General features: G+C 57.0%; 55 protein-coding genes (2 of these 55 cut by a window edge). 31 read left to right on the forward strand and 24 right to left on the reverse strand.

Translation table 11 applies throughout. From position 1 onward, the window contains the following. A protein-coding gene (gene uvrA / locus ACCC84_RS10720; RefSeq protein ID WP_004958008.1) for an excinuclease ABC subunit UvrA crosses the window boundary here: on the reverse strand, positions 1-1280 show its 5' portion. Its footprint begins 1552 nt before the window's first position; the window shows 1280 of its 2832 coding nt (coding positions 1-1280); it begins with the start codon at positions 1278-1280; the stop codon falls past the left edge of the window. Positions 1281-1556: 276 nt separating this feature from the next. Here uvrA and ssb1 point away from each other — a divergent pair, with 276 nt between their 5' ends. Further along, positions 1557-2096: a single-stranded DNA-binding protein SSB1 gene (gene ssb1, locus ACCC84_RS10725; RefSeq protein ID WP_273869361.1), complete on the forward strand. Its 540-nt coding sequence runs from the start codon at positions 1557-1559 to the stop codon at positions 2094-2096. 135 nt (positions 2097-2231) lie between these two features. Here the strand turns inward: ssb1 and ACCC84_RS10730 are convergent, their stop codons facing one another. Next, the gene (locus ACCC84_RS10730) at positions 2232-2732 is read right to left on the reverse strand and encodes an Lrp/AsnC family transcriptional regulator (protein ID WP_004958010.1); all 501 of its coding nucleotides are present in this window, start codon (positions 2730-2732) and stop codon (positions 2232-2234) included. Positions 2733-2816: 84 nt separating this feature from the next. Between ACCC84_RS10730 and ACCC84_RS10735 the strand changes: the two genes are divergently transcribed. Continuing rightward, positions 2817-3992, forward strand: coding sequence for an MFS transporter (locus ACCC84_RS10735; RefSeq protein WP_004958011.1), 1176 nt, complete (start codon positions 2817-2819; stop codon positions 3990-3992). A gap of 79 nt (positions 3993-4071) precedes the next feature. Here ACCC84_RS10735 and ACCC84_RS10740 read toward each other — a convergent pair whose 3' ends face one another. Both ACCC84_RS10740 and ACCC84_RS10745 read right to left on the reverse strand, forming a co-directional pair. Continuing rightward, on the reverse strand, positions 4072-5418 hold the full coding sequence (locus ACCC84_RS10740) for an enolase C-terminal domain-like protein (RefSeq protein WP_371901908.1): 1347 nt from the start codon (positions 5416-5418) through the stop codon (positions 4072-4074). Further along, on the reverse strand, positions 5396-6751 hold the full coding sequence (locus tag ACCC84_RS10745; RefSeq protein WP_004958013.1) for an MFS transporter: 1356 nt from the start codon (positions 6749-6751) through the stop codon (positions 5396-5398). The genes ACCC84_RS10740 and ACCC84_RS10745 overlap by 23 nt, the downstream gene beginning before the upstream one ends. A gap of 472 nt (positions 6752-7223) precedes the next feature. On the opposite strand from ACCC84_RS10745, the gene hemB reads away from it, so the two are divergent. Then, complete coding sequence (gene hemB, locus ACCC84_RS10750; RefSeq protein WP_004958015.1) at positions 7224-8204, forward strand: porphobilinogen synthase; 981 nt, start codon at positions 7224-7226, stop codon at positions 8202-8204. Positions 8205-8264: 60 nt separating this feature from the next. Here hemB and ACCC84_RS10755 read toward each other — a convergent pair whose 3' ends face one another. Further along, positions 8265-9014 carry a 3-oxoacyl-ACP reductase family protein gene (locus ACCC84_RS10755; protein ID WP_004958017.1) on the reverse strand — a complete coding sequence of 250 codons (750 nt, stop codon included), beginning with the start codon at positions 9012-9014 and terminating at the stop codon, positions 8265-8267. A 130-nt stretch (positions 9015-9144) separates the two neighbouring features. Between ACCC84_RS10755 and ACCC84_RS10760 the strand changes: the two genes are divergently transcribed. The 6 genes from ACCC84_RS10760 (at position 9145) to ACCC84_RS10785 (ending at position 15249) form a co-directional block, all read left to right on the forward strand. Continuing rightward, a complete protein-coding gene (locus ACCC84_RS10760) occupies positions 9145-10068 on the forward strand; it encodes a LysR family transcriptional regulator (protein WP_004958018.1) in 924 nt (307 codons plus the stop codon). Positions 10069-10148: 80 nt separating this feature from the next. Beyond that, positions 10149-10592 (forward strand): lipocalin-like domain-containing protein, encoded by a 444-nt coding sequence (locus ACCC84_RS10765; protein WP_039991612.1) that lies wholly within the window; start codon positions 10149-10151, stop codon positions 10590-10592. After that, positions 10589-11257 (forward strand): glutathione S-transferase family protein, encoded by a 669-nt coding sequence (locus tag ACCC84_RS10770; protein WP_004958022.1) that lies wholly within the window; start codon positions 10589-10591, stop codon positions 11255-11257. Before ACCC84_RS10765 ends, ACCC84_RS10770 begins: the two co-directional genes overlap by 4 nt. A gap of 45 nt (positions 11258-11302) precedes the next feature. Beyond that, positions 11303-11719: a VOC family protein gene (locus tag ACCC84_RS10775; RefSeq protein WP_004958023.1), complete on the forward strand. Its 417-nt coding sequence runs from the start codon at positions 11303-11305 to the stop codon at positions 11717-11719. A 330-nt stretch (positions 11720-12049) separates the two neighbouring features. Next, entirely contained in the window at positions 12050-13411 is a 1362-nt protein-coding gene (locus tag ACCC84_RS10780) for an NCS2 family permease (protein ID WP_004958025.1), read from the forward strand. A gap of 188 nt (positions 13412-13599) precedes the next feature. After that, positions 13600-15249 (forward strand): Na+/H+ antiporter, encoded by a 1650-nt coding sequence (locus ACCC84_RS10785; RefSeq protein ID WP_004958026.1) that lies wholly within the window; start codon positions 13600-13602, stop codon positions 15247-15249. Positions 15250-15277: 28 nt separating this feature from the next. On the opposite strand, the gene ACCC84_RS10790 is transcribed toward ACCC84_RS10785, so the two are convergent. Next, complete coding sequence (locus tag ACCC84_RS10790; protein WP_004958028.1) at positions 15278-16165, reverse strand: LysR family transcriptional regulator; 888 nt, start codon at positions 16163-16165, stop codon at positions 15278-15280. A gap of 137 nt (positions 16166-16302) precedes the next feature. Between ACCC84_RS10790 and ACCC84_RS10795 the strand changes: the two genes are divergently transcribed. Both ACCC84_RS10795 and ACCC84_RS10800 read left to right on the forward strand, forming a co-directional pair. Next, positions 16303-16719, forward strand: a complete 417-nt coding sequence (locus ACCC84_RS10795; RefSeq protein WP_004958031.1) for a CidA/LrgA family protein — start codon at positions 16303-16305, stop codon at positions 16717-16719. Continuing rightward, complete coding sequence (locus ACCC84_RS10800; RefSeq protein WP_004958033.1) at positions 16716-17405, forward strand: LrgB family protein; 690 nt, start codon at positions 16716-16718, stop codon at positions 17403-17405. Before ACCC84_RS10795 ends, ACCC84_RS10800 begins: the two co-directional genes overlap by 4 nt. A 40-nt stretch (positions 17406-17445) precedes the next feature. Here the strand turns inward: ACCC84_RS10800 and ACCC84_RS10805 are convergent, their stop codons facing one another. From ACCC84_RS10805 to acuI, 13 genes are all read right to left on the reverse strand, one after another. Further along, positions 17446-18138 (reverse strand): CTP synthase C-terminal region-related (seleno)protein, encoded by a 693-nt coding sequence (locus tag ACCC84_RS10805; protein ID WP_371901909.1) that lies wholly within the window; start codon positions 18136-18138, stop codon positions 17446-17448. A 137-nt stretch (positions 18139-18275) separates the two neighbouring features. Further along, positions 18276-19196, reverse strand: coding sequence for a kdo(2)-lipid IV(A) palmitoleoyltransferase (gene lpxP, locus ACCC84_RS10810; RefSeq protein ID WP_004958036.1), 921 nt, complete (start codon positions 19194-19196; stop codon positions 18276-18278). Between the two features lie 432 nt (positions 19197-19628). Then, positions 19629-19925 carry a DNA-binding transcriptional regulator Fis gene (fis, locus tag ACCC84_RS10815; protein WP_000462905.1) on the reverse strand — a complete coding sequence of 99 codons (297 nt, stop codon included), beginning with the start codon at positions 19923-19925 and terminating at the stop codon, positions 19629-19631. Between the two features lie 21 nt (positions 19926-19946). Next, on the reverse strand, positions 19947-20912 hold the full coding sequence (gene dusB / locus ACCC84_RS10820) for a tRNA dihydrouridine synthase DusB (RefSeq protein WP_004958039.1): 966 nt from the start codon (positions 20910-20912) through the stop codon (positions 19947-19949). 527 nt (positions 20913-21439) lie between these two features. Next, positions 21440-22321, reverse strand: a complete 882-nt coding sequence (prmA, locus tag ACCC84_RS10825; RefSeq protein WP_004958041.1) for a 50S ribosomal protein L11 methyltransferase — start codon at positions 22319-22321, stop codon at positions 21440-21442. A gap of 11 nt (positions 22322-22332) precedes the next feature. Next, positions 22333-23778 carry a sodium/pantothenate symporter gene (gene panF, locus ACCC84_RS10830; RefSeq protein WP_004958042.1) on the reverse strand — a complete coding sequence of 482 codons (1446 nt, stop codon included), beginning with the start codon at positions 23776-23778 and terminating at the stop codon, positions 22333-22335. Then, complete coding sequence (locus ACCC84_RS10835) at positions 23768-24010, reverse strand: YhdT family protein (RefSeq protein WP_004958044.1); 243 nt, start codon at positions 24008-24010, stop codon at positions 23768-23770. Before ACCC84_RS10835 ends, panF begins: the two co-directional genes overlap by 11 nt. Positions 24011-24203: 193 nt before the next feature. Then, positions 24204-25553: an acetyl-CoA carboxylase biotin carboxylase subunit gene (gene accC, locus ACCC84_RS10840; RefSeq protein WP_004958046.1), complete on the reverse strand. Its 1350-nt coding sequence runs from the start codon at positions 25551-25553 to the stop codon at positions 24204-24206. A 13-nt stretch (positions 25554-25566) separates the two neighbouring features. After that, on the reverse strand, positions 25567-26034 hold the full coding sequence (gene accB, locus ACCC84_RS10845; protein ID WP_004958048.1) for an acetyl-CoA carboxylase biotin carboxyl carrier protein: 468 nt from the start codon (positions 26032-26034) through the stop codon (positions 25567-25569). 91 nt (positions 26035-26125) lie between these two features. After that, a complete protein-coding gene (gene aroQ / locus ACCC84_RS10850; RefSeq protein ID WP_004958050.1) occupies positions 26126-26578 on the reverse strand; it encodes a type II 3-dehydroquinate dehydratase in 453 nt (150 codons plus the stop codon). Positions 26579-26885: 307 nt separating this feature from the next. After that, entirely contained in the window at positions 26886-27485 is a 600-nt protein-coding gene (gene msrQ / locus ACCC84_RS10855) for a protein-methionine-sulfoxide reductase heme-binding subunit MsrQ (protein ID WP_004958053.1), read from the reverse strand. Continuing rightward, positions 27486-28487, reverse strand: a complete 1002-nt coding sequence (msrP, locus tag ACCC84_RS10860; RefSeq protein WP_039991617.1) for a protein-methionine-sulfoxide reductase catalytic subunit MsrP — start codon at positions 28485-28487, stop codon at positions 27486-27488. Positions 28488-28637: 150 nt separating this feature from the next. Beyond that, a complete protein-coding gene (acuI, locus tag ACCC84_RS10865; RefSeq protein WP_039991619.1) occupies positions 28638-29615 on the reverse strand; it encodes an acrylyl-CoA reductase (NADPH) in 978 nt (325 codons plus the stop codon). 304 nt (positions 29616-29919) lie between these two features. On the opposite strand from acuI, the gene csrD reads away from it, so the two are divergent. The 9 genes from csrD (at position 29920) to tldD (ending at position 43115) form a co-directional block, all read left to right on the forward strand. Continuing rightward, positions 29920-31851 (forward strand): RNase E specificity factor CsrD, encoded by a 1932-nt coding sequence (csrD, locus tag ACCC84_RS10870; RefSeq protein WP_004958057.1) that lies wholly within the window; start codon positions 29920-29922, stop codon positions 31849-31851. A 324-nt stretch (positions 31852-32175) separates the two neighbouring features. Then, positions 32176-33219, forward strand: a complete 1044-nt coding sequence (gene mreB, locus ACCC84_RS10875) for a rod shape-determining protein MreB (protein WP_003855260.1) — start codon at positions 32176-32178, stop codon at positions 33217-33219. A 93-nt stretch (positions 33220-33312) separates the two neighbouring features. Further along, positions 33313-34329 (forward strand): rod shape-determining protein MreC, encoded by a 1017-nt coding sequence (mreC, locus tag ACCC84_RS10880; RefSeq protein WP_004958059.1) that lies wholly within the window; start codon positions 33313-33315, stop codon positions 34327-34329. Then, positions 34326-34814: a rod shape-determining protein MreD gene (gene mreD, locus ACCC84_RS10885; protein ID WP_004958060.1), complete on the forward strand. Its 489-nt coding sequence runs from the start codon at positions 34326-34328 to the stop codon at positions 34812-34814. The genes mreC and mreD overlap by 4 nt, the downstream gene beginning before the upstream one ends. A 9-nt stretch (positions 34815-34823) precedes the next feature. Beyond that, entirely contained in the window at positions 34824-35408 is a 585-nt protein-coding gene (locus tag ACCC84_RS10890; protein WP_004958062.1) for a Maf family protein, read from the forward strand. A gap of 42 nt (positions 35409-35450) precedes the next feature. Then, positions 35451-36920, forward strand: a complete 1470-nt coding sequence (gene rng, locus ACCC84_RS10895; protein ID WP_004958064.1) for a ribonuclease G — start codon at positions 35451-35453, stop codon at positions 36918-36920. A 75-nt stretch (positions 36921-36995) separates the two neighbouring features. After that, positions 36996-40805 carry an AsmA2 domain-containing protein YhdP gene (gene yhdP, locus ACCC84_RS10900; RefSeq protein ID WP_371901910.1) on the forward strand — a complete coding sequence of 1270 codons (3810 nt, stop codon included), beginning with the start codon at positions 36996-36998 and terminating at the stop codon, positions 40803-40805. After that, the gene (gene nit1 / locus ACCC84_RS10905; protein ID WP_004958068.1) at positions 40802-41662 is read left to right on the forward strand and encodes a deaminated glutathione amidase; all 861 of its coding nucleotides are present in this window, start codon (positions 40802-40804) and stop codon (positions 41660-41662) included. Before yhdP ends, nit1 begins: the two co-directional genes overlap by 4 nt. A 7-nt stretch (positions 41663-41669) precedes the next feature. Further along, complete coding sequence (gene tldD, locus ACCC84_RS10910) at positions 41670-43115, forward strand: metalloprotease TldD (protein ID WP_004958070.1); 1446 nt, start codon at positions 41670-41672, stop codon at positions 43113-43115. A 60-nt stretch (positions 43116-43175) separates the two neighbouring features. Here tldD and uriH read toward each other — a convergent pair whose 3' ends face one another. Further along, positions 43176-44108 (reverse strand): uridine-preferring nucleoside hydrolase UriH, encoded by a 933-nt coding sequence (gene uriH, locus ACCC84_RS10915; protein ID WP_039991650.1) that lies wholly within the window; start codon positions 44106-44108, stop codon positions 43176-43178. Between the two features lie 38 nt (positions 44109-44146). Beyond that, positions 44147-45058, reverse strand: coding sequence for an HTH-type transcriptional activator AaeR (aaeR, locus tag ACCC84_RS10920; RefSeq protein ID WP_004958075.1), 912 nt, complete (start codon positions 45056-45058; stop codon positions 44147-44149). A gap of 284 nt (positions 45059-45342) precedes the next feature. On the opposite strand from aaeR, the gene aaeX reads away from it, so the two are divergent. The 6 genes from aaeX to ACCC84_RS10950 all read left to right on the forward strand — a co-directional run bounded on the left by aaeX (position 45343) and on the right by ACCC84_RS10950 (position 50844). Continuing rightward, the gene (aaeX, locus tag ACCC84_RS10925; protein WP_004958078.1) at positions 45343-45546 is read left to right on the forward strand and encodes a p-hydroxybenzoic acid efflux pump operon protein AaeX; all 204 of its coding nucleotides are present in this window, start codon (positions 45343-45345) and stop codon (positions 45544-45546) included. Positions 45547-45553: 7 nt separating this feature from the next. Next, positions 45554-46489, forward strand: a complete 936-nt coding sequence (gene aaeA, locus ACCC84_RS10930; protein WP_198773872.1) for a p-hydroxybenzoic acid efflux pump subunit AaeA — start codon at positions 45554-45556, stop codon at positions 46487-46489. Then, positions 46489-48456 (forward strand): p-hydroxybenzoic acid efflux pump subunit AaeB, encoded by a 1968-nt coding sequence (gene aaeB, locus ACCC84_RS10935; protein ID WP_198773873.1) that lies wholly within the window; start codon positions 46489-46491, stop codon positions 48454-48456. The genes aaeA and aaeB overlap by 1 nt, the downstream gene beginning before the upstream one ends. Before the next feature lie 109 nt (positions 48457-48565). Beyond that, positions 48566-50020, forward strand: coding sequence for an NAD-dependent succinate-semialdehyde dehydrogenase (locus ACCC84_RS10940; RefSeq protein WP_004958084.1), 1455 nt, complete (start codon positions 48566-48568; stop codon positions 50018-50020). A 66-nt stretch (positions 50021-50086) separates the two neighbouring features. Further along, positions 50087-50539, forward strand: coding sequence for a ribonuclease domain-containing protein (locus ACCC84_RS10945; protein WP_004958086.1), 453 nt, complete (start codon positions 50087-50089; stop codon positions 50537-50539). A gap of 5 nt (positions 50540-50544) precedes the next feature. After that, positions 50545-50844 (forward strand): barstar family protein, encoded by a 300-nt coding sequence (locus tag ACCC84_RS10950; RefSeq protein ID WP_004958088.1) that lies wholly within the window; start codon positions 50545-50547, stop codon positions 50842-50844. Positions 50845-50886: 42 nt separating this feature from the next. On the opposite strand, the gene yjgA is transcribed toward ACCC84_RS10950, so the two are convergent. Further along, the gene (gene yjgA / locus ACCC84_RS10955; protein WP_004958089.1) at positions 50887-51435 is read right to left on the reverse strand and encodes a ribosome biogenesis factor YjgA; all 549 of its coding nucleotides are present in this window, start codon (positions 51433-51435) and stop codon (positions 50887-50889) included. A 169-nt stretch (positions 51436-51604) separates the two neighbouring features. On the opposite strand from yjgA, the gene pmbA reads away from it, so the two are divergent. Then, positions 51605-52945 (forward strand): metalloprotease PmbA, encoded by a 1341-nt coding sequence (gene pmbA, locus ACCC84_RS10960; protein WP_004958092.1) that lies wholly within the window; start codon positions 51605-51607, stop codon positions 52943-52945. Between the two features lie 125 nt (positions 52946-53070). Further along, positions 53071-53457: a cytochrome b562 gene (gene cybC, locus ACCC84_RS10965; RefSeq protein WP_004958094.1), complete on the forward strand. Its 387-nt coding sequence runs from the start codon at positions 53071-53073 to the stop codon at positions 53455-53457. Positions 53458-53477: 20 nt separating this feature from the next. On the opposite strand, the gene ACCC84_RS10970 is transcribed toward cybC, so the two are convergent. Beyond that, complete coding sequence (locus ACCC84_RS10970; protein ID WP_198773874.1) at positions 53478-54260, reverse strand: AraC family transcriptional regulator; 783 nt, start codon at positions 54258-54260, stop codon at positions 53478-53480. A gap of 113 nt (positions 54261-54373) precedes the next feature. On the opposite strand from ACCC84_RS10970, the gene ACCC84_RS10975 reads away from it, so the two are divergent. Next, positions 54374-55162, forward strand: coding sequence for a sulfite exporter TauE/SafE family protein (locus tag ACCC84_RS10975; RefSeq protein ID WP_198773875.1), 789 nt, complete (start codon positions 54374-54376; stop codon positions 55160-55162). A 32-nt stretch (positions 55163-55194) separates the two neighbouring features. Here ACCC84_RS10975 and rnk read toward each other — a convergent pair whose 3' ends face one another. Continuing rightward, positions 55195-55605 (reverse strand): nucleoside diphosphate kinase regulator, encoded by a 411-nt coding sequence (gene rnk / locus ACCC84_RS10980; RefSeq protein WP_039991654.1) that lies wholly within the window; start codon positions 55603-55605, stop codon positions 55195-55197. Between the two features lie 354 nt (positions 55606-55959). On the opposite strand from rnk, the gene ACCC84_RS10985 reads away from it, so the two are divergent. Together ACCC84_RS10985 and ACCC84_RS10990 are read left to right on the forward strand one after the other, a co-directional pair. Next, on the forward strand, positions 55960-56304 hold the full coding sequence (locus tag ACCC84_RS10985) for a glycine dehydrogenase (RefSeq protein WP_004958102.1): 345 nt from the start codon (positions 55960-55962) through the stop codon (positions 56302-56304). A gap of 33 nt (positions 56305-56337) precedes the next feature. Beyond that, positions 56338-56441, forward strand: partial view of a glycine-rich SFCGS family protein gene (locus ACCC84_RS10990; protein WP_198773876.1) — the beginning only. 262 nt of this gene lie beyond the right edge of the window; only the first 104 of its 366 coding nucleotides appear in the window; the start codon lies at positions 56338-56340; the stop codon falls past the right edge of the window.

Genomic DNA, 56441 nt, shown 5'->3' on the forward strand with positions numbered 1-56441 from the left:
GTGGTGTCTTCGACGAACACGTTGCGGGCTTCTTCACGCAGGCGGGTGCCGCTGCACGAGGCGCACGGACGGTTGCTGATGAACTTCGCCAGTTCTTCACGCACCGCGCTGGACTCGGTTTCCTTGTAGCGGCGTTCCATATTATGTAGCACGCCTTCGAACGGATGCCGGCGCACGGTAGTGTCGCCGCGGTCGTTGATGTATTTGAATTCGATCGATTCTTTGCCTGAGCCGCCAAGCACCGCTTTCTGCACCTCGGCGCTCAGGGTATTGAACGGCGCTTCCACGTCGAACTGATAATGCTCCGCCAGCGAACGCAGCATCTGGAAATAGTAGAAGTTACGGCGATCCCAGCCGCGGATCGCGCCGCCAGCCAACGACAGTTCCGGGTTCTGCACCACGCGATCGGGGTCGAAGAACTGTTGTACGCCCAGACCGTCGCAGGTCGGGCAGGCACCGGCCGGATTATTGAAGGAAAACAGCCGGGGTTCCAGCTCACGCATGCTATAGCCGCAGATCGGGCAGGCGAAGTTGGCCGAAAACAGCAGCTCATCGGCTTTCGGGTCATCCATATCGGCCACGACTGCGGTGCCGCCGGACAGCTCCAGCGCGGTTTCGAACGACTCGGCCAGGCGTTGGGCCAGATCTTCTCGCACCTTGAAGCGATCGACCACCACTTCAATGGTGTGTTTCTTTTGCAGTTCGAGTTTCGGAGGATCGGAAAGATCGCACACTTCGCCGTCGATGCGGGCGCGGATGTACCCCTGCGACGCCAGGTTTTCCAGCGTTTTGGTGTGCTCGCCTTTGCGATCCTTGATCACCGGCGCCAGCAGCATCAAGCGTTTGCCTTCCGGCTGGCTGAGCACGTTATCCACCATCTGACTGACGGTTTGCGCCGCCAGCGGCACATGGTGATCCGGACAGCGCGGCTCGCCGACGCGGGCGAACAGCAGACGCAGATAGTCATGAATTTCGGTAATGGTGCCGACGGTGGATCGCGGGTTGTGCGAGGTCGATTTCTGCTCGATGGAAATCGCCGGCGATAACCCTTCGATATGGTCGACGTCCGGTTTTTCCATCAGCGACAGGAACTGACGGGCGTAGGCGGAAAGCGATTCGACGTAGCGTCGCTGCCCTTCGGCATACAGCGTATCAAAAGCCAGAGAGGACTTGCCTGAACCGGACAAACCGGTGACAACAATCAGTTTGTCGCGCGGGATAATCAGGTTGATGTTTTTGAGATTATGGGTTCGAGCACCACGAACTTCGATATTGTCCATTTACACTTCCCGTCTAGATGATACACCGTGTCCGTTTGAACGTTTTGCGGCGCTTTTGTGATCAATTGCGCAAAAAAACGGCATGGCCAGGTCGAAACGCATAATTATGACACAAAAAAACCTGAATGAATATCCAGTATATGAATGCAACAAGGTCGATCGCCGAGACAATTTTGGAATACACTATGCAGTTATCAACGCGGGTGTGGTTTCAGCCTTAGCGTGTTAAACTTACTCGTTTATACTGTGTAAAAATCATTCATCAGGAGAGAGCTCATGGCCAGCAGAGGCGTAAACAAAGTAATTCTGGTCGGGAATCTGGGCCAAGACCCGGAAGTCCGTTACATGCCGAATGGTGGCGCCGTTGCCAACATTACCCTGGCTACCTCCGAAAGCTGGCGCGACAAGGCGACCGGCGAGCAGAAAGAAAAAACCGAATGGCACCGTGTGGTGCTGTTTGGCAAGCTGGCGGAAGTGGCGGGCGAATACCTGCGTAAGGGTTCTCAGGTGTATATCGAAGGCGCCTTGCAGACGCGCAAATGGACCGATCAGGCCGGCGTTGAAAAATACACCACGGAAGTGGTCGTAAACGTGGGCGGCACCATGCAGATGCTGGGCGGCCGTCAAGGCGGCGGCGCTCCGGCAGGCGGCGGTCAGGCTGCTGGCGGTCAGGGCAACTGGGGTCAGCCTCAGCAGCCGCAGGGCGGCAACCAGTTCAGCGGTGGCCAGCAGTCGCGTCCGGCGCAGAACAGCAGCGCACCGGCGGCCAGCAGCAACGAACCGCCAATGGACTTTGACGACGATATTCCGTTCTAAAAAACGCCACGGCATTTTTGGTCAGGTCCTATGCGACAAGCCTCGATATTCGGGGCTTTTTTTCGCCGCCATGGTCAGTCTTGGCCGCGGCGATCGCCGGTCGCGGCTAGGGTGAAACAGTCGCGATCCCGCGCTTTAGTCCGGTGAGGGACCACGCTCAATAAATGTCGAAAGTGCAATATAACTGCGTACCGAGCGAACCCCTTCGACGTTCTGAATTTCCATCAGGAAGTTTTCCAGTGATTCGGTATCGGCAGCCCGTACCTTGATCAGTACACAGCCGTCTCCTGCCACGGTATGCAGCTCTTCGACTTCTCGTCGACTGGTAAACTGAAGCAGGGCGCGTGTCGCGTTATAGCTGCTGGTATTAATGATCAGGAAGGTTAATAGCGTCCGGCCCAGCTTGCAGCCATCAAGTCTTGCAACGGTTCCCTTTATGACCCCATCACGCTTCAGTTTCTTTACGCGGTCATGTACCGCAGGTGCTGAAAGGTTGACGATTTCGCCCAGTTCGCTGTAACTGCGCCCAGCATCTTCGGCCAGCGCGCCTAATATTTTTCGGTCAATCGCATCGAGTTCTGCCGGTTTGTGCCTCGCCTGCCTAATATCCTCTTTTTCTTTATCAAAGTCGGTCATGTAGCTTCACTTGCAGAATGAAAGTATGAATATAATTGATTTTACCTAATGATATTAATTCAGCAAGTCTGTACTGGAGTTTCAATGCCCATCGCTCTGTTCGCGCTCGCCATCGGCGCATTCGGCATCGGTCTTACCGAGTTCGTCATCGCCGGAATCCTTCCTCAAATCGCTGCGGATTTTAGCGTCACTATCCCGACCGCCGGGCTGTTGGCCACGACCTACGCACTGGGGGTTTTTGTTGGTGCTCCGCTTTTAACGGTGCTGGGTACCCATGTTCCCCGTAAAACCATGTTGATGGCACTGGCAGGCATTTTCACGCTTGGCAATATCATTACCGCGGTTGCGCCCACGCTGTCGCTGGCGATTGCCGGGCGTATTATCACCTCCTTCAATCACGGAGCCTTTTTTGGCCTCGGCTCGATCATTGCCGCTTCGCTTGTTGCGCCGGGTCGCCAGGCAAGCGCCATTGCCTTTATGTTTTCTGGGCTGACGTTGGCAAACCTGCTTGGTGTTCCGGTTGGTACCTGGCTGGCTCAGACCTTTAGCTGGCGGCTGGTTTTCTGGCTGATCGCAGGCATCGGTGTGCTTACTATTGTCAGTATCGCGCTGTTTGTTCCGCGCATCGAAAAAGGAAAGGCCATCGCCTTGAGAACGGAACTGCGCGCCTTTGCCGATCCCCAGGTTCTGCTGGTCATGGGGATTACCGTATTTGGTCCGGCGGCGTTCTTTACTTCCATTACCTATATCGCGCCGATGATGATTGAGGAAGCCGGTTTTTCGGCCGGTGGCGTGGCTTGGATAATGGTACTTTTTGGTTTCGGACTGGCGGTAGGAAACTGGCTTGGCGGCCGTTTCGCCGATCGCTCGCTGTTTGGCACGCTGTTGGTCACGCTGGCGGCCCAAGGGTTGGTACTGCTGGTTTTCTGGGGCGGCGTCGACAACCCGCTGATTGCCAGTGCCTCGGTATTCCTGATGGCTGCGTTTGGGTTCGCCACGGTTTCACCGATTCAGAAGTTAGTCATGGACCGCGCAAGCCACGCCGGAGCGCCCACCATGGCGGCATCGGTTAACATCGGCATGTTCAATCTGGGAAATGCGCTTGGCGCGTGGGTAGGGGGAGCGACCATTGCTGCCGGTTTGGGTCTGGCTTCACCGAACTGGGCCGGTGCCATTCTATCCTTTATCGGATTGGGTCTTGCCTTGCTGGCATGGCAAAGCGCCCGCAAAAATTATGCACTGCAGGCGCAGGCTGAATGAGTGGTTGCTTCAGGTTAACGCGGCCGTTAAGCAAAAACAGCTGCGTTACCGATGCTGCGCCCTTTGCGCTCGGGCTCTGTCAGGGGCGGACCAATGCCGGTCGTTTGGCATTGTATTGCCAGTTATCAATCAAGAACTGCATGCCCAGCGCGTCATTGCGATTTTTATCCGGCAGTGATTGATACAGCGCATGCGCGGCTTCAACCCGCGTCATATCCAGTTCGATGCCGAGCCCCGGTCCTGCTGGCAGTTCCAGATAACCGTCGCGGATCTGCGGCGGTTGGTGGGTCAGATGCTGACCGTCCTGCCAGATCCAATGGGTATCAAAGGCGGTGATGCGATCGCCCGGCGCAGCCGCTCCCAGATGAGCAACCATTGCCAGTGACACGTCAAAATGATTATTGGAATGGCAGCCGGTGGTCAGCCCCCATTCATGGCAGAGCTGCGCCACGGTATGCGCATTGCGCAGCGTCCAGAAATGCGGGTCGGCCAGCGGAATGTCAATGGCGTTCAGTTGTAACGCGTGCTGGAGCTGGCGCCAGTCATTGGCAATCATGTTGGTGGCAACGGGAATACCGGTTGCACGCCTGAATTCCGCCAGCGTCTCTCGCCCGGAGAACCCCTGTTCTGCGCCACAGGGATCTTCCAGATAGGGAACGCGCCCTGCAAGCTGTTTGCCAAAACCAATGGCCTCGTCCAGCGACCAACTGGCATTGGGGTCGACGGTGATGCGTGCCGTTGGGAAACGTGCCAGCAAGGCTTCAACGGTTTCCACTTCGTACTCGCCCGGATGTACGCCGCCTTTGAGTTTGAAGTCGCGGAATCCGTAGTGCTCCTGCGCCGCTTCTGCCAGCCTGACCACCGCTTGATGATCCATCGCAGGTTGATGACGCAGCCAAAACCAGGGGGCGCGCTGCTGCTCACTGCTCTGATAGTTCATCGTGGTCAGCTTGCGATCGGCGATATAAAACAGATAACCCAACACCGGTATGCGGTCTCGCTGCCGCCCGCTGGCCAGCAAATCGGCCACCGGCAGCTCAAGATGCTTGCCGAGCAGATCCAGCAGCGCCGCCTCAATCGCCGCCGCCGCATTGTAGAATTTTTCGGGATTCATCTGCGGAATATGCACGCGATCGGTCTGCTCGCTGGTTTGCTGCCGGGCATCGCTGGCGAAAAGCCGACTGACGGTGGCGTTCATTTGGCGTAATGAACTGCCGACCACCTGTGGCGTAAATTTTTCAAGCAGCGACAGGGTTGAGGCATGACATGGACATTCTCCCACCCCGCTATTGCCCGCCGAGTCGCCAATAATCACCAGGATGCGAGTGAAATGGCAGTTATGGGCACCGCCAATATTCAGCAGCATACTGTCGTAACCGGCAACCGGTACTACCCGCATGCTGTTAATGACTGGACTGTCGGGCATGTTCATTCTCCATCGAGTTGATTGCAGGGGGCGCTGGCTGGCGACGCAGCAACAGCCACAGGCCGGTGACCACCGAGACGCAGGTCAGGGCATACAGCCCGCCGGTAGTAGAACCGGTTGTGAGTTCCAGATAGCCGAACACCGTAGGCGCGAAGAATCCTCCCAGATTGCCTACCGAATTGATCAGCGCAATCCCCGGCGCCACGATACTGGCCGGCAGCTCGGCCTGGGGCATGGGCCAGAACAGCGTTGCGCTGACTTTTGAACCGATGCAGGCCACGATCATCGCCAGGAAACCGAACCAGGGGCCGCCGAGGGTAGCCATAAAGGTGCCACAGGCGGCGACCAGCATCGCCAGTCCCAGCCATTTGCTTAATTTGTTACGGTGTCTATCGCCAAGTCGCCCGACAATATTGAGCGCGACAATGGCGCACAACCATGGAAATGCGGTGAGCAAGCCGGTGCCAAAGCTGTTGAAACCTTGAATACGTTGAATGATTTGCGGTAGCCAGAAAACCAGCGTGTAACCGGTCATGGTCATGGTGAAAAAAAGCAGGCAGTAAACCAGGACATGGCGATCGGTCAACAGGTTCAGCTTACCCGGCGCGGTATACTGCGCGTCACGCTCGCTGTCTTCCTGCGCCAGCTGTTGTTGCAGGGCCTGCTTTTCCGCCGGCGTCAGCCAGCGGGCATCGTTCGGTCGTGAAACCAGAACCAGCATGGCAAGCAGCCCGACCAGCACCGAACCGCCTCCTTCCAGGAACATCACCCATTTCCAGCCGGCCAAACCAAGAAAATCATGCATCAGCAGGATCGAGCCGGTAATCGGGCCGGAAAACAGGAAAGCCCCGGCGGTGGCACTTAATACCATGGCGGTGGCGCGTCCCCGATAGGCATTGGGTACCCACTGGCGGAAATAAAACAGCACCCCGGGGAAGAAACCGGCTTCCGCCACGCCGAGCAGAAAGCGCAGCACATAAAAATGGACCGGTGAGCTGACGAATCCGGTCATCACCACCACTATTCCCCAACTAATCATGATGCGGGTTAACCAGACGCGGGCTCCGTACTTTTTCATCATCAGATTACTGGGGACTTCGAACAGCGCGTAGCCAATAAAGAATAGCCCGGCACCGAGTCCGAAGGCAGCGGCGCTGATGCCGGCGTCGAGCTGCAATTCCGCCTTGATAAAGCCGATATTGGAGCGATCTATCTGATTAATGATGAGCATTATCGCCAGCATGGGAATGATGCGTTTAAAAAACTTTCCGATGGCACTGGTGAGATGCGTCTCGTGCTGCTGGGATAAAAGCGGAGGCTGGATGGCAGGCATTCGTAACCCTCTTCTTTTTTATATAATTAGCGAAGAGACTATTCCCCGACATCGGGCAGAGATATGTGTAAATGCACTAATAATCTTGTGCATTATTTTAATGAGTTATGTATCAACGGCATAAATATGACTACCGCACGGGTGTTTAGTGGAATTGTGCGCTTATTCACAATTAATGGATGAAAAATTATGCGATTGCATTAGCGGCCGCCTGGCGAGTTGGGAGCGAACGGCCTGCAAAACGTGGCGTGGCGGAGGGTTGACGTATCTTGCTTATCGACCCGATGCGTTTGACACTGGCTGGCCTGCAAGGCCGAGGTATCAAAAACATCGCATAATGATAAGCTATGCGCACGTTAGATGTAGCGCCCGTCACTATGGCTCATGCCATAATAGCGCATCGCCGAGCCAACGCTCGGCTGATGTTCTTATCGCCCAGATTCAGCAGACGGGCCAATTTTTAGGAGTTCCCATGTCAAGTCACTTCCCGCAGGTTCGCCCGCGTCGTCTCAGAAAATCCGAGTCGCTGCGCACGTTATTCCAGGAAACCGAATTCAGCGTTAACGATCTGGTACTGCCGATCTTCGTCGAAGAAGAGGTGGATGATTACGCCGTCATCGAGACCATGCCTGGCGTGTTGCGCATTCCGGAGTCCAAGCTGGCTTATGAGATCGAGCGCTATGCCAAAGCCGGTATTCGTTCGGTGATGACGTTCGGCATTTCTCACCATATGGATGCCACCGGCAGTGATACCTGGAAGGAAGACGGACTGGTGGCGCGTATGGCGCGTATCTGTAAAGACACGGTGCCAGAAATGATCGTCATGTCGGATACCTGCTTCTGTGAATATACCTCGCATGGGCATTGTGGTGTCTTGCACGACCACGGCGTCGATAACGATGCTACGCTGGTCAATCTCGGCAGGCAGGCGGTTATTGCTGCCGCTGCGGGGGCAGATTTTATCGCGCCGTCGGCGGCGATGGACGGCCAGGTGCAGGCAATCCGCAGCGCGCTGGATGAAGCCGGCTTTATCGACACCTCGATCATGGCCTACTCAACCAAGTTTGCCTCCTCGCTGTATGGACCGTTCCGTGAAGCCGGCGGCAGCGTATTGCAGGGCAACCGCAAAAATTATCAGATGAACCCGATGAACCGTCGCGAAGCGATCCGCGAGTCGCTGATGGACGAACAGGAAGGCGCAGATGCGTTGATGGTGAAACCGGCCGGCGCTTATCTGGACGTGATCAGTGACATTCGAGCCGCATCGCGTCTGCCGTTGGCGGCCTATCAGGTCAGCGGAGAATACGCGATGATCAAGTTTGCCGCACAGGCCGGCGCGATTGACGAGCGTAAAGTGGTGCGTGAAACGCTGGGCGCCATCAAGCGCGCCGGTGCAGATATTATCCTTTCGTACTTTGCGATGGATATTGCCGAAAACGGCATCGATTACTGATCGTTTTCTCCGCAATAAAAAGCCCCGAAAGGGGCTTTTTGCCGTCTGGCATTCCTGATGCTAGGCGGAAAAACCGCCGTCGATGCTCAGGCTGGCGCCGGTGATGTAACCGGCTTCCGGACCGGCCAGATAGGCGACAAAGCTGGCAATTTCATCGTCTTTGCCGTAACGGCCGATCGCCATCATGGCCTTCAGCTGCTCGGCGAATTCGCCGCTGTCAGGATTCATGTCGGTATCCACCGGGCCAGGCTGTACGTTGTTGACCGTGATGCCGCGTGGGCCAAGATCGCGCGCCATGCCCTTGGTCAAACCGACCAGCGCCGACTTGCTCATGGCATATATCGCACCGCCGGCAAACGGCATGCGTTCAGCATTGGTACTGCCGATGTTGATGATGCGGCCATGATCGTTCATATGGCGTGCCGCTTCCTGGCTGGCGATAAAGACGCTGCGGACGTTAACAGCCAGCGTGCGGTCCAGATCTTCCAGTGGCAGCTCTTCGGTGTTGCCCAGTGCCAGGACGCCGGCGTTGTTCACCAGAATGTCCAGTTTGCCAAAGTGATTTACCGCCTGGCGAATCGCCTGTTGCAGTGCGGCAGCATTGGCGCTGTCGGCCTGAATGGCCAACGCCTTGCCGCCAGCGGCGGTAATCGCGCTGACGACGGCATCGGCCTTGTCGGCCGATGCGACATAGGTTAACGCCACGGCGGCACCTTCGCGCGCCAGACGTTTGGCCACTGCTGCGCCGATGCCGCGAGAACCACCTTGAACGAAGGCGACTTTTCCTGATAGTGAAAGCGTTGCTGACATGATGTATCTCCAAATTGGCGAGGGTCAGGATGACGTGGTCAGTATCAAAGAAATCAACCTCGGCCACTAGCCATAAAGAGCTATAATCAGCTTAAACCATTGGTTTGAAATCGGCCTGAAAGGAAAACGCATGTTGGGACATCTTGAATGTTTTGTCAGCAGCGCTGAGCTGGGCAGTTTTTCTGCTGCCGGCCGCAAATTAGGCATCAGCCCGGCCGCTGTGGGCAAAAATATCACCAAACTCGAAGCTCAGGTCAGGGTTCGCCTGTTCCAGCGCAATACGCGTAAATTGATCCTCACTGAAGAAGGAGAGCGTTTCCTTCAGGAGGTCAAAGGCGGTTTGCTATCGATTCAGTGTGCGCTGAAAGGGCTGAGCAGCGCCGGCGGCGTAGCGGCCGGTACGCTCAAGGTCAGTATGGGAACCGCTTTTGGCCTGCATTTTATGTTGCCGATGCTGCCGGGGTTTCTTGCCAGGTATCCAGCCATCATACCTGACTGGCATTTTGACAACCGCCAGGTCGATATCATCGGCGAGCAGTTTGACGCCGCGCTTGGCGGCGGTTTCGAACTGGCGCAGGGCATGATCGCCCGCGAACTGGCCCCGGCGCATGGCGTGTTGGTCGCTTCGGCCGACTATCTGCGGCGACAGCCAGCGCTGCAGCATCCGGAGCAGTTGGCTGAGCATGCGGGTATCTTCATTCGCTCCCCGCAAACCGGGCGTATCAGAAACCTGCCGTTGCGCAATCCAGACAATGAACAGCGCCCGGCCGCCATGCAGGTAGCCATGACGGTGAACGAACCTGCGGCGGCGGCGCAGGCGGCGGAAATGGGCATGGGGATCGCGCTGATTGCCATGCCGAATGCCTTGCCCTATCTGGAAAGTGGCCACCTGGTCAGGGTGTTGCCGGAATGGTATGTCGATCGTGGCAGCGTACGTCTCTATTTTCCCAGCCTTAAATTTTTGCCGACCAAAACCCGGGTCTTTGTCGATTACATCATCGAGCAGTTTCGCACGCAGCAACTGGCGGCGCGTTTCGATGCGCGCAGAAAATAATGACGGCAGCCGATAGCTGCGCTGGCGGGGGGCGGGATTCGCCACTACCTTTAAACAAGGCTGAGTGGGGAGAAAAGATTATGGTTACGCATGCATTTATCGGCAGCTGGTCACTGGTATCTTCGGTGTTCAAGAATGAAGAAGGTACGGTGAGCCATCCGCTTGGCGAACAGGTGTTGGGGCGGATCAACTACGAAGCCAACGGCACCATGGCGGCACAGTTGTACAGCGCCGTACGACCGAAGTTTACCTCGAGCGATCCGGCGCAGGGTACGGACAGCGAGCTGCGATCGGCATTTATCAACATGATCTGCTATTACGGCCGTTATCAGATTGACGAGCCGGATCAGCGGGTGATCCATCAGGTTGAGGGCTGCTCGTTCCCCAACTGGATCGGCAGCCGGCAAGTGCGTTTTTATACCTTTACCGACGACAAACTGACGCTGCGCACCGTGCCGCTGCAAATCGGCAACGGCGTGCAGATTGGTGAGCTGGTATGGCAACGGATCGGGGACGCTCCATGATCATTGTTCACCACCTGAATAATTCCCGCTCTCAGCGTATTCTCTGGTTGTTGGAAGAGCTGGAGGTGCCGTACCAGGTGCAACGTTATCAACGCGATAGCGTTACCTTGCTGGCGCCTGCCGAACTCAAAAAGATCCATCCGCTGGGCAAGTCGCCGGTGATTGTCGATGGCGACCTGACGCTGGCGGAATCCGGTGCGATTATTGAATATCTGCAAGAGGCCTACGACGCGCAGGGGCAGTTCATGCCCACCGATTACCATGCGCGCCAGCAGTATCGTTACTGGCTGCATTATGCCGAAGGTTCGTTGATGCCGTTGCTGGTGATGAAGCTGGTGTTTGGCCGGCTCGATCATCCGCCGATGCCGTGGCTGATGCGGCCGATCGCTGGAGCGATAGGCAAGGGGGTCCAGCGCGAATACCTGGATAAACAGATAGCAACGCATCGTGATTATCTGGAGCAGCATTTGGCGGCCAACGTCTGGTTTGTCGGCAATGATTTCAGCGCGGCGGATATTCAGATGAGTTTCCCGCTGGAAGCGTTGGCCGCGCGTTACCGGCTGGACGATTGCCCGAAGCTGCGTGACTTCCTGCAACGCATACGTGCACGTCCGGCTTATCAACGGGCGTTGCAACAGGGCGGGCCCTATGACCTGCTGAGTTGACAAGCTGGACTATACTCGATGGGTCAAGGTTTATGGAGATAGCCGATGGCTACGCAAATCTTTATTAATCTGCCGGTCAATGACCTGCCTGCGGCAATGACGTTTTTTGACCGGCTTGGTTTTACCTTCAATCAGCAATTTAGCGACGACACCGCTGCCTGCATGGTGGTGAGTGACACTATTTATGTGATGTTGCTGACACACGACAAATTCAAAATGTTTACCCCCAACCCAATCAGCGATGCCAGGAAGGCCAGCGAAGTGCTGCTCTGTCTGTCACAACCCAGTCGCGCCGCGGTGGACGACCTGGTGCGCAAGGCGGTAGCGGCCGGCGGCAATACCTATCATCAACCGCAGGATCACGGCTTTATGTACGGCCATGGTTTTCAGGATCTGGACGGCCATATCTGGGAGCTGATGTATATGGATCCGCAGGCAATGGCGTCACAGAACCCTGCGTAACCTCTTTTCAGCGGCAGTCGGTTTACCGCCTGCTTATTTATGTGACAAAAGTCGCAATTTCCGTAATGATGGCGTCACACGCTTTTCGGCCGGTTGTGTTGCGATCTTTAGTTGATCACACGGCCTGGAAGGCGGGATAATCGTTTGCCTACACCAAAACATCATAAATTCACCGGTACCGTGCAATGAGAGTTAATCGTTTGCCTTGAATTGCGGCGCCTATTGGCTGCGATTGGGAAGGATAAATAAGCAAACGTGACGGAAACGATTCCGTTATTGCCTTGCATGGGCAGGTGAGCCGCTTTTGCGAAAAACACAGGGGACAGCAGCATGTCGGATTCTCAAGCAAACAACGCCGTTAAATCAAAAGGCGGGCTTGACGGGTATTTCAAGATTTCAGCGCGTGGCAGCAATGTGCGTCAGGAAGTGGTGGCCGGTCTGACGACCTTCCTGGCCATGGTCTATTCGGTGATCGTGGTGCCGAGCATGCTCGGCAAGGCCGGTTTCCCACCGACTGCGGTATTTGTCGCGACCTGTCTGGTGGCCGGCTTGGGGTCGTTGCTGATGGGGCTGTGGGCCAACCTGCCGATGGCGATTGGCTGCGCGATTTCACTGACCGCCTTCACCGCATTCAGCCTGGTGCTGGGCCAGCATATCAGCATTCCGGTCGCGCTGGGTGCGGTGTTCTTGATGGGCGTATTGTTTACCGTGATTTCGGTTACCGGTATTCGCTCCTGGATCTTGCGCAATTTGCCGATGGGCGTGGCGCACGGCACCGGTATCGGTATCGGCCTGTTCCTGCTGCTGATTGCCGCCAACGGCGTTGGTCTGGTGGTGAAGAACCCACTGGACGGGTTGCCGGTAGCGCTGGGCGCCTTTACCTCGTTTCCGGTGGTGATGACGCTGCTCGGTCTGGCGGTGATTTTCGGCCTGGAAAAACTGCGAGTGCCGGGGGGCATTCTGCTGGTGATTATCGCCATTTCGGTCATTGGCCTGATTTTTGACCCGGCGGTGAAGTACCAGGGACTGTTCGCCATGCCAAGCCTGGCTGACGAAAATGGCAACTCGTTGATTTTCAGCCTGGATATCATGGGTGCATTGCAGCCGGTGGTGTTGCCGAGCGTGCTGGCGTTGGTGATGACCGCGGTGTTTGACGCCACCGGCACCATCCGCGCAGTGGCCGGGCAAGCCAACCTGCTGGATAAGGACGGCCAGATCATCAACGGCGGCAAAGCATTAACCTCCGACTCGGTGAGCAGCATTTTCTCCGGTCTGGTCGGCGCCGCGCCGGCTGCGGTCTACATCGAGTCGGCTGCGGGCACCGCCGCCGGTGGCAAGACCGGCCTGACGGCCACCGTGGTCGGTTTGCTGTTTCTGCTGATCCTGTTCCTGTCGCCGTTGTCGTATCTGGTTCCGGTATACGCGACCGCGCCGGCGCTGATGTACGTTGGCCTGCTGATGCTCAGCAACGTGACCAAACTGGATTTCAACGACTTTGTCGATGCGATGTCCGGCCTGCTGTGCGCGGTGTTTATCGTACTGACCTGCAACATCGTTACCGGCATCATGCTGGGCTTTAGCGCGCTGGTGATTGGCCGTATTTTCTCCGGCGAATGGCGCAAGTTGAACATCGGCACCGTGCTGATTGCCGTTGCGCTGGTCGCCTTCTATGCAGGCGGCTGGGCTATCTAAGCGTATCTTTAGCGGGGACGCCGTCGCTGCGTCCCCGTTTCATCGCTTCCATTCAGATAAGTCTCCTTCTTTATTTCGCCGTTTTTGAAAGGCACAACAAGCTTTCATCGCCATAAAAAAGTGTTCTACTATCACAGATACTCTGGCAACGAGCCTTTGTGGTCTGAACCGTAGAGTCTAAGGAAAGCATGGAAATCTTTTTTACTATTCTTATTTTAATCCTGGTGGTTTCACTGTCTGGGGTGGTGACACGAATGTTGCCGTTCCAGGTGCCGTTACCGTTAATGCAAATTGCCATCGGTGCGATGTTGGCCTGGCCGCATTTCGGGCTGCACGTTGATTTTGATCCTGAACTGTTTTTAGTGCTGTTTATTCCGCCGTTGCTGTTTGCTGACGGTTGGAAAACCCCAACGCGCGAATTTATCCATCACGGTCGCGAAATTCTCGGGCTGGCGCTGGTGCTGGTGTTGATCACCGTGGTCGGGGTCGGCTATCTGATCTACCTGATGGTGCCTGGCATTCCGCTGGTAGCGGCATTTGCGCTGGCGGCGGTGCTGTCGCCAACCGATGCGGTGGCGCTGGGCGGCATCGTCGGCAAGGGGCGCATTCCCAAATCCATTATGGGCGTACTGGAAGGTGAAGCGTTGATGAACGACGCTTCCGGCCTGGTATCGCTTAAATTCGCCATTGCGGTGGCGATGGGCACCATGGTGTTTACCGTCGGCGGCGCGACGCTGGAGTTCCTCAAGGTGGCGATCGGTGGTCTGCTGGCAGGGGTGGCGGTGACCTGGCTGTACAGTAAGTCGCTGCGCATCATGAGCCGCTGGAGCGGTGACGACCCGGCGACGCAAATCGTCTTGCTGCTGTTACTGCCGTTCGCTTCTTACCTGATTGCCGAACACATCGGCGTTTCCGGCATTCTGGCGGCGGTGGCGGCCGGCATGACCATCAGCCAGTCTGGTGTGATCCGCAATGCGCCACTGGCCATGCGACTGCGAGCCAACAGCGTCTGGGCGATGCTGGAGTTTGTCTTCAACGGCATGGTGTTCATCATGTTGGGTCTGCAACTGCCGGGGATATTGGAAACCTCTATCCTGCAGGCTGAACTGGATCCTACCATTGAGACCTGGTACCTGTTCGTTGACGTGGCGATCATTTATGCCGCGCTGCTGATCCTGCGTTTTACCTGGCTGTGGCTGATGAAAGGCGCCAGCAAACGCTTCCTGAAAAAGCGCCCGTTGCTGTTTGGCGATTACACCACGCGTGAACTGTGGGTGGCGTCGTTCGCTGGGGTGCGTGGGGCGATTACGTTGGCCGGTGTGTTGTCGATTCCGCTGTTGTTGAGCGATGGCAGCGCGTTCCCGGCGCGTTACCAACTGGTGTTTATCGCCGCCGGTGTGATCCTGCTGTCGTTGCTGGTCGGGGTGCTGGCATTGCCGCTGTTGCTGCGCGGCGTGCAGGTGGCGGACAAGAGCGCCAGCAAAAGCGAGGAGCGCATGGCAATTGCCATGGCAGCGGAAGTGGCGATCGAAAGCATCAATAAAATGGAAGAACGCCTGGCGGCAGATACCGAAGAAAACCTCGATCCACAGGTGTTGAAGGAAATCAGTTCGCGGGTGGTGGGAACGCTGCGGCGGCGGATCGCCAGCGAAGACGATATTGAAAACGCGCTGGAGCTGGAAAACTTGGAACGGCGTTTCCGCCTGACGGCATTGCGCGCCGAACGTGGGGAGTTGTATCACCTGCGCGCCACGCAGAAAATCAGCAACGAGACGCTGCAAAAATTGCTGCATGACCTCGACCTGCTGGAAGCGTTGCTGGTGGAACGCGAAGGATAATGCCACAGGGCCGCGTTTGCGGCCCTGATTATTTCAGCGTCGGCCAGAAGTCGCGACAGCAGGCAATCCAGGCCTGTGCGCTATGGGAAAGATAACTGCCCTGGCGCCAGATCAAGCCGACCTTCCATTCCATTACCGGTTCCAGTGGCAGCCAGATCAAACTGCTTTTATCCAGCCACTGGCACACCGGTTCCGGCAGCATGGCTATCCCGACGCCGGCCTGGACCATCGAAGCCAGAAAATCCCACTGTCCGCTGCGTACCGCGATTTTTGGGGCGATATCGGCCTGGCGGAATGCGGTCATCAGCATTTTGTACAGCGCGAAATCCTCGTTGTAAATCAGGATTGGCCAGTCAGCCAATTCGCTGATAGCCACGCTGGTGCGGGTTTGCCAGTGCGCATTGCGCGGGGCGACCACGCACATGGGATGGCGTAGCAACGGCAAGAAGGTGAGCGGTTGTTCGACATCGGGCGAATATACCGTCATGGCGAGATCCAGTTCGCCGGCCAGCACCGCCTGTTCGCCGGACAGTCCCCCCAGTTCGGAAATCTTCAGTTCTACGCCAGGATAGGTTTGGCGAAAGGTACGGATCAGTTCGGCGATCTGCCGGCCCACCATCGGCGGTATGCCCAGTCGCAGCACCCCTTTACGTACCGAGCCGATGTCTTCAAGCTCCGCCTCAAGCTGGCGGAATTCATCCAGAATGGCCAGACCGCGCTGATAAACCGCCTGACCGCTGTCGGTCAGATGCAGCTTTCGCCCCTCGCGGATTAGTAGCGTGCATTCCAGTTCCTCTTCCAGGTGACGCAGCATTTTGCTGATGGTTGGCTGGGTGACAAACAGTTTTTCCGCGGCGCGGGTAAAACTTTGCTGACGCACCACTTCAACGAAGTAGCGCAGGGTGCGAACATCCACAGTTTTTCTCCAGATGAGCGATACCGGCGGTAAACTATTCCCTTACGGCATGATGTTGATAATTTTAATTCATTTCAGTGGATGTTTCTCGGCTGCGTATACTGAAACTCGGAATTTTTTGCTCGAGGTTAGATGCCATGTCTATGGCGTTACGCGCGGCGGCGCCATCGCTGCTCAACCGCTTACAGGTACCGATCCAGGTCATTTTGTATGTGGTGCTATTTCTGATTGCCGATCGGCTGGTACAGCAGTTTCATCTGCCGCTGCCGGCCAATATCGTCGGCATGTTGATGCTGCTGTCGTTGATTGTGCTGCGGGTGTTGCCGCTGCGCTGGGTGAAGGCCGGTTCACGCTGGTTACTGGCCGAAATGCTGCTGTTCTTTGTCCCGGCGGTGGTGGCGGTGGTGAACTACGCCCAGTTACTGATGGTGGAGGGGTGGAAGATCTTTCTGGTGATCGCCATCAGCACCACGTTGACACTGGGTGCGACCGGAGTGGTGGTCGATCGCGCCTACCGTTTCGAACTTTGGCTGCAACGGCGTAAAGCACGATGAATGACTTTTTTATCAGTGCGGTGTGTTTTGCCGCGACGCTGGCGCTGTATTACGTCAATAAGAAACTGTATCGCCGGCGGCGTACGCTGTTGCTGATGCCGCTGGTGTTAACGCCGATGGTTCTGGTACTGCTGCTGGTGGTAACGCACGTTTCCTATCAGGATTATATCGGTGAAACCCATTGGCTGCTGTGGCTGCTTGGCCCGGCGACCATCGCGTTTGCCGTGCCGGTTTACGAGAATCTGCATATTATTCGCCGCCACTGGCTGTCGCTCGGCGTTGGGGTCGTCACCGCGGTGCTGGTAGCGGTGTACAGCTCGGTGTGGCTGGCGCAGCTGCTGACGTTGCCGGAAGAAGTACAACGTAGCCTGGCGGTACGTTCGATTACCACGCCATTTGCCTTGGAGGCCGCCAGACAAATGGGCGGCCAGCCGGATTTGGTTGCGCTGTTTGTGGTGATCACCGGGGTGTTTGGCATGGCGATTGGGGAGATCCTGTTTCTGCGGTTAGCAGTGCGCAGTCGTCTGGCGAAGGGGGCCGGGCTTGGCGCCTCGTCACACGGCGCCGGCACCGCCCGCGCCTATGAAATGGGTGAAGAGGAAGGGGTGGTTTCAAGTTTGGTGATGATGCTGGCTGGCATCATCACCGTCGTGGCCGCGCCGCTGATTGGCCAACTGATGTGGTAAATGCAGACCTCTGCGCCGGTGAAGGCCGGCGCCGAAGCTGTTAGCGTCGTGCGGCGTCGATCAGCGCAACCACCAGCGGTGATAGCTGTTCATGCAACGCGGCGCGTTCAGACTGGAACAGCGTTGCCATGAAAAAACGGTGCTCGGGCAGTTCGATGGAGCGCACATCGCCCTCGCGATCGTGGCCGCTGATAATCAGCGGATATGGCTGGAGTTCGGCGACAAAATCCGGATTTACACCAAAGTTACAGTGATACCCCTCATGCGTTTCCAATCGGCCATAGATTTCAGCAATGCGCGTTTGCGGCAGAAAGACGACGGTGTCGGTTTTTTCCACCAGCGAGCAGGTTAACGGGGTAATGACCTGGCGGCCATCGCTGTCGGTTTCCGCGTGGCTGGCATTGTGCCAGCCCATGACGTTACGGGCATACTCCACTACCGCATACTGGAACCCACCGCAGGAGCCGAGGAATGGCACGTTCTGCTCGCGTGCGTGGCGGATAGCGATAAATGCGCCGTCATCGTTTTGATACGGGCTACCGGGGACGAGCCAGATGGCGTCGTAGTCTGCCAGTACTTCAGCATGGTTGACGGTTTCAGTCGGCAACCAGCAGGAGTCGATGTCGACATCCAGGTGAGCGGCGGCAAGGGACAGAGCAATGGGAATGGCCTGGTGGGCAACGGCCTGGGGACGAAAGTCTCCGACCAAGGCAATGCGGACTCGGGTTTTCATTACTGTTTCCTGTGTAGGGAAAGTATGAAGGTTACAACAATGTTAACTATAGTGCCGCTGGAATCTGGCAATATGGCACGAAATGCCGGGGAGATAACAGCGGGCGCAGCAGGCGCTACGCCCGGCATGGCAGGGGATCAGTACAGGGACGGCGCACCGGTCGGGCGCGTTTTGAACCGGCGATGCAGCCACATATATTGCTCTGGCGCTCGCATAATCTCTTTTTCTACCACTTTGTTCATATAGGCCGCTGCGGCCATTTCATCGGCGATTGGGTAATCTTCCAACGCCGGCTGGATCAGCAGATCGTAACCGCTGCCGTTTTCACGGCGAATCAGCACTACCGGCACCAACGCCGGTTTAGCCATGCGTGCCAGCATAAAGGTGCCGCTGGTGGTGGCGGCCTGGTCAACGGCAAACAACGGTGCGAAAACGCTGCCGCGTGGGCCGTAATCCTGATCCGGTGCGAACCACACCGCTTCGCCGCGCTTCAGCGCATGTACCATGCCGCGCAGATCCTTACGATCGAGCATCGCCTTGTTGGAGCGCATGCGACCTTTGGTCTGCGCCCATTCCATGGCCTTATTGTTGTGCGGGCGATACATCGCCATCATCGGCTGGCACAGGCCCATCGCGCGGCCGCCGAGTTCCAGTGACATGAAATGCACGCCAATCACCAGCACGCCGCGCTGGTTTTGCTGCGCCATTTTGAGGTGGTTGATGCCGGACACGTTAAACCAGCGTTTTACACGTTTGTCGGACCAGAACCAGGCCATGCCGGTTTCCAGCAGACCCATGCCGAGGGATTCGAAATTGCCGATCACCTTGCGCTCACGCTGTGCTTCGTCCATATCCGGGAAACACAGTTCCAGGTTGCGGCGGGTGATCGAGACGCGGCGCTTCAAAAAGCGCATCGAGGTACGGCCCATCCATACCCCCAGTCGGTGTAATACGGGGTAGGGCAGTTGAACCAGCAGGAACAGCACCGCGAGGCCAAACCAGGTCAGCCAGTAGCGGGGGTGCAACAAGGCACGTTTGAATTTTTGCGGACGCTTCATATCAACTCATTTTGCGTTAAGGGGTAGAAACCTGTAACGCATAAAGAAGCCACTCGATAGCGATACAATTACTCAGACACCCAGACCAGATTATCGTTTAGTCATTGACTAAATCTTTACATTCGAAGGGCGGTTCGCGTGCTAATCAGGCGGAAGAAGAACGGCTGTTGGCAAGCCGACGTGGCTCTAAGAATGTACAGTATACCACAGCCTACGGCAGTGAATGTAAGAGGGATATGTGATTATTCTCATTCCGCCGCCGTGAGGATACGGTGAGTCACTGCCGTGCTGGTAAGGCCTGGCTACGCTGCAAAGCGATTAAGCGACGGCATGAGCGGTGTGCCCGTCGTTTTTCGTCGGCGCCCGTCTGGGCAAATAAAAAGGCGCCGCCTCTTGCGAGGTTGCGCCTTTTCAACATGCAACTGACTAGTATCAGTTCATGCCGTATTTTTTCAATTTCTTACGCAGGGTACCGCGGTTGATGCCCATCATCAGGGCTGCACGGGTCTGGTTGCCACGGGTGTATTGCATCACCATGTCCAACAGTGGCTGTTCAACTTCAGCCAATACCAGCTCATACAGGTCGTTCACATCCTGACCATTCAGTTGAGCAAAATAGTTCTTCAGTGCTTGTTTAACCGAGTCGCGCAGAGGCTTTTGGGTCACTTGATCCTGTGAGTTCACGGTTGAAACGGTCAGTACGTCAGAATTTACGCGTTGTTCGAACATAGTTCTGTCAGCTCTTTTTTGTTACGCAAGATTTTCGAAATATGCCTCCAACGCCTCCAGCTGTTCGCTGGCATCCTCTATGGCGTTGAATGTGCGCCGAAACTGGTCATTCGGGGCGTGTTCCTGTAGGTACCAGGATACGTGCTTACGAGCAATCCGGAATCCCTTGCCTTGGCCGTAAAAGCCGTGCAATTCCCGAATGTGCCCTATCAACAAGCGCTTTACCTCGCCAAGTGGCAGCGGTGGCAGCAACTCCCCAGTGTCCAGATAATGCTGGATTTCCCGGAAGATCCAGGGTCTCCCCTGAGCAGCACGGCCTATCATCAGAGCGTCAGCCCCGGTGTAGTCGAGCACTGCCCTGGCTTTATGCGGGTCAGTAATGTCGCCATTCGCGATAATCGGAATGGAAACGTTCTGCTTAACTGCCCGAATGCTGTCGTATTCCGCGTCGCCGTTAAACAGGCAGGCACGGGTTCGGCCATGAATCGTCAAGGCCTGAATACCACAGTCTTCGGCCAATTGGGCAATCTCTACACAGTTACGGTGTTCTGGTGCCCAGCCGGTACGGATTTTCAGCGTTACCGGTACATCCACCGCATTAACTACCGCGAGGAGGATCTGTTTAACCAGATCCGGGTACTGCAACAAGGCAGACCCTGCAAGTTTCCGGTTCACCTTCTTGGCCGGGCAACCCATATTGATGTCGATGATCTGCGCGCCGCTGGCCACGTTAATCTGGGCGGCGGCGGCCATATCATCCGGATCGCAACCGGCAATTTGCACGGAGCGAATCCCAGGTTCATCGCTATGAACCATGCGCAGACGTGACTTATCCGTTCGCCACACCTCCGGATTGGAGGAGAGCATTTCGGATACAGCCATCCCAGCACCCATTGCATGACACAAGGTTCTGAACGGGCGATCGGTGATCCCGGCCATCGGGGCCGCAATCAGGCAATTTGTTAACTGGTGGTGTCCAATGCGCATAGACAAAGAGTGACCATACTGTGTCCGCAAGGGCGCGTATATTACGCATTTTTTCGTCGAGATGAAAGGCCAAACTTTGACCAATTTACTGCAATCGATCAATGAAAATGCGCTTCACAGCGCGGCTATAAAATATTATATATATTTAACAACAACTTGATTAATTGTGCTCATTTTGTGTTCAGCAAAATAATCGCCAAACAACAGGATTTTATCTGTCGCTGACGGCTTTTTAGCAACTAAACAGCAGGAAGCGGCGGGAGTTATCAGGGTAAAACATTGATGTTGGAGCAATATCGTGGGGGGGCTTCTCGGCGATGCAGAGGCGGCGACGCTGAAAAGGGCGAGTGGCTCCGTCGATGATGATAAGTCCATTCAGCGGCTGTATGGGGCGTCTGTTGGCATACGGGAACACCAGTGTGGCCGGAAATGGCGTCAGCGGTGAGCCATCACCGCCGAGGGGGAAGCAGAGCAACTCGCTCCCACCGTATTTTACCGCGGCGGTGGGGGCGAGCAAACGCGGATGCTTAGCGGCGTTGACCGGTAATGCGGCACCAGTCTTCTCTTTCGGCGACCGGGTCGAGCGCAAAGCTATCCTGGTAGGCTTCTGCCACGCTGCTTGCCTGGGTCGCCAGCACGCCGGACAGGCCAAGATAACCGCCGGACTTTGGCAGGCAGCCAATCAACGGTGCCAATTCGCGCAGTGGCCCAGCCAGAATGTTCGCCACCACCACGTCAGCCTGTAAATCGGCCGGCTGGTCTTTAGGCAGATACAGCTCCAGCCGCTCTGAAACGCCGTTACGCTGGGCGTTGTCACGACTGGCCTGAATCGCCTGCGGGTCGATATCAATGCCGATGGCGCGTGCGGCACCGAGTTTCAGCGCCGCAATCGCCAGAATGCCGGAGCCGCAGCCGAAATCGATCACGGTTTTACCTGCCAGATCGAGGCCGTCGAGCCATTGCAGGCACAGCGCGGTGGTCGGGTGCGTGCCGGTACCGAATGCCAGGCCCGGATCCAGCATCACGTTGACGGCGTCAGGATCTGGCACGTCGCGCCAGCTCGGGCAGATCCACAGACGTTCGCCGAAGCGCATCGGGTGGAAGTTATCCATCCATTCGCGCTCCCAGTCCTTGTCTTCCAACTGTTCGATTTTATGGCGGAAGCCGGCACCCAGTAGCGGGTGTTGCTCCAGGATCGCCACCACTTCGGCCATATCGGTTTCAGCGTCGTAAAGACCGATCACATCGGTATCACCCCACAGCAGGGTTTCTCCCGGCAGCGGTTCAAATACCGGATTATCGTGGGTGTCCTGAAAGGTCACCGAGACCGCGCCGCTTTCGACCAGCGCATCGCTCAGGGCTTCCGCCTGGCTGCCGGTGGTGTTCAGTTTAAGTTGGATCCAAGGCATAACAATTCTCTTCAAGAAGATAAGGATGATGCCGCCCGGCGCTTGTCGCCGAAGGCATTACCGATATAAAACGCCAGCAGGCTCAACAGCAGCGCAGGCACGATAGGATGCAACCCGGCTAACTGCAGTTTCAGGCTGGCCAATAGCGTATAGCATACCGCACCTGTCACCATTGAGCTAAGGGCGCCCTGGGCATTGGCGCGCTCCCAGTACAGGCCGAGCACCAGCGGCCACAGGAACACCGCCTCCAGGCCACCAAACGCCAGCAGGTTCAGCCAGATGATCATCTCGGGCGGACGCCATGCGGCCAGCAGCACCAGCAGCCCGAGGATGAGCGTGGTCAGGCTGGAGAAGCGCTTGATCATTTTTTCGTTACCCACCTGCTGCGGCCGCACGCCAAGGTACAGGTCTTTTATGATGGTGGCGGAAGATTGCAGCAGTTGAGCATTGATGGTCGACATGATCGCCGCCATTGGCGCGGCGAGGAAAATACCGGCGGCATAGGGTGGTAGCACGGTGATCATCAGCGTCGGGATCACCTGATCGGGGATCTTCAAGTCGGGGAGTACCGCACGGCCCAGCGCGCCGGCCAGGTGCATGCCAAACATCAACAGCGCCACCACCACGGTGCCAAGAATAATGCCGCGGTGTACCGCTTTACTGTCTTTGTATGAAATGCAGCGCACTGCGGTATGCGGCAGGCCAATTACCCCGAAGCACACCAGGATCCAGAACGAGGCCATAAACGGCAGGCTGAGGATCTGCTCTCCACCCTGCGGCGATACCAGCGCTGGATCGATCTGTTGCAGTTTGTCCACCGCGCTGTGCAAGCCGCCGGCAGCGTGGATCACCGCCGTCAGCAGCAATACGGTGCCCAACAGCATCACCAGTCCCTGCATGGCGTCGTTGAGCACGCTGGCGCGGAATCCGCCGAATGCGGTATACAGCGCGATGCTGAGGCCGAAAATCAGCAAGCCGGTGTCATAAGGGATACCCGCTGCGGTTTCCAGCAGGCGGGCGCCGCCGATAAACTGTACCGTCATGGCGCCGAGAAATGCCACCAGCAGGCTCAGGCTGGCCAGCCACACCAGCAACCGGCTGTGATAACGGGCGAACAGCATATCGTTAAGGGTGATAGCGTTATAGCGCCGTGCCAAAATAGCGAACTTCTTGCCCAGTACGCCAAGCGACAGCCACACCGCCGGCAGTTGGATCATTGCCAGCAGCACCCAGCCAAGACCATATTTATACGCCGCGCCCGGCCCGCCAATAAACGAACTGGCGCTGATGTAAGTGGCCGTCAGCGTCATCGCCAGCACAAAGCCGCCCATCGAGCGGCTGCCGAGAAAATATTCATTGAGAAAATTGCCGCTCTGCCGACGGCTGTAGGCATAGGCTGAAAGCCCGAATACCAGCAACAGGTAGGCGATCAGCGGGATGATGATTTCAGTTTGCATCGTTGTCCTCCAGCGGGATATCGCGGAATACGCTGCGAACCATCAGCCAGCACAATACGATAAACAACAGCGGCACCAGCAGGCAGGCCATTTCGAACCAGTGCGGCAGGCCGGTGACGCCTATTTCGCTGTCCGGCAGATAGGCTGCCAGCGCCCAGGCGAGCACATACAACAGCGTGAGGCCAAGCGCCCAGCGCGCTTCACGATGAGCCTGTATAAAACGTTTTTCCATCCGTAGCTCCAAGCGGTTTACGGTCTCCCCGTTGTTTTGCGCCGTAGCGGCAATGCCAGGGGGAAGATGGATTTACCAGAGGAAAGGGATTTTACGTCAAGGTCGGCATTTGCCAAGTGATTAAGCTACCGGAAGCCGCAAAGAAAAGGGCCGGTGATATACCGGCCCTGGTCATATGAGATCAGGCGACAACTCAGGTTTCTTGCAGACCCAGTTTCTTCTCCAGATAGTGGATATTGGTACCACCGTGCTGGAAGTTTTCGTCGTTCATGATCTTGAGTTGCAGCTCAACGTTGGTTTTGATGCCGTCGATGATCAGTTCAGCCAGCGCATTTTTCATACGCGCGATCGCCACGTCACGGTTTTCACCGTAAGTGATCAGCTTGCCGATCATGGAGTCATAATATGGCGGCACGGTATAACCGGAATAAATATGAGACTCCCAACGCACACCAAAGCCGCCTGGCGCATGGAAACGGGTGATCTTGCCCGGGCTTGGCAGGAAGGTGTTAGGATCTTCGGCGTTGATACGGCATTCCACCGCATGGCCCTGTACCTTCACTTCTTCCTGTTTGATCGACAGCGGTTGACCGGCAGCGATGCGCAGCTGCTCTTTGATCAGATCCACGCCGGTGATCATTTCGGTAACCGGGTGTTCTACCTGGATACGGGTGTTCATTTCGATGAAATAGAACTCGCCGTTTTCATACAGGAACTCGAAGGTGCCTGCACCACGGTAGCCGATTTCCACACAGGCCTTCGAGCAGCGCTCGCCAATGTAGCGACGCATTTCGTTGGTGATGCCGGGTGCCGGTGCTTCTTCGACCACTTTCTGGTGGCGACGCTGCATCGAACAGTCACGCTCGGCCAGATAGATGGCGTTACCCTGGCCGTCCGCCAACACCTGAATTTCGATGTGGCGTGGGTTTTCCAGGTATTTTTCCATATAAACCATGTCGTTGTTGAAAGCCGCTTTGGCTTCCGCCTTGGTCATGGAAATGGATTGTTCAAGATCTTTGTCGCTGCGTACAACGCGCATACCGCGACCGCCGCCGCCGCCGGACGCCTTGATAATCACCGGATAGCCGATGCGTTTGGCAAAGGCGCGGTTCTTATCCATGTCGTCGGTCAACGGGCCGTCAGAACCGGGTACGCAGGGTACGCCGGCTTTCTTCATCGCGTTGATGGCGGAAACCTTGTCGCCCATCAGGCGGATGGTTTCGGCTTTCGGGCCGATGAAGATGAAGCCGGAACGCTCGACCTGCTCGGCAAAGTCGGCGTTTTCGGACAGGAAACCGTAGCCCGGGTGGATCGCCACTGCGCCGGTGATTTCAGCGGCAGAGATGATGGCCGGGATATTCAGGTAACTTTTTACCGATGGTGCCGGACCGATGCACACGGTCTCGTCAGCCAGCAGTACGTGTTTCAGATCGCGATCGGCTGCGGAGTGTACCGCAACGGTCTTGATGCCCAGCTCTTTGCAGGCACGCAGGATACGAAGCGCGATCTCGCCACGGTTGGCGATAACAATTTTATCAAGCATGTGGTGCGCCTCGTTATTCGATGACGACCAGTGGCTCGTCATATTCTACCGGTTGGCCGTTCTCAACCAGGATGGCTTTTACCGTACCGGATTTGTCGGCTTCGATCTGGTTCATCATTTTCATCGCTTCAACGATGCACAGGGTATCGCCGGCGTTGACTTTCTGACCCACTTCCACGAAGGCTTTCGCATCCGGGCTTGGGGTACGGTAGAAGGTACCTACCATTGGGGAACGAACGATGTGGCCACTCATGGCCGCTGGTGCTGCAGGGGTTTCTGCGGCAGGCGCAGTGGCAACGGCGGTAGCCAGCGCAGGTTGCTGCTGGGCCGGCATTGCATAGGCCTGTTGCATCATCGGGTAAGCCTGCGCCGGTGCGGCACGGCTGATACGAACCGACTCTTCGCCTTCAGAGATTTCCAGTTCAGAAATACCTGATTCTTCAACCAGTTCGATCAGTTTCTTGATTTTACGAATATCCATGAGTGTGATTCCGTACTCTTTTTGCGTAAACCCTTGCTACCTGGCGTTGCAGACGCGATGGCGTGGCTGCGACACTCGGTATTGGGGGTATTTAGTTGGATTTTGACAAGCGGTTAGCCGCTGCCTGTAAAGCAAAGCTGTAGCCATCCGCGCCGAGACCGCAAATCACGCCTACCGCAATATCGGACAGGTAAGAGTGATGGCGGAAAGGCTCACGGGCGTGCACGTTGGACAGGTGAATCTCGATAAACGGGATTTGCACCGCCAGCAGCGCATCGCGCAGCGCCACGCTGGTATGCGTGAATGCCGCAGGGTTGATCAGAATGAAATCCGTATTGCCGCGTGCCTGATGGATACGATCGATCAGCGCATGTTCGGCGTTGGATTGCAGATGGCTCAGAGTGATGTCCAGCGCGAGCGCCTGGTTTTCCAATCCGTTAACAATCTCGGTTAACGTCATGCTGCCGTACTTGTCCGGCTCACGCGTCCCCAGCAGATTAAGATTGGGGCCGTTCAGAAGCAAAATGTGAGACTTGTCTTGCATTGTGCTGGCATCTCCGGCAATAAAACCATCATCGTTCAAAATAACCCGATGTTAGCGATTTGTCACCTTTTTCGGGGAAAAAACGCGCGCCCCTTACGGGTAAGGTCGGGCATTATAACGATATCGTAGCAATTCGCAGCTAAATACTGGTCTTATCAGCGAAGATATTCAAGCTCAATCTGGCAGGGATGCGGTTCCCCAGCCGGAAAAAGTCGCGCCGTTGGCATGGGCCAGCGCCGCGTGCCGCGTGAAAAAAGCCGATGTGCAGGGTATCTGAGAATGGCAAACGGAAAAAGTTCCGCCAGTGTCAGCGCCACCAGGCGCGGAATTTCTTGTAACGCAGAGCCAGCAGTACCGCCGCCAGCAGCGCATAGATCACCGGCTGTGGTGAGAGGGTCTTCACCGACCAGAGATAGTGGATCGGTGCCAGGATGGCTGCCAGATAGACGAAGTTATGCAATTTCTGCCATTTGCTGCCCAACTTGCGCATGGCCCATTGGGTCGAGGTTGCCGCCAGCGCCAGCAGCACCAGCCAGCTGATAATGCCGAGCGTCAGATAAGGGCGCGATACCAGTTCGCTGCCCAACAGGCCCAGGTTGTTCAACCCCAGTTCAAGGGTCGAGTAGCTGATCAGATGCAAACTTCCCCAGGCAAAGCACCACAGACCAACCAGGCGACGGCAGCGCATCAGCAACGCCTGGTGGCTATAGCGCGCCAGCGGGGCAATCAACAGCGTGGCCAGCAGCAGTTTGAGCGTCATGCGGCCGGTAAAATGCTGAATGTCCTTGGCCGGATCGGCGCTGAGCCAGCCTTGGTTTACCGCCAGTATCAGCCACAGCAGCGGCAACAAGGCGGCCAGATGGATCAGCACCTTTAGCGCCGTAATATGTACCGGTTTCAGCCGCACTTAGAAGTTCTCCCGCAAATCCATACCGCGGTAGAGCGAAGCCACCCGATCGCCATAACCGTTGAACAGCAACGTCGGCTGTCGCTTGACGTCCAGGATGCCGCCTGAGCCGATGACCCGCTCGCTGGCCTGTGACCAACGTGGGTGATTGACCTGCGGATTGACGTTGGCGTAAAAACCGTACTCGTTCGGCGCAGAAAGGTTCCAGGTGGTCGGCGGCTGGTCTTTGGTCAAACGAATGTGCACGATGGACTTGATGCCCTTGAAGCCGTATTTCCACGGGGTAATCAGGCGCAGCGGTGCGCCGTTTTGCGGCGGCAGCGTTTTGCCGTACACGCCGACCGTTAACAATGCCAGCGGGTGCATCGCTTCATCCAGCCGCAGTCCTTCTACATAAGGGTATTTCAGGCCACCGCCGATAAAGCGATCTTTCTGCCCCGGCATCTGCTCGGGATCGTACAGGGTCTGGAACGCCACAAAGCGTGCATTGCCGTTTGGCTCGGCCAGCTTCAGCAGCTTGCCCAGTTCGAAGCCGATCCACGGCACCACCATCGACCAGGCTTCCACGCAGCGCATGCGATAAATACGCTGTTCCAGCGGGAAGCGTTTCATCAGATCATCGATATCAAGGGTGATCGGCTTGGCGACTTCGCCGTCGATGCGCACTTTCCAGTCTGCGGTTTTCAAACCGCCGGCGTTGGCCGCCGGATCGGCCTTGTCCAGACCAAATTCATAGAAGTTGTTATAGCCGGTCACTTTGTCTTCCGGCGTCAGATCCAGCTTGGCCTGCCACTGCGACGGCTGGCTGAATTCCAGCGCTTTGCCCGGCGGTGCCTTGGGACGATCGTTGCCCTTGAACCATGACAGCAGATCGGCCTGCGCATTAAGCGGCAGAGCCAGTGACGCAGCGCTGAGACCCAACGCCTGCAATACCTTGCGCCGCTGATGGAACACGCTTTCCGGCGTGACATCGGCTTCGGTCAGTTTACGCGGTTTGCTCATGGTCATGTCCTCCGTGGTGATGAATCAAGCATGGCGCGAAACGACGTCAGAAGCGAGCAGCCACCAGAAAATATGAAATTTCGCAGAAGGGGTGTGGGGGGCGATCGGGGCAGGAAAGTCAGGCGCGGCTGGCCGCGCCCGGCATGAATGCTAACGGATTTTCACCAGCGTACGGCCGGTCACCTGGTTGCCCAGCAACGCAGCCGCGGTAGCGGGCGCCTGCTCGAGCGTGATTTCATGCGTCGCCTGCTGGTAGAAGCTGTCCGGCAGGATACCGGCCAGGCGTTCCCAGGCGGTTTGCCGGCGGTGCAGCGGTGTATGCACCGAATCGACCCCTTGCAGGCGCACGTTGCGCAGGATAAACGGCATCACGGTGGTGGGCAACTGATAGCCGCCGGCCAGCCCGCAGGCGGCGACGGTGCCGTTGTAATTCATCTGTGCCAGTACGCGCGACAACAGCTTGTCGCCAACGGTATCCACCGCCCCGGCCCACAGCTGTTTTTCCAGCGGCCTTGGCGTTTCGATATAACCGCTGCGTGACAGCACCTCTTTGGCGCCGAGCGCTTTCAAATAATCGGTATTGCTGTCGCGGCCACTCAGCGCGGTTACCTGGTAGCCCAGGGCGGACAAAATGGCGATGGCGGTGCTGCCGACGCCGCCGCTGGCCCCGGTGACCAGCACGTTGCCATCATCCGGCCGCACGCCGCCGTCCTCCAGCGCCATGACGCACAGCATGGCGGTGAAGCCGGCGGTGCCAAGGATCATTGCCTTACGCTCATCCAGTCCCTGCGGCAACGGCACCAGCCATTCGCCGGACACGCGTGCGCGTTCCGCCAGTCCACCCCAGTGGTTTTCCCCGACGCCCCAGCCGGTGAGTACCACGCTCTGGCCCTCCTTGAAGCGCTGATCCTTGCTGCTGACCACCGTGCCGGCGAAATCGATGCCGGGCACCATGGGGAAGTTGCGCACGATTTTGCCTTTACCGGTGATGGCCAATGCGTCTTTATAGTTCAGACTTGACCAGTTGACCTCGACCGTGACATCACCGTCGGGTAAACGATCGTTGTCGATATCCTGCACCTGGGCGATGGTGTGTTCGTCTTGCTGTTCCAATAACAGTGCGCGCATGTCACTCTCCCTCTCATATAATTCGTGATGCGAATGGCTGAGTTTGCTTTCTTTGACTATATGCATAATAGGCAAGTTATGTCCTGATAAAGCACAAATTAATGTGGTTAAAAGGTTTCTTTCATTAGTTATGCTTGGTAGGTTGATGCGCAGCCCTGACGGCGAAACGCCACGTCATGCGCCGCTAAAAAACGGCGATTATCGCTTAAAAATCAGGATGCACGTTGGTGTCAGATAGACAGGATCGGTGCCTTCTCTCTCGAAAGGCGCGGAGTTACTTAACCATAGCGAACAAGGCACAGGGATGCGATTTACCACCAAACTCTCTGCATTGATTACCCTGCTCGTCGCACTGGCTATGTTTTTAATGCTGATGGGCTGTTCCTACAGCTTCTTCTATGTCACTCAGGAGCGCATGGATCGCCGTTTTGACGCGCTGGTCACCTCGATCGATCAGGCGCTGCTGCTGGACTCGCCGCAGGATCAGGAAAAGTGGTTGCCGCTGCTGACGCGGCCATTGGGCATCGTTGCGATCAGCGTGGATACAGCACGCCATAACGTATTACGTTATCAGTCGCCTACGGTAAAACAGCCGTGGGACGCTCTGGCAGGCTACCGTCAGGTTGCTTTGCCGCTGCTGCATCACCCCGAAAGTACGCTGCACATTACCTATCAGGATCCCTTTGCCGGGGACGTGCGATCGCTGCAGTCCACCATGGCGGTGACGCTGGCGATTGTCGTCATGGTGATCGTGCTGCTGCTCAGCCTGCGCTGGCTACGTGAACAGGCGGAAGGCGAGGATCTGCTCGAACGCCGTGCGCGGCGCATTCTCAACGGCGAGCGCGAAGAGGTGATGAAAGGTGAGGTGCGCGAATGGCCCGCCAGCGTCAGCGGGGCGCTCGATCGGTTGTTGGCAGACTTGGCCGAAGCGCGTGAAGAGCGCAGCCGGGTTGATTCTCTCATCCGGGCATTTGCCGCGCAGGATGCGAAAACCGGCCTTAACAACCGGCTGTTTTTTGATAACCAACTGACGACCCAACTGGAAGAGGACGGCTCGCACGGTATTGTGATGATGGTGCGTTTCCCGGACTTCGACACCCTGCGTGAAACCTACGGCAACGCCGCTGTGCAGGAGCTGATGTATTCGCTGGTCAATCTGTTGTCCACCTTCGTCATGCGCTATCCAGCCGCGCTGTTGGCGCGCTATTTCCACAGCGATTTTACCGTGTTGCTACCGCATCGTAGCTTGAAGGAGGCGGATGGCATCGCCTCACAATTGGTCAACGCCATCGATTCGTTACCCTCGAAGGCGCTTATCGAGCGCGAAGCGTTTCTGCATATTGGCATCGTGGCCTATCGCAGCGGACAAACCACCGAACAGATTATCGATTATGCCGAGCAGGCGACGCGCCACGCCGCATTGCAGGGCGAAAACGGCTGGCACGTCTATGACAGCCTGGTGCCGGAAAAAGGCCGCGGCAGCGTGAAGTGGCGTACCCTGCTGGAGCAGGTGCTGGCGCGTGGCGGCCCGCGCCTGTATCAGAAGCCGGCGATTGACGTCGACGGTGAGGTGCATCACCGGGAAATCATGAGCCGAATTTACGACGGTACGCAGGAATTGCTGCCGGCAGAATACATGCCGCTGGTGCAGCAGTTCGGGTTGGCGGAAAGTTACGATCGCCAGTTGATGGGGCGCATTATTCCGTTGTTGCGGTTATGGCCCGAAGAGACGCTGGCATTTCCGCTGTGCGTTGACTCATTATTACAGCGGCCGTTCCAGCGTTGGTTGCGCGATACGTTGTTACAATGCGAAAAAACGCATCGGCGGCGGATTCTGATTGAACTTGCAGAGGCAGATGTGTGTCAACATATCGACCGCTTACGCCCGGTGTTGCGTTTGCTTGCAGGACTGGGCTGTCGTCTGGCGGTTTCCCAAGCGGGTTTAACCGTGGTCAGCACTTCCTATATCAAGTCATTGCAGGTGGAAATCGTCAAGCTCCACCCGGGTTTGGTGCGGAGTATTGATAGGCGCGATGAAAATCAACTGTTCGTTCAGAGTCTGTCCAGTGCCTGCGAAGGGACCAGCGCACGGCTGTTTGCCGCCAGTGTGCGTACGCGCAATGAGTGGCAGACCTTGAAGGAACGTGGTATTCACGGTGGTCAGGGTGACTTTTTCGCATCGCCGGAACCGATCGATGTCGGGCGCAAAAAATATTCGCGCCGTTATCGTGTTTAAGCTGAATATTTGAGTGATTTTTAACGTAGAATGGCCCGTCCTTTCCTGTCGAACGTTGGTAGGTGCTTACCACCAGTGGCAATCAGGGAATATGTTAGATTTTATGAGCTGTGTTACGCCGTTTTTGTGCGTTGACAGGGTGGTAAGCTGAGCCTTTGTTCAGGGAATTCAGGCCTCATCCAATTTCCGCGCATTCGAGCAGAAACAATACAGACTATTTTTCACCGAAGTAGAACGTTTTTGCGCCTTGTCGCTGCTTCGTGTGGTTGGTAAAGTAGGCGGATTTTATTTTCCGCCCCCAGCTTGCAGGATTATCCTTTAGTTATGTTTAAGAAATTTCGTGGCATGTTTTCCAATGACTTGTCCATCGACTTGGGTACCGCCAATACCCTGATTTATGTTAAAGGGCAAGGCATTGTACTGAATGAACCGTCGGTGGTTGCCATTCGCCAGGATCGTGCCGGTTCACCGAAGAGCGTTGCGGCCGTGGGTCATGACGCCAAACAGATGCTGGGGCGCACGCCTGGCAATATCGCTGCTATTCGTCCAATGAAAGACGGCGTCATTGCTGATTTCTTTGTGACCGAAAAGATGCTGCAGCACTTTATCAAGCAGGTTCACAGCAACAGCTTCATGCGCCCAAGCCCACGAGTGCTGGTGTGTGTGCCGGTGGGGGCCACTCAGGTTGAGCGTCGCGCCATTCGTGAATCTGCTCAGGGCGCTGGCGCCCGCGAAGTGTTCTTGATTGAAGAACCGATGGCTGCCGCAATCGGCGCCGGTCTGCCGGTGTCTGAAGCGACCGGCTCGATGGTGGTTGATATCGGTGGCGGTACCACAGAAGTAGCGGTGATCTCGCTTAACGGCGTGGTCTACTCCTCTTCCGTGCGCATCGGCGGCGATCGCTTCGATGAAGCAATCATTAATTATGTGCGCCGTAACTATGGCTCACTGATCGGCGAAGCTACCGCAGAACGCATCAAGCACGAGATCGGTTCGGCATACCCGGGCGACGAAGTGCGCGAGATCGAAGTTCGCGGCCGTAACCTGGCCGAAGGCGTGCCGCGCGGCTTTACCCTGAACTCCAATGAAATCCTCGAAGCCCTGCAAGAGCCGCTGACCGGTATTGTCAGCGCGGTGATGGTGGCGCTGGAACAGTGTCCGCCGGAGCTGGCTTCCGACATTTCCGAACGCGGCATGGTGCTGACCGGCGGTGGCGCGTTGCTGCGCAACCTGGATCGCCTGCTGATGGAAGAAACCGGCATTCCGGTGGTGGTGGCGGAAGATCCGCTCACCTGCGTTGCACGTGGCGGCGGTAAGGCGTTGGAAATGATCGACATGCACGGCGGCGATTTGTTCAGCGAAGAATAATCAGCCCCAGGAAGGAGGTATCATATTGGATGAATGCTATGGCGAACGTCTTGTATGGTGCCTCCTTCTGTTGTCGAGGAACTCGCATAATTTATGAAGCCGATTTTTAGCAGGGGGCCTTCCCTGCAACTACGACTTTTTTTGGCGGTGATCGCGGCTATAGCCCTGATTGTCGCTGACAGCCGGCTCGGTACGTTCGTTAAAATACGCAACTACATGGATACCGCAGTCAGTCCCTTCTATTTTCTGGCCAATGGGCCACGTAAAGTTCTGGACAGCGTTTCGGATACGCTGGCTACCCGCCAACAGTTGGAGCTGGAAAACCGCGCTCTGCGGCAGGAACTGCTGCTGAAAAACAGCGATGTTCTTCTTCTTGGCCAGTTCAAGCAGGAAAACGCCCGCTTGCGCGAGCTGCTGGGCTCGCCGCTGCGCCAGGACGAACACAAAATGGTGACCCAGGTGATCTCAACCGGGTCGGATCCGTATAGCGATCAGGTGGTGATCGACAAGGGGTCTGACAATGGCGTGTACGAAGGCCAGCCGGTGATCAGCGACAAGGGCGTGGTCGGCCAGGTGGTGGCGGTGGCGAAGGTCACCAGCCGCGTACTGTTGATTTGCGATGCGTCGCACGCGCTGCCGATCCAGGTTCTGCGTAACGACATCCGCGTCATTGCTGCCGGCAGCGGCTGCGCCGACGATCTGCAACTGGAGCATTTGCCGGGCAACACCGACATTCGCGTTGGCGATGTGCTGGTCACCTCCGGTCTGGGCGGGCGTTTCCCGGAAGGCTATCCGGTAGCGGTGGTTTCGTCGGTGAAGGTGGATAACCAACGCGCGTATACGGTGATCCAGGCTCGACCAACCGCCGGCCTGCAGCGCCTGCGCTACCTGCTGCTGCTGTGGGGCGCCGACCGTAACGGTGATATGCCGTTACCGCCAGACGAAGTTCATCGCGTGGCCAACGAACGCCTGATGCAGATGATGCCACAGGTGCTGCCGCCGGCCGATGCCATGGGACCACCGGCTCCGCTGCCGGCCCCTGCCACCGGCGCGGTTGCTCCGCCTCAGGCGGCCTCGGCCGTTAAACCTGCCGCAGGAACGCTACAATGAATCGCTATCGCAGCCATGGGCGTTGGATCATCTGGCTCTCGTTCCTGATAGCGCTGGTGCTGCAAATCATGCCGTGGCCGGAACAGCTGTATATGTTCCGGCCGTCGTGGCTGGCGTTGATCCTGATTTACTGGGTGATGGCGCTGCCGCACCGGGTCAACGTCGGCACCGGTTTTGTCCTGGGGCTGATCCTGGATCTGATTCTTGGCTCGACGCTGGGCGTGCGTGCGCTGGGATTGGGTATCATCGCCTATCTGGTGGCATTCAAATTCCAGCTGTTTCGCAATATGGCGCTGTGGCAACAGGCGCTGATCGTGGTGCTGTTGTCGCTGGCGATGGACGTGGTGGTGTTCTGGGCTGAGTTTTTAGTGATCAACGTCTCTTTCCGCCCGGAGGTGTTCTGGAGTAGTGTGGTTAACGGCATCTTGTGGCCGTGGCTATTCCTGTTGATGCGCAAAATCCGCCGTCAGTTTGCCGTACAATAAGGGTAAATCATGATTTCGCTTTATCTGGCCTCCGGCTCGCCTCGGCGGCGCGAACTGCTGACCCTGCTGGGCGTGCCGTTTGAGATAGTCCTGACCAACACCGAAGAACAACGGCAAAGCGGCGAGGCGGCACAGGACTATGTGCGCCGTCTGGCACAGGACAAGGCCAGGGCTGGCGTGGCGCAGGCGGTGGAAGATCGCCCGGTGCTGGGTGCCGATACCATCGTGGTGCTCAATGGCCGGGTATTGGAAAAGCCACGTGATGCGGCGCATGCGGCAGAGATGCTGGCGCTGTTGTCTGGCCGGCAACATCAGGTGATGACCGCGGTGGCGATTGCCGATCGGCAGGACGTGCTGTGCCAACTGGTGATCACCGATGTCACGTTCCGCAATCTGTCACAGCAGGATATTCACGACTATATTGCTACTGGCGAGCCGATGGATAAAGCGGGGGCCTATGGTATTCAAGGAAAGGGTGGTTGTTTCGTCAGAACGATAACCGGCAGTTATCACGCAGTCGTGGGACTGCCGTTGGTCGAGACACATGAGCTGCTCAGTAATTTTGTCGCATTACGTGATGTAAGAACGGGTTGATGGACGTTGCGATGATCTGTCAACCGGCTCTGAGGAGAAGACATGACAGCTGAGCTATTGGTAAATATCACACCGTCTGAAACGCGGGTCGCCTATATTGACGGCGGAATTCTGCAAGAGATCCATATCGAACGCGAATCCAAGCGCGGCATTGTCGGCAATATCTATAAGGGGCGCGTCAGTCGGGTGCTGCCGGGGATGCAGGCGGCCTTCGTGGATATCGGTCTGGACAAAGCGGCCTTTTTGCATGCCTCGGACATTATGCCGCACACCGAATGCGTTGCCGGCGACGAACAAAAAAACTTCCACGTGCGTGACATTGCGGAGCTGGTGCGGCAGGGGCAGGATCTGATGGTGCAGGTGGTGAAAGATCCACTCGGCACCAAGGGGGCGCGCCTGACCACCGACATCACGCTGCCTTCGCGTTATCTGGTGTTCATGCCCGGCGCGGCGCACGTTGGAGTTTCACAACGTATTGAAAGCGAAGCGGAACGTGACCGGCTGAAGAAAATCGTCGGCGCCTATTGCGACGATCTGGGTGGTTTTATCATCCGTACCGCAGCGGAAGGCATCGGCGATGAAGAATTGGCGCAGGATGCCGCGTTCCTCAAGCGGCTGTGGACCAAGGTGATGGAGCGTAAAAAGCGCAACCAGACCAAATACATGCTGTACGGCGAACTGGCATTGGCGCAACGTATTCTGCGCGACTTCGCCGGTGCTGCTCTGGATCGTATCCGCGTGGACTCGCGCCTGACGCACGATCTGCTGGTGGAGTTTACCGCCGAATACATCCCGGACATGAGTAGCAAACTGGAGCTGTATACCGGTAGCCAGCCGATCTTTGATTTGTACGATGTCGAAAACGAAGTCCAGCGCGCGCTGGAACGCAAAGTGGAGCTCAAGTCGGGCGGTTATCTGATCATCGATCAGACCGAAGCCATGACCACCATCGACATCAATACCGGTGCTTTTGTCGGCCACCGCAATCTTGATGAAACCATCTTCAATACCAATATCGAAGCCACGCAGGCGATTGCCCGGCAGCTGCGGCTGCGCAATCTGGGTGGCATCATCATTATTGACTTCATCGACATGAACAATGAAGAACACCGCCGCCGGGTGCTGCATTCATTGGAACAGGCGTTGAGCAAGGATCGGGTTAAAACCACCATCAACGGCTTCTCGCAGTTGGGACTGGTGGAAATGACCCGCAAGCGAACGCGCGAAAGCATTGAACATGTGCTCTGTCATGATTGTCCTACCTGCAATGGTCGCGGTACGGTCAAGACGGTCGAAACCGTGTGCTATGAAATTCTGCGTGAAATTGTACGAGTGCATCACGCCTATGACTCCGATCGCTTCCTGGTCTATGCTTCAGCAGCGGTAGGCGAAGCGCTGAAGAGCGAAGAGTCACATGCATTGGCAGAAGTGGAAATCTTTGTCGGTAAGCAGGTAAAGGTGCAAATCGAACCGCTGTACAGTCAGGAACAGTTCGACGTAGTGATGATGTAAGCTGTCGATCGATAAGGGTTCAGCCGGCTGAACCCGTTAATTCCCGTTGCCGGGCAGCGGAAGCAAGGAGATATTGTGAGGCGACTGCCTGGGATTTTGTTAGCAACAGGCGCCACGCTCATCGTAGTTGTGGCGTTGCTGATCAGTGGGCTGCGCCTGGCGTTGCCGGAACTGAACAGCTACCGCCCACAATTGCTGGAAAAGATCGCAGCCTTGTCCGGCGTGCCGGTGCAGGCCGATTTCGTGCAGGGCAGTTGGGAAAACTTCGGCCCGACGCTTGAAGTGCGCAACATCCGCGCACAACTGCCAAAAAGCAACCTGCATATCGAACGTGTCACGCTGGCGCTGGATGTATGGCAATCCTTGCTGCACTGGCGTTGGCAGTTTCGCGATCTCACCTTCTATCAATTTCAGCTCGATCTGAACACCACGCTGGGCGGGGATGAACACCAGGGCAGCATTATCGAGCCGGGTACCGTCAGCGATCTGCTGCTCTATCAGTTCGACCATTTCGATTTGCGCGACAGCCGCATTTCCTTCGTCACGCCGTCTGGCCCGCGGGCCGAGTTCGATATTCCGCAGCTCACCTGGCTTAACAGCCACCAACGCCATCGCGCGGAAGGGCAAATCAGCCTGTCGACCCTCAACGGTCAGCATGGACTGGTGCGGGTACGTATGGACCTGCGTGATAACAAAGGCCTGCTGAACACCGGGACGGTGTATATGCAGGCCGATGATATCGATCTGAAGCCATGGTTCAGCCGTTGGCTGAAGTCCAATACCGGCCTGGAAAGCGCGGATTTCAGTCTGGCGGCCTGGCTGCAAATACAGAACGGTGAAATATACGGCGGTAACGCCTTGCTCAAGCAAGGGGCGGCCAACTGGACGGTAGCAAAACAGCCGCACCGGCTGGATGTCGATAACCTGTCGCTGGCGTTGAACCGCAAGGGTAATGGCTGGCAGGTGGATGTACCGCAGCTGAACCTGAAAACTGATGGCCAGGCCTGGCCGCAAGGTTCTCTGTCCGGCCTGTGGCTACCGGAAAACGATCGTTTCCTCGGGCCGGAGCAGAGCGAGGAACTGCGTATTCGCGCCAGCGATATTCAACTGGAACGGTTGGCGGCGCTGTTGCCGACCTTCTCGTTCCTCAGCCCCGACGTGCTCGAGCGTTGGAATGATTTACAGCCACAGGGCAAGGTCAACGCGCTGGCGCTGGACATACCGCTCAAACAGCCGGAAAAAACCCGCTTCCAGGCGCGCTGGCACGGCGTCAGTTGGCAGCCCTGGAAGCTGCTGCCGGGGGTTAACCATTTTTCCGGCGCGCTCAGCGGCGGGGTGGAAAATGGCCGCCTGACGCTGGATATGCAGGATAGCGTACTGCCTTACGGCGATATGTTCCGCGCACCGCTGGAGATCAAGCGTGCGACGGGGGCAGTGACCTGGCGCAACAATGCTCAGGGTTGGGAACTGGCGAGCCACAAACTGGACGTCAAAGCCAAATCGCTATGGGTAAACGGCGATTTCCGTTATCAGCAACCAACCACCGGTGAGCCGTGGCTGAGCATTCTGGCGGGCATCCGGCTGTATGACGGCGCGGACGCCTGGCGCTATTTCCCGGAACCGCTGATGGGTACCCATCTGGTGAATTACCTGAGCGGAGCGATTCAGGGCGGTCAGGTGGACAATGCGTCGCTGATTTTTTCCGGCAATCCGCATCATTTCCCCTTTGAGAAGAATGAGGGGCAGTTCGAAGTCTACGTCCCGCTACGTCAGGCGACCTTCCAGTTCCAGCCGGGCTGGCCGGCGTTGACCGATTTGGCAATTGACCTCGACTTCCTGAATAACGGTTTGTGGATGAATGCTCCGGCCGCCAAACTGGGCAAGGTCAGCGGCAAGAATATCAGCGCCATCATCCCGGACTATCTGAAAGAGCGGCTGTTGATCGATGCAGAAGTGGCTGGCGCCGGCCCGGACGTGCATGACTATTTCATGCAGACACCGCTGCACGATTCGGTCGGTACGGCATTGGAGGAGCTGCAGATTGGTGGTGATGTCAGTGGGCGCTTACATCTAGATATCCCCTTGAATGGTCAGCAGGTTGCCGCCAAGGGTGAAGTGACGTTGAACAACAATTCGCTGCTGGTGAAACCGCTGGGCAGCACGCTTGACAAGCTCAACGGTAAATTCCGCTTCGACAACGGCAATCTGTCCAGCGATACCCTGACGGCGAATTGGTTCGGCCAACCGGTGGCGGTGAACTTCACCACCGAAGAAGGCGCACAGGCGTATAAAGTCAACGTTGGCCTGAAGGGCGACTGGCAACCGAGCAAGTTCCCCGGTATGCCGCCAGAGGTTGCCGAGGCGCTCGGCGGTAGCGCGCCGTGGAACGGCAAGGTGGCGATTAACCTGCCGCACGGCGGGGCGGCGAGTTACGATATCGGCGTTAACGCCGAGCTGAAGAATGTGAGCAGTCACTTACCTTCTCCGCTCGACAAACCGGCGGGTGAGTCGCTGCCGCTGAGCGTAAAAGTCAACGGCGGGCTGAACGGGTTCAACCTGACGGGTAGCGCCGGCAAGCAGAATCACTTCAACAGCGAATGGTCGTTTGCCAAACAGCAGGTCACCCTGGCGCGCGCCGCATGGCGTAACGGGCCGGGCACGCCGCCGCTGCCACCAAGCAAATCGCTGACGCTGAACCTACCGCCGCTGGACGGCGAAAAATGGCTGGGGCTGTTGGCGCCGGCGATGAAACAGGGCGGCAGCAGCGGCAAAGTGGGCAGTTTCAATTTCCCGACTACCGTGGCGCTGACGACTCCGCAATTGCTGTTGGGGGGACAGGCGTGGCATAAGTTGCAATTGGCGGTACAGCAACAGCTTGGCGGCGTCACCGTTGACGTCAAGGGCGAGGAGATTGACGGCGCGCTGCGGGTGGCCGACAGCGGCCCGTGGCGGGCGAATATCAAATACCTTTACTACAACCCGCAGTTTGGTGATGAGCACAGTACGCCGACGGCCACCAACCCACTGGCCGCGGCGGACCGGGTGTCGTTCCGTGGTTGGCCTTCGTTGATGCTGCGCTGCCAGTCCTGCTGGATTATGGGGCAGAATCTCGGCAAGGTAGAGGCGGATGTGACCTCGGCGGGCGACACGCTTACGTTGCAACACGGGCTGATCGATACCGGCAAGGGGCGGATGACCGCCACCGGCCTGTGGAAGCAGAATGATACGGAAGAACGTACGGCTCTGAAGGGTAAATTGTTGGGCAGCAAGATTGATGAGACCGCCAGCTTCTTTGGCCTCACCACACCGTTGAAAAATGCCCCTTACGATGTGGATTTCGATCTGCACTGGCGTGGCCAGCCGTGGAAGCCGGAGGTCAATAGCTTCAATGGCACCATGAAAATCGACATCGGCAAGGGCGAGATCGACAGTCTGGGCGGCGGGCGTGCCGGGCAGTTACTGCGTCTGGTCAGCTTCGATGCCTTGCTGCGCAAGTTGCAGTTCGACTTTAGCGATACCTTCGGCAAGGGTTTTTACTTCGATTCCATTCGCAGCACGGTATGGTCGAAAGATGGCATAATGCATACGGATAATCTATTGGTTGACGGCCTGGCGGCGGATATCGCCATGAGCGGTCAGGTCGATCTGGTAAAACGCCAGCTCGACATGGAAGCAGTTGTCGCGCCAGAGATTTCCGCCACGGTGGGCGTTGCCACCGCATTCGTGATTAACCCGATCGTGGGCGCCGCGGTGTTTGCCGCATCGAAGGTGCTGGCACCGCTATGGAACAAGATTTCGCTGATTCGCTATCACATCAGCGGCAGTATGGATCAGCCGAAAATCAACGAGGTTTTGCGCAAGCCAAAAGAGGATAAGGCGTCATGAGAAATGCGAACGTTGCGTTGTTACAACTGTGCAGTGGCGATCAGGTACGGGATAACCTGGCGCAGATTGAGCAGCAAATCAAGCAGCTCAATGCGGGAGTAAAACTGGTCATGACGCCGGAGAATGCGCTGCTGTTCGCCAACGCCGAGGCGTATCGCCACCATGCGGAAAGCGAAGGTGACGGCCCACTGCAACAGGCGGTGCGCGAAATGGCCCGCCGCTATGGCGTGTGGCTGCTGGTGGGCTCGATGCCATTAATCAGCCGCGAAAACCCGCAGCGTATTACCACCAGCAGCCTGCTGTTTGACGATCGGGGCGACATTCGCGCCCGTTACGACAAATTGCACATGTTTGACGTTGATATCAACGATATGCACGCGCATTATCGCGAATCGGATACCTACCAGCATGGACAGCAGCTGACGGTGGTGGATACGCCGGTAGGGCGTCTGGGCATGACGGTATGCTACGATCTGCGTTTCCCCGCGCTGTATCAGGCGCTGCGCGATCAAGGGGCTGAACTGATTTCCGTGCCGGCGGCGTTTACCCGCGTTACCGGTGAAGCCCACTGGGAAATCCTGCTGCGCGCGCGGGCAATTGAAAACCAGTGCATCCTGCTGGCGCCGGCGCAGGTGGGCCGGCATGGTCTGACGCGCCGTACCTGGGGCCACACGATGGCGGTGGACGGCTGGGGCAAGATCCTGGCCGAGAATCCGGACGCGGTTTCTGCGCTGAAAGTCCGTGTCGACACCGGCGTGCTGAAAACCCTGCGCGCCCAGATGCCGGTGCAGCAGCACAACAGATTCCAGACGTCGCTGACGGCGCCGTTTGAAAACACATCCTCCAATAAAGAGTGAAGAAATTATGAGTTTGACGCTTGTCAGTGAACACTTACTTGCTGCGAATAAGCTGAGTCATCAGGACCTGTTCGCCGTATTAGGGCAACTGGCCGAGCGCCGCATCGACTATGCCGATCTGTATTTTCAGTCCAGCTATCACGAAGCGTGGGTGATTGAAGACGGTATCATTAAAGATGGCTCTTACAATATCGATCAGGGCGTCGGCGTGCGTGCGGTCAGCGGTGAAAAGACCGGATTTGCCTATGCCGACCAGATCACCCTCAATGCGTTGCAGCAAAGCGCGCAAGCGGCGCGCAGCATTGTACGCGAGCAGGGCGACGGCAAAGCCCGTACCCTGGGTGAAATCAGCCACCCGGCAATGTACTCGCTGCTCGATCCGCTGCAAAGTCTGCCGCGCGAAGAGAAAATTGCGTTGTTGCATCGGGTGGATAAAGTGGCCCGCGCCGCCGACAAGCGGGTGCAGGAAGTGAGTGCCAGCATTACCGGCGTGTATGAGCAGGTGCTGGTTGCCGCTACCGACGGCACGCTGGCGGCAGACGTTCGTCCCTTGGTGCGTCTTTCGGTCAGCGTGCTGGTCGAGGAAGACGGCAAGCGCGAGCGCGGCTCCAGCGGTGGCGGCGGTCGTTTTGGCTATGACTACTTCCTGGAAGTGGTCGGCGGTGAAACGCGTGCCGACGCCTTTGCCAAAGAGGCGGTGCGCATGGCGTTGGTGAACCTTTCCGCCATTGCCGCGCCGGCGGGCGGCATGCCGGTGGTGCTGGGCGCCGGTTGGCCTGGCGTGCTGCTGCACGAAGCGGTAGGACACGGGCTGGAAGGCGATTTTAACCGTCGCGGTACGTCGGTGTTCAGCGGTCAAATGGGGCAACTGGTGGCATCCGAGCTCTGTACCGTGGTGGATGACGGCACGCTGCAAGGGCGTCGCGGCTCACTGGCTATCGACGATGAAGGCGTGCCGGGTCAATATAATGTGTTGATCGAAAACGGCATTCTGAAAGGCTACATGCAGGACAAACTCAACGCGCGTCTGATGGGCGTTGCGCCGACCGGCAATGGTCGGCGGGAATCTTACGCCCATCTGCCGATGCCGCGCATGACCAACACCTATATGCTGGCCGGCAAGTCGACACCGGAAGAGATCGTCGCCAGCGTAGAATATGGCCTGTATGCACCGAACTTCGGCGGCGGCCAGGTGGATATCACCTCAGGTAAGTTCGTGTTCTCCACGTCGGAAGCCTATCTGATCGAAAACGGCCGCATCACCAAACCGGTGAAGGGGGCAACGCTGATCGGTTCGGGGATCGAAGCGATGCAGCAGATATCGATGGTCGGCAACGATCTGGCGCTGGACAAGGGCGTCGGCGTTTGCGGCAAAGAGGGGCAAAGCCTGCCGGTCGGCGTGGGTCAACCAACGCTGAAGCTGGATAATCTGACCGTGGGCGGTACCGCGTAACCCTCTGTCATTGCAATAATAAAGGGCGCACAGGCGCTCTTTATTGTTGATGTCGAGGTCTCAGCCAATCCTTTCCAGCGCGTCCACCACCAGACCCCAGAACTTGTCTTGATCCAGCGTCATGGCTACCTGGGTATGGCAATCCTGCGGCGCAGGAAAACGGAAGTCCGCCACCGTCATGCCCAGCGTCAGGGTGCCGGTTAGTTCAATATCGATCGGTACCTTGCGTACCGTCATCACGCTCGGATCGATAACATAGGCGACCGCGCACGGGTCGTGAACCGGCGGTGCGTCAAACCCCTGCGCCTGTCGATACATCTGGCCGAAAAATTGCAGCAGTTCACCGACAAAGGTCGCCGGCGCGCTATCAATGGCGGCAATGCGCTGGCAGACCTGCGGCGTAGCGAGCGCCTGGTGGGTCAGATCCAGCCCCACCATGGTCAGCGGCCAACGTTCATTGAACACGATATGTGCGGCTTCCGGATCGATCTTGATATTGAACTCCGCCACCGCGCTCCAGTTGCCGACGTGATAGCCACCGCCCATCAGCACCACCTCCTTCACCCGCTCGGCGATGCGTGGCTCTTTGCGTACCGCCATGGCGATATTGGTCAGGCCACCGGTGGGTACCAGCGTCACGCTGCCTGGCGGATGAGCCATCACCGTGTCGATGATTACATCGATGGCATGTCGCGCATCCAGCGTCAGCGTGGGATCGGGCAACCGTGGGCCGTCCAGCCCCGACTCGCCATGAATATCCGCCGCGACTTCGATATTGCGCACCAGCGGCCGCGAACAGCCGGCGGCAAACGGCACACCGGTAATATTGGCGATGCGCGCCACCGCCAGCGCGTTGCGCGTGACCTTATCCAGCGTCTGGTTGCCGACCACCGTGGTTACCGCCAGCAGCTCAATCTCCGGGTTGCCCCAGGCGAGCAGCAGGGCGATGGCGTCATCATGTCCGGGATCGCAGTCCAATATGATTTTTTTCATTTTTATTCCCATTGCACACAGCGGCAGCGCGGTTGGCGTTAACGATATTCTTGATAGACTTCGCTCACTTTTTTGAAGTATTCAGTTAAGTAATTAATGCAGACTTCCACCTTGAGCGGCAGCTTGTCCTTTTCGGTATACAGCGCGTACACCGGCCGTGGATCCGAATGGTAGCGTTTGAACAGGATCTCGATCTCGCCGCGCTTGATCTCTTCGATCACCCACATCAGCGGCGCATAGGCGATGCCGGCGCCGGCTTTCAGCCAGCGGATCATGGTCTGCGAGTCGTTGGTGACGAAGCGTCCCTGCGGCGAAATGCGCGTACTGATGCCCTCGGGGGCAATCAGTTCAAACTCGCTGTCTGGCCGCACGCTGTATTCCAGCCAGGAAAAATTGACCATATCGTTAGGTTTTTGCGGCGTGCCGTGCTGCGCCAGATAGCTTTTGGCGGCGCATATCACCATCGGCATCGAACCGAGGCGTTTTGAAAACAGGCTCGAATCCTGTAACGCACCAACGCGGATCACCACGTCCAACCCATCGGCGATCAGATCCGGTGCCGGAATGCCGGTGACCAGATTGACCGTCAGACCAGGATACTCCTTCAGCATGTCGGCGGTCATGGTTGCCAGCACGTTTTGCGCCATGGTGGACGAACTGCCAATGCGCAACGTTCCGGTTGGTGTATTGTTAAAAGCGTACAGCTGCTCGTGCACCTCGCTCACTTCCTGTAGCATGCGCCGGCAGCCCTGATAGTAAATCTTGCCGGCTTCGGTCAGACCAATGCTGCGCGTGCTGCGGTTAAGCAGCTTCACCTGTAACTCATTTTCCAGTTTGGACACTGTCTGGCTGATGGATGAAACGCTCATGTCAAGTTGACGTGCTGCGGCGGTAAACGACCCGCACTCAACGACTTTGGCGTACACCGACATCCGTTTAAGTCTTTCCATTGTTCACTCTGGCTTAAAAGTGATTTAGATCACAGATTGTTGATGCCTTGATAGTAAGCAGGCTAATATAACGCGGTCAAAGATGCTTTAGCGGCGTCACCGCCCCCCGGTTACCCTCGCATTCCCATTCGCGGACGCAGTTCTGAGTTTAACCCTTTTTCAGGTTCGTGACCTGGACAACCCGTCTGGTCATCACCTTGTGGCGTGCTTCCGCTAGAATGTAAAGAGAATGTGAATGAGTAGGGTGTTTGTTCTCCGGTGTAGTGAACAATAAGGATAAAGTAATGAGTTTGCTTCCGGTTATGGTCATCTTCGGATTGTCGTTTCCACCGGTATTTTTTGAGTTGATCGTCTCGCTGGCGCTGTTCTTTGTGCTACGTCGGTTGTTGCAACCGACCGGCATCTACGACTTTGTCTGGCATCCGGCGCTGTTCAATACCGCGCTGTATTGCTGCCTGTTTTATCTGATTTCGTGTCTTTTCGTTTGAGGTCGCTGTGAAAACTTTTTCAATAAAAATAGCCAGAATCGCGATCACTTTGATTCTTGTCCTGCTGGGGATTGTCGCGGTGTTCAAGGCCTGGGTGTTCTACACCGAATCCCCCTGGACGCGGGATGCCAAATTCACCGCCGATGTGGTGGCGATCGCGCCTGACGTCAGCGGCCTGCTGACCAGCGTACCGGTAGTGGATAACCAACTGGTGAAACAGGGGCAGGTGCTGTTTGTCATCGATCAGCCGCGTTATCAGCAGGCGCTGGCGGAAGCCAACGCTGACGTCGCCTATTACCAGACGCTGGCTGCGGAGAAAAAACGCGAAGCCGGTCGCCGGGTGAAACTGGGTATCCAGGCGATGTCGCAGGAAGAGATCGATCAGGCCAACAACGTACTGCAAACCGTGCAGCATCAGTTGGCGAAGTCGATTGCGGTGCGCGACCTGGCCAAGCTGGATCTGGAACGTACCACGGTGCGTGCGCCGGCCGACGGCTGGATCACCAATCTTAACGTGCACGCCGGTGAATTCATCACCCGTGGCTCGACCGCCGTTGCGCTGGTCAAAAAGAATACCTTCTACGTACTGGCTTATCTGGAAGAAACCAAACTGCACGGTCTGAGCAAAGGCGATCGGGTAGAAATCACCCCATTGGGCAGCAACCGTATCATGCACGGTACGGTAGACAGCGTGGCAGCCGGGGTGAACAACAGCAGCAGCACCAATGACACCAAAGGGCTGGCGGCCATCGACAGCAACCTGGAATGGGTGCGTCTGGCGCAACGTGTGCCGGTAAAAATCATTCTCGACGCCGAGGATCAGCAACATCCGTATCCGGCCGGCACCACCGCGACGGTAGTGGTTACCGGCAAGGGCGATCGCGACCGGGACGGCAGTTCACCTTTTGTACGCCTGATGCATCGGCTGCGTGAGTTCGGTTAATGAATAGTCCGACGTTCATACGCCTGCGGTTTGCCTTCAAACTGAGCTTTGCCATCGTCTTTGCGCTGTTTGTCGGCTTTCATCTCAATCTGGAAACGCCGCGCTGGTCTGCCATGACCGCCGCCATCGTCGCAGCCGGACCGGCGTTTGCCGCCGGCGGTGAGCCGTTTTCCGGCGCCATCCGCCACCGCGGCTGGCTGCGCATCATCGGCACCTTCATCGGCTGTTTCGTCGGCCTGATTATTATCGTCACTACCGCGCGTGCGCCGGTGGTGATGCTGATGCTGTGCTGCGTCTGGGCCGGTTTTTGCACCTGGGTTTCCTCGCTGATTAAAGTGGAAAACTCCTACGCCTGGGGATTGGCCGGTTATACCGCGCTGATTATCATCGTGACCGTCGCCACCAGCGAGTCACACTTGCTGGAAGCCCCGCAGTTTGCGGTCGAGCGCTGTAGCGAAATCGTGCTGGGCATCGTCAGCGCGGTGCTGGCGGATCTGATTTTTTCTCCGCGCTCGATCAAACAGGATATTGATCGTGCGGTGGACAAACTGCTGGTGGAACAGTACCAACTGATGCAGATGTGCGTCAGCAATGCTGACAAAGAAGATATCGACCGTGCCTGGAGCAATCTGGTGAAGGGCACCACGGCGCTGAACGGTATGCGCAGCAGTCTGATGATGGAGTCCTCACGCTGGCAGAAGGTTGACCGGCGGGTGCGCGTGCTACATACCCTCTCGCTGACATTGATAACCCAGGCTTGCGAAACCTATCTGATCCTGCTCAACCACCCGGATGCGGTGAAAGAGAACATCCGCGAACTATTGCTGGTGCCGGCGGAAACGCCGCAGGAGATCCATAAACGGATGAAGCTGCTGCGCCAGATGCTGACCACCAACCGTACCGATGAAACATTACTTACCATTTCCAGTTGGGTAGGGGCGGCGACCCGTTACCTGCTGCTGGCCAAGGGCATTCACACCAACAGCAGCGTCAGCGCGGTGGAAGAAGACGTGCTGCGCAGCGAAGTGGTGGTCAAGCCGACGTCGGCGGAAGGCCACCATGCGATGATTAACGGCTTGCGTACCTTTACCGCCACGGCACTCGGCTGTCTGCTGTGGTTGTGGACCGGTTGGACCTCCGGCAGCGGGTTTATGGTGATTATCGCGGTGATTACCTCACTGGCGATGCGCACGCCAAACCCGCGCATGGTGGCGATGGATTTTGTGCTCGGCATGCTGGTGGCTATCCCGCTCGGCGCGCTGTATTTCATGGTGATTATCCCGGCGACGCAGCAGAGCATCCTGCTGTTGTGCCTCAGTCTGGGACTGTTGGCGTTCTTTATCGGCATCGAAGTGCAAAAACGGCGGCTGGGGTCGCTGGGGACGCTGGCCGGCACCATCAACATTCTGGTGCTGAGCAACCCGATGGAGTTTAACGTCACCCAGTTTCTGGATGCCTCGATCGGCCAGTTCCTCGGTAGCTGCGTCGGGCTGATGGTGCTGTTGCTGATCCGTGACAACTCGCGCGAACGTACCGGTCGCACCCTGCTGAACCAGTTTGTCGGCAGTGCGGTATCGGCGCTGACCACCAAGGCCGCCAAACGGCGGGAAAACCACCTGCCGGCGCTGTATCAACAGCTGAACCAACTGTTGATGATGTTCCCCAACGATATTGCCAAATACCGTCTGGCGTTGAATCTGATCATTGCGCACCAGCGCATGCAGCGCGCCGAAATCCCTGCCAGCGAAGAACTGTCGGCCTTCCACCGGCAAATCCGCAAAACGGCCGATCGGGTGGTAAGCGCCAAGAATGACGTCAAGCGCGCCTACTATTACGATCGCTTGCTAAGCGAAATGAACGACTACCAGCAGAAACTGGTGGATAATCAGGCTCCCCTTAGCGTCACCGGACCGGTGAGGCGGCTGGCGGATATGCTGCACCGTTATCGCCATGCCTTGATCGATTGATGCCCTCCGCTCGGACGCTGCCGCAGTAGGCCGTGTCCGCAGCTATACTGAGAGAATATTGTTATCTCGCGGATGCGGGAAGATTCATGCACTCAGGAGGGCTGCAAGCATGTCTGTAGAACAACTGACCGAGAGTGAATACTTCAATACCGGCTATTTCGTCGCCGGCCAGTGGCATACCGCCAGCACGACGTTCGAGGTGCTGAACCCCGCCAATGGCGAACGGGTGGCGCAGGTGGCGAAAGCCGGCCAACGCGAAACGCAGGCGGCGATCCGCGCCGCCAGCCAGGCATTCCCGGCCTGGCGCGATACTCCAGCCAAAACCCGCAGTGAAATCCTGCACCGTTGGTATCTGCTGATACTGGAACAGAAGGATTTTCTGGCGGCGCTGATGACCACCGAGCAGGGTAAGCCGTTCAAGGAAGCGCAGGGTGAAGTCGACTACGCCGCCAGCTTTATTCAGTGGTTCAGCGAACAGGCCAAACGCGCCAACGGGGAAATCATCCCACCCGCCAAGCCGGGCGCGCGCATTCTGGCGACCCGTGAGCCGGTTGGCGTGGTGGCGGCGATTACGCCGTGGAACTTCCCGCTGGCGATGCTGACGCGCAAACTGGGCCCGGCGCTGGCCGCCGGCTGCACCGCACTGATCAAGCCAGCCAGCAACACGCCGCTGTGTGCCTTCGCACTGCTGGCGCTGGCGCACAAGGCCGGCGTCCCTGCCGGGGTGCTGAACGGCGTGGCGGGCGATACCCGCGCCATCAGCGACGCCATTATGGCCAGTTCGGCGGTGCGTAAAATTACCTTTACCGGTTCCACCCAGGTTGGCAAGACGCTGATGCGTAACGCGGCAGAAACCATGAAGAAAGTGTCAATGGAACTGGGCGGCAACGCGCCGTTTATCGTATTTGACGACGCCGATCTGGAGCTGGCGGTGCAAGGGGCGATCGCCAATAAATTTCGTAACGCCGGTCAGGTGTGCGTATGCGCCAACCGTTTCTTTGTTCAGGACGGTATTTACGATAAATTTGTCAGCCGGCTGGCGGCAGAGGTACAAAAACTCAAGGTCGGCAATGGCATGGAGCACGACGTCGTGGTCGGGCCGTTGATCGATCGGGACGGCGTAGAGAAGGTGGAAGAGCACGTCAAGGATGCGCTGCAGCACGGTGCGCGTATCGTGGTTGGCGGCGAGCGGCACCGGTTGGGGGGCAATTTCTTCCAGCCGACGGTATTGGCAGAGGCCAATGCACAGATGAAACTGGCGCAGGAGGAGACCTTTGGTCCGGTGGCGGCCTGCTTCCGTTTTGGCAGTGAAAGCGAAGCGATCGAACGTGCCAACGACACGCCGTTTGGACTGGCAGCCTATTTCTATACCGAGAATCTGCAGCGGGTATTCCGCGTGTCGGCGGCATTGGAAAGTGGCATGATTGGCATTAATGAATGTTCGGTATCGACCGAACTGGGACCCTTTGGCGGCGTCAAAGAATCCGGTTTGGGGCGCGAAGGGTCGGTATTGGGGCTGGAGGAGTTCCTGCAAGTGAAAACGTTACACATCGGTAATCTTTAATTCATCCAATTCAGTTATATAACTAACATGGGGCGTAACCTGCGCCCCGGTACGACAGGGAAAGTAATGAACAAGCGGATTCTGGTGGCGGTGCTGATCGCCGTGGTGATGGCCGGTTTTATTGCCTTGCGTGGTAATGGCGATCGGGCCATTGGTCATGTGCCGGCGGTAGCGGCAACGGAAAGTATTGATCAACTGACACAGCAAAAACGGGTGGTGAGCTACCTGCAGCAACACCAACGCCTGCCGGGCTATTACATTACCAAGAAGCAGGCGCGTGAGCAGGGGTGGAATGCGCGTGACGGCAACCTGTGTACGGCGTTGCCAGGCAAGGCGATCGGCGGCGATCGCTTTTCAAACCGTGAAGGGCGTCTGCCTGCCGCGCACAAGCGTGTCTGGCGTGAGGCGGATATCAATTATCAGTGCGGGCGGCGCGGCGCCGATCGCCTGCTGTACTCTAATGACGGTCTGATTTTTGTTACGCGCGACCATTACAAAAACTTCATTCGGGTGGAGTGAGTCTGATGGGAAAAGTTGAATTTGATTTCAGCCAGATACCCGATCCACCGGCATTCTATCGGGATTTTGCCGGCAAGTTTGCATTGGGCGAAGAGTTTGGCGCCAATCTGGACGCGCTGTGGGACGTGGTCACCGGTGACATCGGTTTACCGGTCGAGATTGAGTTCGTCAATCTCGATAACCGTCGCAAGCGCCGTTTCGGTGCGATTATTCTGCTGTTTGAAGAAGCGGAGGAAGAGCTGGAAGGCAGCCTGCGTTTCAATATTCGCGAGGGCAGCAGCGCACCCGCGCACCATCAGGGATGAACAATGGTGTTCATCCCATGATGCAGGCGGCGCTGCGGCCGCTCATTCGGTGGTCTCGGCCAGCTCGCGCAGATACTGGAAGATCTGGCGGTATGCTTTTGGCGGTTTATTGGCGGCCTTTTCTTTCTGGGCATTACGCACCAGTGAGCGCAGCTGCTGCCGGTCGGCCTGCGGATACAGATCCAGAATGGCGGGTACCGCGTCATCGCCTTCTTCCACCAGGCGGTCGCGCAGCGCTTCCAGCTTGTGGAACAGCGATACCTGCTGATTGTGGCGGTTTTTCAGCTTGTCGAGCGCGGTCTGGATCGGCTCAACGTCGCGGGCGCGCAGCATTTTGCCGATCAGCTGGATCTGGCGGCGGCGGCCTTCTTTTTTGATCTTTTGCGCCAGCTCAATGGCGTTACGCAGGTCTTCATCCAGCGGAATGCGTTCCAGCGCGTTTTTCCCCAGTTCAACCAGTTCGGTTCCCAGGTCTTTCAGCGCTTCGGCGTCGCGTTTGATTTCACTTTTACTGACCCAGATAATCTCGTCATCGTCCTCGTTGTCATTGTCCGGGACATCGTCGAGCCAGTCTTCAGGCTGTTTGTTCATGGTAGACTCCGTTAAAAAGAGGCTAATCCTAACAGGTTGCTGCCTTTATGCGAAATTCCACGCGGTTCCTGTTAGACTCAAGGGCATTATTCATTCGATTTTGCGTGCCATTCGCGCAACCACGCCGCCACGGCACTTTTCTCAACGATTTTTTAATTATGGCAGATTGATGAAAGTAGTCACTCAAGTTGCAGAACAGCGCAAGACGCTGGAACGGGCTGTTTCACAGGCTCTGGAACTGGCGGGCGCCGGTTCCGATGCGGCAGAAGTTGCCGTCACCAAAACCACCGGCATCAGTGTCAGCACTCGCTTCGGCGAGGTAGAAAACGTCGAATTCAACAGCGACGGCGCACTGGGCATCACCGTTTACCATCAGCAACGCAAAGGCAGCGCATCGTCAACCGATCTCAGCCCGGACGCCATCGCGCGTACCGTGCAGGCGGCGCTGGACATTGCACGCTATACCTCGCCGGATCCGTACGCCGGCCCGGCGGAACGCCAACTGCTGGCGTTCGAGGCGCCGGATCTGGATCTGTTCCACCCGGCCGAGCTGGATGCCGAGCGTGGCATTGAACTGGCGGCCCGCGCCGAACAGGCGTCGCTGGCGGCGGACAAGCGCATCACCAATACCGAAGGCGGCAGCTTCAACAGCCACTATGGTATTAAAGTGTTCGGCAACAGTCACGGCATGCTGCAAAGTTACTGTTCCAGCCGCCATTCGCTGTCCAGCTGCGTAATTGCCGAGCATCAGGGCGATATGGAACGCGATTATGCCTATACCATCGGGCGGGCGATGAGCGATTTGCAAAGCCCCGAGTGGGTCGGCGCGGAATGCGCCCGCCGCACGCTGTCGCGCCTGGCGCCGCGCAAGCTGTCGACCATGAAGGCGCCGGTGCTGTTCGCCGCCGAAGTGGCGACCGGTCTGTTCGGTCACCTGGTGGGCGCCATCAGCGGCAGCAGCGTCTACCGCAAGTCCACCTTCCTGCTGGATTCACTCGGCAAACAGATCCTGCCTGCATGGCTGACCATCGAAGAGCACCCGCATCTGTTGAAAGGGCTGGCCTCGACGCCGTTTGACAGTGAAGGCGTACGTACCCAGCGGCGCGATATCGTCAAGGACGGGGTGTTGCAGACCTGGTTGCTGACCAGCTACGCGGCGCGCAAACTGGGCATGCAAAGCACCGGCCATGCGGGTGGCATTCATAACTGGCGTATTGCCGGTCAAGGCAATGATTTTGCCGCGATGCTGAAACAGCTGGGTACCGGACTGGTCGTGACGGAGTTGATGGGTCAGGGCGTTAGCGGCGTAACCGGCGATTACTCGCGCGGTGCATCCGGTTTCTGGGTGGAAAATGGCGAAATTCAATATCCGGTCAGTGAGATCACCATTGCCGGCAACCTGAAGGATATGCTGCGCAATATCGTCAGTGTGGGCAGCGACATCGAAACCCGCAGCAATATTCAGTGTGGTTCGGTCCTGCTGCCAGAAATGAAAATCGCCGGCGAATAATCGCCTGATGGCCGGCGGGATGCCGGCCAGTTTTATATCGTTGCTTACAAATAATTCCTGTCGATGTTGCGGTGCGCCGCTTATGTTAACTAACGGTTAACTAAAACAATAACTGGAAGGTGAGCATGAAGACAACACTGAAGACGCTGGCGGCGTTGACGCTGCTGGGTGCCAGTTCGCTGGCAATGGCTGCCGATCTCGACGAAGATATGGATATCATCGCCGGGAACTACAAAACCGCGCTAAAAACCGATTCCATCGCCACATTTAAACAAAGCCTGCAAAATATGCGCGCTGCCGCACAGGATGCGCAAAAGGCCACGCCGCCAAAACTGGAAAATAAAGCGCCGGACAGTGCGGAAATGAAAGACTTCCGTCACGGTCTGGATACGCTGATCGTTCAGATCGACGGCGCGCTGACGGCGGCGAACCAGGGCAAACTGGCACAGGCGCAGACGTTGGCGCAGGATTTCAAAACCACCCGCGATAGTTACCACCAAAAATACCGTTGACCGTGTGCGCGGCCCGCCTATCAAAGCGGGCTGCCGCCGCTGAGAAAACTGGACGGTGTCTGCCCCAGCACCCGTCGAAACATGGCGGAAAACGCTGCGCTGTTCTCATACCCCAACTCCCACGCAATCTGCGTGACGCCATCGCCAGCCGCCAGGCGGGACAACGCCAGCACCACGCAGGCACGTTGACGCCATTGTGAAAAAGACAGGCCGGTTTGCGCCTGAAAGAAACGGCTGAACGTGCGGATGCTCATATACAGCTGCCGTGCCCAGAGCTGCGGCGATAGATGAATATTCGGCTGCTGCAGGAACGATTGACACAGCGCGTTCAGCCGAACGTCGTTGGGCAACGGTATATGCAGCGGCAACGCAGACAGGCGGGCTATTTCGTGCAGTAACAGCGACACCAGGCAGGCGTCGCGTCCTTGTTGCGCGTATTCGAGCGGCATTTCCACTGCCTCGATCAGCAACTGACGCAGCAGCGGAGAAATGCTGACCACCTGGCAATCTGCGCTACGCGCTGCCAGCGGCAAGGCCTCGGGCTCGATGTACAGGCTGCGGGTAGTCACGCCCTGCATTTTGACCTGATGAGGCATGTGCGGCGGCAGCCAGACCGCGCGTTGTGGCGGCACGATCCAGTTCCCACTGCGGGTATGGACGTGCATGATGCCGGTTGCACCATACAGCAATTGGGCGCGACGATGGCTGTGCATGGGGAGGAGATAACCCGGTGGATAGTCTCTGCCGATGGCAATCACCGGCCGTGGGAAATGATCCACCTCATCGATAGCGATATTGCGCATTGTCCTGCGATTCAGTTTGGCCGAATCACCATGATAGTTGGCTTTACATCGTATGCAAGTCAGCGGTCAGGATGATTACCCTATTGCCTTTTGATGTTCAGAGGCAATGCAGCATGACGGAACTGATTATTATCCTTTCGGCCGGTTTTCTGACCGGTATTACTACCATCCTGTTTGGGTTCGGCGGCGGCTTTGTGGTGGTGCCGTTTGTCTACCATCTGATTTCCGCCTCCGGTGAGCACCCTGGACAGGCAATGCATATCGCGGTGGCTACCTCGACGACGGTGATGATCCTTAACGCCGGCTACGCCACTTACGGGCATTGGCGCAGCGGCAGCATACTGCGGGAAACGGTGGTTCCGCTGATCCTGTTCATCGCGCTCGGCGCGCTGGCAGGGGCCTTGGCGGCCACCTTGCTGACCGACGGTGTTATTCGCCTGCTGTTTATCGCCTATATGGTAATCACCATCGCTGACTGCTTGTTCCACAAGGGTTTTTTACAGCGTCCGGCGCGGCGTGCGCTGTCGTCTCGCACGCTTTGGCTCGGTGGGTCGCTGATTGGCAGCGTAGCGGCGATGCTCGGTGTGGGGGGCAGCGTGATGACGGTACCGTTGTTGCGACGTCATGGCTATGAGATGAAATATTGTGTCAGCGCCGCCAATCCGCTGTCGATCGCCGTGGCGGTGATGGGCGCGGCCATATACGGCTGGCTGGGGCAGGGAAAAATCGCCGGTGCGGCCTATCTGGGCTATGTAAATATGGTGATTCTGGCGTTATTGGCTCTGGCTGGTACGGCGGGGATCGCCTTTGCCAAACGCGCGTTGCCGCGGATTGACGATACGCTGCACGCGCGGATCTACGTACTGTTGCTGATACTGGTGCTGGTGGCTATCGTCTGGTGACATAAGGGGCGGCAGGTTGCCGCCCGGGACGATCAGCGGTGATATACGCCCGCCGCTTCTGGCTGATACAGCAGTTCCAGCACTTCTATTTGCGCCTGCTCGCCGTTTGGCAGCGCCCAGTCAATCTGCTTGCCGACGTGCATGCCGAGCAAGGCGGCGCCCAGTGGCGCCATCACCGACAGCTGCTCACTGCTGTTTTGCAGTTCGGCCGGGTACACCAGCGTACGCACGTGCTCTTCGTTGGTATGCAGATCGCGGAAGCGCACTCGGCTGTTCATGGTAACAACATGAGCCGGGATCTGGGCTGGCGGCAGGATCTCGGCCCGATCCAGTTCAGCGTTCAACGCCGCAGCGACATCGGTATTGGCATAGGCCGGCTTTTCCAGCAACGCATCCAGTCGTTCCGCATCCAGCTCATTAATAGTAATGATTGGTTTGGTCATTCCACTCTCCAATAGCCTCAAATAAACAACACAAAGCAACACCCCCGCGCCGTGGGGAGCGGGGGTGTTGGAAATGTCGGTTTGTTCTTCCGATAGTAGGGGGTTAGCGCAGGAAAAGAAAGAGATCCCGATCACGAACTTTTCGTCGGCATGAACGCCACCGAGACAACCGTTCATCATGTTATCTTTTTGTATTCCAATTAACTTATCTGCAAAAGCCGCAATATGCGAAATGGATCTCTGATGGTCACCCAATTTCCACTTTGAACTGGAAAAAAACGCGCTACACACCCAATGGGACAGAGAGTAGGGTAAAGATAACAGATAAAGTGAGCGATTCAGGAGTGACTGAAAGTGAATGAAGGAGCGGCATCGCTAAAAACGACACAGGCTGATATTACCCAGGCAGAAACCATTACCGAGCGGGTATTGTCAGATATTACCATCATGTTAAATTCAGAGAGTATTTATACCAACGCGGTGCAACAACAAATGCTGGAGTCGCATATTCGTGCAATGGTGTTGCGTTCCATTACTGGCGAGCCTTTGCCTGAAGTGGATAAATCACTGTTCGATGAGATCTCGCATCATTCAATGCAGTTGGCGCAGCGAGTGGTGAGCCAATTTAACAACTTGCCGATCGAAGAGTCCTATTTACTGTCGGTACACTTTGAAGTGGCAAAAGATAATAACCAATAAGCGTTTTATTGATTTCAATCAGGAGAATATACCATGGGACAAATTACCGTTGTGATCGGCGATCGTCTGGGCAAAGGGCAAAAAGTTGGCCAGGGCATTGAAAGTGCAGGTGGAAAAGCCATTGTCATTCCCGGCGT

Source organism: Serratia odorifera, from assembly GCF_041448735.1.
GTDB lineage: Bacteria > Pseudomonadota > Gammaproteobacteria > Enterobacterales > Enterobacteriaceae > Serratia_F > Serratia_F odorifera.

Excerpts from the sequence above, each read along its gene's own strand:
- aaeB (WP_198773873.1), top strand. The coding sequence starts at position 46,489 with ATGAATAGTCCGACGTTCATACGCCTGCGGTTTGCCTTCAAACTGAGC.
- ACCC84_RS10740 (WP_371901908.1), bottom strand. The coding sequence starts at position 5,418 with ATGCCCGACAGTCCAGTCATTAACAGCATGCGGGTAGTACCGGTTGCC.
- ACCC84_RS10945 (WP_004958086.1), top strand. The coding sequence starts at position 50,087 with ATGAACAAGCGGATTCTGGTGGCGGTGCTGATCGCCGTGGTGATGGCC.
- nit1 (WP_004958068.1), top strand. The coding sequence starts at position 40,802 with ATGAGAAATGCGAACGTTGCGTTGTTACAACTGTGCAGTGGCGATCAG.
- ACCC84_RS10795 (WP_004958031.1), top strand. The coding sequence starts at position 16,303 with ATGTCTATGGCGTTACGCGCGGCGGCGCCATCGCTGCTCAACCGCTTA.
- ACCC84_RS10765 (WP_039991612.1), top strand. The coding sequence starts at position 10,149 with ATGGTTACGCATGCATTTATCGGCAGCTGGTCACTGGTATCTTCGGTG.
- lpxP (WP_004958036.1), bottom strand. The coding sequence starts at position 19,196 with ATGAAGCGTCCGCAAAAATTCAAACGTGCCTTGTTGCACCCCCGCTAC.
- ACCC84_RS10785 (WP_004958026.1), top strand. The coding sequence starts at position 13,600 with ATGGAAATCTTTTTTACTATTCTTATTTTAATCCTGGTGGTTTCACTG.
- uriH (WP_039991650.1), bottom strand. The coding sequence starts at position 44,108 with ATGAAAAAAATCATATTGGACTGCGATCCCGGACATGATGACGCCATC.
- accB (WP_004958048.1), bottom strand. The coding sequence starts at position 26,034 with ATGGATATTCGTAAAATCAAGAAACTGATCGAACTGGTTGAAGAATCA.
- yjgA (WP_004958089.1), bottom strand. The coding sequence starts at position 51,435 with ATGAACAAACAGCCTGAAGACTGGCTCGACGATGTCCCGGACAATGAC.
- prmA (WP_004958041.1), bottom strand. The coding sequence starts at position 22,321 with ATGCCTTGGATCCAACTTAAACTGAACACCACCGGCAGCCAGGCGGAA.
- ACCC84_RS10805 (WP_371901909.1), bottom strand. The coding sequence starts at position 18,138 with ATGAAAACCCGAGTCCGCATTGCCTTGGTCGGAGACTTTCGTCCCCAG.
- ACCC84_RS10970 (WP_198773874.1), bottom strand. The coding sequence starts at position 54,260 with ATGCGCAATATCGCTATCGATGAGGTGGATCATTTCCCACGGCCGGTG.
- mreB (WP_003855260.1), top strand. The coding sequence starts at position 32,176 with ATGTTTAAGAAATTTCGTGGCATGTTTTCCAATGACTTGTCCATCGAC.
- ACCC84_RS10940 (WP_004958084.1), top strand. The coding sequence starts at position 48,566 with ATGTCTGTAGAACAACTGACCGAGAGTGAATACTTCAATACCGGCTAT.
- aroQ (WP_004958050.1), bottom strand. The coding sequence starts at position 26,578 with ATGCAAGACAAGTCTCACATTTTGCTTCTGAACGGCCCCAATCTTAAT.
- ACCC84_RS10835 (WP_004958044.1), bottom strand. The coding sequence starts at position 24,010 with ATGGAAAAACGTTTTATACAGGCTCATCGTGAAGCGCGCTGGGCGCTT.
- ACCC84_RS10800 (WP_004958033.1), top strand. The coding sequence starts at position 16,716 with ATGAATGACTTTTTTATCAGTGCGGTGTGTTTTGCCGCGACGCTGGCG.
- ACCC84_RS10775 (WP_004958023.1), top strand. The coding sequence starts at position 11,303 with ATGGCTACGCAAATCTTTATTAATCTGCCGGTCAATGACCTGCCTGCG.
- fis (WP_000462905.1), bottom strand. The coding sequence starts at position 19,925 with ATGTTCGAACAACGCGTAAATTCTGACGTACTGACCGTTTCAACCGTG.
- ACCC84_RS10975 (WP_198773875.1), top strand. The coding sequence starts at position 54,374 with ATGACGGAACTGATTATTATCCTTTCGGCCGGTTTTCTGACCGGTATT.
- panF (WP_004958042.1), bottom strand. The coding sequence starts at position 23,778 with ATGCAAACTGAAATCATCATCCCGCTGATCGCCTACCTGTTGCTGGTA.
- csrD (WP_004958057.1), top strand. The coding sequence starts at position 29,920 with ATGCGATTTACCACCAAACTCTCTGCATTGATTACCCTGCTCGTCGCA.
- msrP (WP_039991617.1), bottom strand. The coding sequence starts at position 28,487 with ATGAGCAAACCGCGTAAACTGACCGAAGCCGATGTCACGCCGGAAAGC.
- cybC (WP_004958094.1), top strand. The coding sequence starts at position 53,071 with ATGAAGACAACACTGAAGACGCTGGCGGCGTTGACGCTGCTGGGTGCC.
- acuI (WP_039991619.1), bottom strand. The coding sequence starts at position 29,615 with ATGCGCGCACTGTTATTGGAACAGCAAGACGAACACACCATCGCCCAG.
- ssb1 (WP_273869361.1), top strand. The coding sequence starts at position 1,557 with ATGGCCAGCAGAGGCGTAAACAAAGTAATTCTGGTCGGGAATCTGGGC.
- mreC (WP_004958059.1), top strand. The coding sequence starts at position 33,313 with ATGAAGCCGATTTTTAGCAGGGGGCCTTCCCTGCAACTACGACTTTTT.
- aaeR (WP_004958075.1), bottom strand. The coding sequence starts at position 45,058 with ATGGAAAGACTTAAACGGATGTCGGTGTACGCCAAAGTCGTTGAGTGC.
- rnk (WP_039991654.1), bottom strand. The coding sequence starts at position 55,605 with ATGACCAAACCAATCATTACTATTAATGAGCTGGATGCGGAACGACTG.
- hemB (WP_004958015.1), top strand. The coding sequence starts at position 7,224 with ATGTCAAGTCACTTCCCGCAGGTTCGCCCGCGTCGTCTCAGAAAATCC.
- ACCC84_RS10770 (WP_004958022.1), top strand. The coding sequence starts at position 10,589 with ATGATCATTGTTCACCACCTGAATAATTCCCGCTCTCAGCGTATTCTC.
- tldD (WP_004958070.1), top strand. The coding sequence starts at position 41,670 with ATGAGTTTGACGCTTGTCAGTGAACACTTACTTGCTGCGAATAAGCTG.
- ACCC84_RS10730 (WP_004958010.1), bottom strand. The coding sequence starts at position 2,732 with ATGACCGACTTTGATAAAGAAAAAGAGGATATTAGGCAGGCGAGGCAC.
- aaeX (WP_004958078.1), top strand. The coding sequence starts at position 45,343 with ATGAGTTTGCTTCCGGTTATGGTCATCTTCGGATTGTCGTTTCCACCG.
- ACCC84_RS10950 (WP_004958088.1), top strand. The coding sequence starts at position 50,545 with ATGGGAAAAGTTGAATTTGATTTCAGCCAGATACCCGATCCACCGGCA.
- ACCC84_RS10745 (WP_004958013.1), bottom strand. The coding sequence starts at position 6,751 with ATGCCTGCCATCCAGCCTCCGCTTTTATCCCAGCAGCACGAGACGCAT.
- ACCC84_RS10890 (WP_004958062.1), top strand. The coding sequence starts at position 34,824 with ATGATTTCGCTTTATCTGGCCTCCGGCTCGCCTCGGCGGCGCGAACTG.
- mreD (WP_004958060.1), top strand. The coding sequence starts at position 34,326 with ATGAATCGCTATCGCAGCCATGGGCGTTGGATCATCTGGCTCTCGTTC.
- pmbA (WP_004958092.1), top strand. The coding sequence starts at position 51,605 with ATGAAAGTAGTCACTCAAGTTGCAGAACAGCGCAAGACGCTGGAACGG.
- accC (WP_004958046.1), bottom strand. The coding sequence starts at position 25,553 with ATGCTTGATAAAATTGTTATCGCCAACCGTGGCGAGATCGCGCTTCGT.
- rng (WP_004958064.1), top strand. The coding sequence starts at position 35,451 with ATGACAGCTGAGCTATTGGTAAATATCACACCGTCTGAAACGCGGGTC.
- ACCC84_RS10735 (WP_004958011.1), top strand. The coding sequence starts at position 2,817 with ATGCCCATCGCTCTGTTCGCGCTCGCCATCGGCGCATTCGGCATCGGT.
- ACCC84_RS10760 (WP_004958018.1), top strand. The coding sequence starts at position 9,145 with ATGTTGGGACATCTTGAATGTTTTGTCAGCAGCGCTGAGCTGGGCAGT.
- dusB (WP_004958039.1), bottom strand. The coding sequence starts at position 20,912 with ATGCGCATTGGACACCACCAGTTAACAAATTGCCTGATTGCGGCCCCG.
- ACCC84_RS10755 (WP_004958017.1), bottom strand. The coding sequence starts at position 9,014 with ATGTCAGCAACGCTTTCACTATCAGGAAAAGTCGCCTTCGTTCAAGGT.
- ACCC84_RS10780 (WP_004958025.1), top strand. The coding sequence starts at position 12,050 with ATGTCGGATTCTCAAGCAAACAACGCCGTTAAATCAAAAGGCGGGCTT.